General features: G+C 66.6%; 55 protein-coding genes and 4 tRNA genes (1 of these 59 only partly in view). 19 read left to right on the forward strand and 40 right to left on the reverse strand.

The genetic code is table 11. The features are described 5' to 3' along the window. Positions 1-82 precede the first annotated feature (82 nt). The 5 genes from IEV67_RS17580 to serS form a co-directional block, all read right to left on the reverse strand. A complete protein-coding gene (locus tag IEV67_RS17580; protein ID WP_188438029.1) occupies positions 83-1,087 on the reverse strand; it encodes a LacI family DNA-binding transcriptional regulator in 1,005 nt (334 codons plus the stop codon). Between the two features lie 76 nt (positions 1,088-1,163). Then, entirely contained in the window at positions 1,164-2,402 is a 1,239-nt protein-coding gene (locus tag IEV67_RS17585) for an LCP family protein (RefSeq protein ID WP_188438030.1), read from the reverse strand. 52 nt (positions 2,403-2,454) lie between these two features. Further along, positions 2,455-2,539 (reverse strand) — tRNA-Ser (locus tag IEV67_RS17590). Positions 2,540-2,583: 44 nt separating this feature from the next. After that, positions 2,584-3,414 (reverse strand): HAD family hydrolase, encoded by an 831-nt coding sequence (locus IEV67_RS17595; protein WP_188438031.1) that lies wholly within the window; start codon positions 3,412-3,414, stop codon positions 2,584-2,586. Further along, positions 3,411-4,745, reverse strand: a complete 1,335-nt coding sequence (gene serS, locus IEV67_RS17600; protein ID WP_188438032.1) for a serine--tRNA ligase — start codon at positions 4,743-4,745, stop codon at positions 3,411-3,413. The genes IEV67_RS17595 and serS overlap by 4 nt, the downstream gene beginning before the upstream one ends. A gap of 57 nt (positions 4,746-4,802) precedes the next feature. Here serS and IEV67_RS17605 point away from each other — a divergent pair, with 57 nt between their 5' ends. Next, a complete protein-coding gene (locus IEV67_RS17605) occupies positions 4,803-5,801 on the forward strand; it encodes a diacylglycerol/lipid kinase family protein (RefSeq protein WP_188438033.1) in 999 nt (332 codons plus the stop codon). A 16-nt stretch (positions 5,802-5,817) separates the two neighbouring features. Here the strand turns inward: IEV67_RS17605 and IEV67_RS17610 are convergent, their stop codons facing one another. From IEV67_RS17610 to IEV67_RS17620, 3 genes are all read right to left on the reverse strand, one after another. Further along, on the reverse strand, positions 5,818-6,579 hold the full coding sequence (locus IEV67_RS17610; protein ID WP_188438034.1) for a hypothetical protein: 762 nt from the start codon (positions 6,577-6,579) through the stop codon (positions 5,818-5,820). A gap of 63 nt (positions 6,580-6,642) precedes the next feature. Beyond that, positions 6,643-8,097 (reverse strand): cardiolipin synthase, encoded by a 1,455-nt coding sequence (gene cls, locus IEV67_RS17615; protein WP_188438035.1) that lies wholly within the window; start codon positions 8,095-8,097, stop codon positions 6,643-6,645. A gap of 101 nt (positions 8,098-8,198) precedes the next feature. Continuing rightward, positions 8,199-8,375: a hypothetical protein gene (locus tag IEV67_RS17620; protein ID WP_188438036.1), complete on the reverse strand. Its 177-nt coding sequence runs from the start codon at positions 8,373-8,375 to the stop codon at positions 8,199-8,201. A 114-nt stretch (positions 8,376-8,489) separates the two neighbouring features. On the opposite strand from IEV67_RS17620, the gene IEV67_RS17625 reads away from it, so the two are divergent. After that, entirely contained in the window at positions 8,490-9,617 is a 1,128-nt protein-coding gene (locus tag IEV67_RS17625; protein WP_188438037.1) for a DUF4192 family protein, read from the forward strand. A 3-nt stretch (positions 9,618-9,620) separates the two neighbouring features. On the opposite strand, the gene lysS is transcribed toward IEV67_RS17625, so the two are convergent. After that, entirely contained in the window at positions 9,621-11,153 is a 1,533-nt protein-coding gene (gene lysS, locus IEV67_RS17630; protein WP_188438038.1) for a lysine--tRNA ligase, read from the reverse strand. A gap of 106 nt (positions 11,154-11,259) precedes the next feature. On the opposite strand from lysS, the gene IEV67_RS17635 reads away from it, so the two are divergent. After that, a complete protein-coding gene (locus IEV67_RS17635) occupies positions 11,260-13,098 on the forward strand; it encodes a DUF2207 domain-containing protein (protein WP_188438039.1) in 1,839 nt (612 codons plus the stop codon). Between the two features lie 85 nt (positions 13,099-13,183). Here the strand turns inward: IEV67_RS17635 and IEV67_RS17640 are convergent, their stop codons facing one another. The 10 genes from IEV67_RS17640 to hpt form a co-directional block, all read right to left on the reverse strand. Further along, entirely contained in the window at positions 13,184-13,873 is a 690-nt protein-coding gene (locus tag IEV67_RS17640; protein ID WP_188438040.1) for a DUF2520 domain-containing protein, read from the reverse strand. Then, a complete protein-coding gene (locus IEV67_RS17645) occupies positions 13,870-15,579 on the reverse strand; it encodes a PH domain-containing protein (protein WP_229703312.1) in 1,710 nt (569 codons plus the stop codon). The genes IEV67_RS17640 and IEV67_RS17645 overlap by 4 nt, the downstream gene beginning before the upstream one ends. Then, on the reverse strand, positions 15,576-16,361 hold the full coding sequence (locus tag IEV67_RS17650; RefSeq protein WP_188438041.1) for a PH domain-containing protein: 786 nt from the start codon (positions 16,359-16,361) through the stop codon (positions 15,576-15,578). Before IEV67_RS17650 ends, IEV67_RS17645 begins: the two co-directional genes overlap by 4 nt. Further along, positions 16,312-16,800, reverse strand: coding sequence for a DUF3180 family protein (locus tag IEV67_RS17655; protein ID WP_188438042.1), 489 nt, complete (start codon positions 16,798-16,800; stop codon positions 16,312-16,314). The genes IEV67_RS17650 and IEV67_RS17655 overlap by 50 nt, the downstream gene beginning before the upstream one ends. Then, positions 16,797-17,384, reverse strand: coding sequence for a 2-amino-4-hydroxy-6-hydroxymethyldihydropteridine diphosphokinase (gene folK, locus IEV67_RS17660; RefSeq protein WP_229703314.1), 588 nt, complete (start codon positions 17,382-17,384; stop codon positions 16,797-16,799). The genes IEV67_RS17655 and folK overlap by 4 nt, the downstream gene beginning before the upstream one ends. Further along, positions 17,381-17,767, reverse strand: a complete 387-nt coding sequence (gene folB / locus IEV67_RS17665; RefSeq protein ID WP_188438043.1) for a dihydroneopterin aldolase — start codon at positions 17,765-17,767, stop codon at positions 17,381-17,383. Before folB ends, folK begins: the two co-directional genes overlap by 4 nt. Further along, on the reverse strand, positions 17,764-18,561 hold the full coding sequence (gene folP / locus IEV67_RS17670; RefSeq protein ID WP_188438044.1) for a dihydropteroate synthase: 798 nt from the start codon (positions 18,559-18,561) through the stop codon (positions 17,764-17,766). The genes folB and folP overlap by 4 nt, the downstream gene beginning before the upstream one ends. After that, on the reverse strand, positions 18,558-19,169 hold the full coding sequence (folE, locus tag IEV67_RS17675; RefSeq protein WP_188438045.1) for a GTP cyclohydrolase I: 612 nt from the start codon (positions 19,167-19,169) through the stop codon (positions 18,558-18,560). Before folE ends, folP begins: the two co-directional genes overlap by 4 nt. Positions 19,170-19,171: 2 nt before the next feature. Next, positions 19,172-21,187 carry an ATP-dependent zinc metalloprotease FtsH gene (gene ftsH, locus IEV67_RS17680; protein WP_188438046.1) on the reverse strand — a complete coding sequence of 672 codons (2,016 nt, stop codon included), beginning with the start codon at positions 21,185-21,187 and terminating at the stop codon, positions 19,172-19,174. Positions 21,188-21,260: 73 nt separating this feature from the next. Next, positions 21,261-21,812, reverse strand: coding sequence for a hypoxanthine phosphoribosyltransferase (gene hpt / locus IEV67_RS17685; RefSeq protein WP_188438047.1), 552 nt, complete (start codon positions 21,810-21,812; stop codon positions 21,261-21,263). Positions 21,813-21,897: 85 nt separating this feature from the next. Between hpt and IEV67_RS17690 the strand changes: the two genes are divergently transcribed. After that, complete coding sequence (locus tag IEV67_RS17690) at positions 21,898-22,482, forward strand: DUF937 domain-containing protein (RefSeq protein ID WP_188438048.1); 585 nt, start codon at positions 21,898-21,900, stop codon at positions 22,480-22,482. 2 nt (positions 22,483-22,484) lie between these two features. Here the strand turns inward: IEV67_RS17690 and tilS are convergent, their stop codons facing one another. Further along, positions 22,485-23,474 (reverse strand): tRNA lysidine(34) synthetase TilS, encoded by a 990-nt coding sequence (gene tilS, locus IEV67_RS17695; RefSeq protein WP_188438049.1) that lies wholly within the window; start codon positions 23,472-23,474, stop codon positions 22,485-22,487. Positions 23,475-23,539: 65 nt separating this feature from the next. Here tilS and IEV67_RS17700 point away from each other — a divergent pair, with 65 nt between their 5' ends. Together IEV67_RS17700 and IEV67_RS17705 are read left to right on the forward strand one after the other, a co-directional pair. Then, a complete protein-coding gene (locus tag IEV67_RS17700; protein WP_229703316.1) occupies positions 23,540-24,148 on the forward strand; it encodes a TMEM175 family protein in 609 nt (202 codons plus the stop codon). A gap of 44 nt (positions 24,149-24,192) precedes the next feature. Next, positions 24,193-24,684 carry an inorganic diphosphatase gene (locus IEV67_RS17705; RefSeq protein WP_188438050.1) on the forward strand — a complete coding sequence of 164 codons (492 nt, stop codon included), beginning with the start codon at positions 24,193-24,195 and terminating at the stop codon, positions 24,682-24,684. A 63-nt stretch (positions 24,685-24,747) separates the two neighbouring features. Here IEV67_RS17705 and IEV67_RS17710 read toward each other — a convergent pair whose 3' ends face one another. After that, positions 24,748-26,145, reverse strand: a complete 1,398-nt coding sequence (locus IEV67_RS17710; RefSeq protein WP_373284506.1) for a M23 family metallopeptidase — start codon at positions 26,143-26,145, stop codon at positions 24,748-24,750. Between the two features lie 209 nt (positions 26,146-26,354). Between IEV67_RS17710 and IEV67_RS17715 the strand changes: the two genes are divergently transcribed. The 3 genes from IEV67_RS17715 (at position 26,355) to IEV67_RS17725 (ending at position 26,672) form a co-directional block, all read left to right on the forward strand. Next, positions 26,355-26,427: transfer RNA gene (locus tag IEV67_RS17715), tRNA-Glu, on the forward strand. Positions 26,428-26,453: 26 nt separating this feature from the next. Further along, positions 26,454-26,527: transfer RNA gene (locus tag IEV67_RS17720), tRNA-Asp, on the forward strand. 72 nt (positions 26,528-26,599) lie between these two features. After that, positions 26,600-26,672, forward strand: a tRNA-Phe gene (locus IEV67_RS17725). 207 nt (positions 26,673-26,879) lie between these two features. Here IEV67_RS17725 and IEV67_RS17730 read toward each other — a convergent pair. The 4 genes from IEV67_RS17730 to IEV67_RS17745 form a co-directional block, all read right to left on the reverse strand. Beyond that, positions 26,880-28,160 (reverse strand): HipA domain-containing protein, encoded by a 1,281-nt coding sequence (locus IEV67_RS17730; protein WP_188438051.1) that lies wholly within the window; start codon positions 28,158-28,160, stop codon positions 26,880-26,882. Then, positions 28,153-28,374 (reverse strand): helix-turn-helix domain-containing protein, encoded by a 222-nt coding sequence (locus tag IEV67_RS17735; protein WP_188438052.1) that lies wholly within the window; start codon positions 28,372-28,374, stop codon positions 28,153-28,155. Before IEV67_RS17735 ends, IEV67_RS17730 begins: the two co-directional genes overlap by 8 nt. Before the next feature lie 225 nt (positions 28,375-28,599). Further along, positions 28,600-29,406: a hypothetical protein gene (locus tag IEV67_RS17740; RefSeq protein ID WP_188438053.1), complete on the reverse strand. Its 807-nt coding sequence runs from the start codon at positions 29,404-29,406 to the stop codon at positions 28,600-28,602. Further along, a complete protein-coding gene (locus tag IEV67_RS17745; RefSeq protein ID WP_188438054.1) occupies positions 29,403-31,130 on the reverse strand; it encodes a DUF3696 domain-containing protein in 1,728 nt (575 codons plus the stop codon). Before IEV67_RS17745 ends, IEV67_RS17740 begins: the two co-directional genes overlap by 4 nt. Before the next feature lie 426 nt (positions 31,131-31,556). Between IEV67_RS17745 and IEV67_RS17750 the strand changes: the two genes are divergently transcribed. Further along, a complete protein-coding gene (locus IEV67_RS17750; RefSeq protein WP_188438055.1) occupies positions 31,557-32,495 on the forward strand; it encodes a hypothetical protein in 939 nt (312 codons plus the stop codon). Positions 32,496-32,829: 334 nt separating this feature from the next. Here IEV67_RS17750 and IEV67_RS17755 read toward each other — a convergent pair whose 3' ends face one another. Next, positions 32,830-33,900: an AAA family ATPase gene (locus IEV67_RS17755; RefSeq protein WP_188438056.1), complete on the reverse strand. Its 1,071-nt coding sequence runs from the start codon at positions 33,898-33,900 to the stop codon at positions 32,830-32,832. 52 nt (positions 33,901-33,952) lie between these two features. After that, complete coding sequence (locus IEV67_RS17760; RefSeq protein WP_188438057.1) at positions 33,953-35,107, reverse strand: glutamate--cysteine ligase; 1,155 nt, start codon at positions 35,105-35,107, stop codon at positions 33,953-33,955. Positions 35,108-35,175: 68 nt separating this feature from the next. Here IEV67_RS17760 and IEV67_RS17765 point away from each other — a divergent pair, with 68 nt between their 5' ends. From IEV67_RS17765 to IEV67_RS17780, 4 genes are read left to right on the forward strand one after another with little or no spacing between them, the layout of a single operon-like run. After that, positions 35,176-35,982, forward strand: coding sequence for a class II glutamine amidotransferase (locus IEV67_RS17765; protein WP_188438058.1), 807 nt, complete (start codon positions 35,176-35,178; stop codon positions 35,980-35,982). 47 nt (positions 35,983-36,029) lie between these two features. Next, entirely contained in the window at positions 36,030-36,815 is a 786-nt protein-coding gene (locus tag IEV67_RS17770; RefSeq protein ID WP_188438059.1) for a DNA/RNA non-specific endonuclease, read from the forward strand. Continuing rightward, on the forward strand, positions 36,812-37,156 hold the full coding sequence (locus IEV67_RS17775; protein ID WP_229703318.1) for a hypothetical protein: 345 nt from the start codon (positions 36,812-36,814) through the stop codon (positions 37,154-37,156). Before IEV67_RS17770 ends, IEV67_RS17775 begins: the two co-directional genes overlap by 4 nt. Positions 37,157-37,187: 31 nt before the next feature. After that, entirely contained in the window at positions 37,188-38,588 is a 1,401-nt protein-coding gene (locus IEV67_RS17780; RefSeq protein ID WP_188438060.1) for a threonine/serine exporter family protein, read from the forward strand. Positions 38,589-38,609: 21 nt separating this feature from the next. On the opposite strand, the gene IEV67_RS17785 is transcribed toward IEV67_RS17780, so the two are convergent. From IEV67_RS17785 to IEV67_RS17805, 5 genes are all read right to left on the reverse strand, one after another. Next, the gene (locus IEV67_RS17785) at positions 38,610-39,317 is read right to left on the reverse strand and encodes a spermidine synthase family protein (RefSeq protein ID WP_188438061.1); all 708 of its coding nucleotides are present in this window, start codon (positions 39,315-39,317) and stop codon (positions 38,610-38,612) included. Between the two features lie 27 nt (positions 39,318-39,344). Further along, positions 39,345-40,034 carry a DUF2071 domain-containing protein gene (locus tag IEV67_RS17790; protein ID WP_188438062.1) on the reverse strand — a complete coding sequence of 230 codons (690 nt, stop codon included), beginning with the start codon at positions 40,032-40,034 and terminating at the stop codon, positions 39,345-39,347. Beyond that, positions 40,031-40,408: a metalloregulator ArsR/SmtB family transcription factor gene (locus tag IEV67_RS17795; RefSeq protein ID WP_188438063.1), complete on the reverse strand. Its 378-nt coding sequence runs from the start codon at positions 40,406-40,408 to the stop codon at positions 40,031-40,033. Before IEV67_RS17795 ends, IEV67_RS17790 begins: the two co-directional genes overlap by 4 nt. Before the next feature lie 82 nt (positions 40,409-40,490). Next, positions 40,491-41,897, reverse strand: coding sequence for an amidase (locus IEV67_RS17800; protein ID WP_188438064.1), 1,407 nt, complete (start codon positions 41,895-41,897; stop codon positions 40,491-40,493). A 9-nt stretch (positions 41,898-41,906) separates the two neighbouring features. Beyond that, positions 41,907-42,866: a helix-turn-helix transcriptional regulator gene (locus IEV67_RS17805; protein ID WP_188438065.1), complete on the reverse strand. Its 960-nt coding sequence runs from the start codon at positions 42,864-42,866 to the stop codon at positions 41,907-41,909. Positions 42,867-42,963: 97 nt separating this feature from the next. On the opposite strand from IEV67_RS17805, the gene IEV67_RS17810 reads away from it, so the two are divergent. Beyond that, positions 42,964-43,389, forward strand: coding sequence for a VOC family protein (locus tag IEV67_RS17810; protein WP_188438066.1), 426 nt, complete (start codon positions 42,964-42,966; stop codon positions 43,387-43,389). A gap of 45 nt (positions 43,390-43,434) precedes the next feature. On the opposite strand, the gene IEV67_RS17815 is transcribed toward IEV67_RS17810, so the two are convergent. Further along, positions 43,435-43,671 carry a hypothetical protein gene (locus IEV67_RS17815; protein ID WP_188438067.1) on the reverse strand — a complete coding sequence of 79 codons (237 nt, stop codon included), beginning with the start codon at positions 43,669-43,671 and terminating at the stop codon, positions 43,435-43,437. A gap of 58 nt (positions 43,672-43,729) precedes the next feature. After that, a complete protein-coding gene (locus tag IEV67_RS17820) occupies positions 43,730-44,278 on the reverse strand; it encodes a TetR/AcrR family transcriptional regulator (RefSeq protein ID WP_188438068.1) in 549 nt (182 codons plus the stop codon). Between the two features lie 91 nt (positions 44,279-44,369). Here IEV67_RS17820 and IEV67_RS17825 point away from each other — a divergent pair, with 91 nt between their 5' ends. Then, positions 44,370-45,317 carry a ketopantoate reductase family protein gene (locus tag IEV67_RS17825; protein WP_188438069.1) on the forward strand — a complete coding sequence of 316 codons (948 nt, stop codon included), beginning with the start codon at positions 44,370-44,372 and terminating at the stop codon, positions 45,315-45,317. 9 nt (positions 45,318-45,326) lie between these two features. Here the strand turns inward: IEV67_RS17825 and IEV67_RS17830 are convergent, their stop codons facing one another. From IEV67_RS17830 to IEV67_RS17850, 5 genes are all read right to left on the reverse strand, one after another. Then, positions 45,327-46,442, reverse strand: a complete 1,116-nt coding sequence (locus IEV67_RS17830) for a fatty acid desaturase family protein (protein ID WP_188438101.1) — start codon at positions 46,440-46,442, stop codon at positions 45,327-45,329. Between the two features lie 134 nt (positions 46,443-46,576). After that, entirely contained in the window at positions 46,577-46,843 is a 267-nt protein-coding gene (locus tag IEV67_RS17835) for a hypothetical protein (protein WP_188438070.1), read from the reverse strand. A 263-nt stretch (positions 46,844-47,106) separates the two neighbouring features. Continuing rightward, the gene (locus tag IEV67_RS17840) at positions 47,107-48,093 is read right to left on the reverse strand and encodes an intradiol ring-cleavage dioxygenase (protein WP_188438071.1); all 987 of its coding nucleotides are present in this window, start codon (positions 48,091-48,093) and stop codon (positions 47,107-47,109) included. 89 nt (positions 48,094-48,182) lie between these two features. After that, positions 48,183-49,313, reverse strand: a complete 1,131-nt coding sequence (locus IEV67_RS17845) for a low temperature requirement protein A (protein ID WP_188438102.1) — start codon at positions 49,311-49,313, stop codon at positions 48,183-48,185. Positions 49,314-49,377: 64 nt separating this feature from the next. Next, positions 49,378-50,565: a glycosyltransferase gene (locus tag IEV67_RS17850; RefSeq protein ID WP_229703322.1), complete on the reverse strand. Its 1,188-nt coding sequence runs from the start codon at positions 50,563-50,565 to the stop codon at positions 49,378-49,380. A 146-nt stretch (positions 50,566-50,711) separates the two neighbouring features. Between IEV67_RS17850 and IEV67_RS17855 the strand changes: the two genes are divergently transcribed. The 3 genes from IEV67_RS17855 (at position 50,712) to IEV67_RS17865 (ending at position 54,243) form a co-directional block, all read left to right on the forward strand. Beyond that, positions 50,712-50,975, forward strand: coding sequence for a glutaredoxin family protein (locus tag IEV67_RS17855; RefSeq protein WP_188438073.1), 264 nt, complete (start codon positions 50,712-50,714; stop codon positions 50,973-50,975). A gap of 28 nt (positions 50,976-51,003) precedes the next feature. Next, positions 51,004-52,395, forward strand: coding sequence for an MFS transporter (locus tag IEV67_RS17860; RefSeq protein ID WP_188438074.1), 1,392 nt, complete (start codon positions 51,004-51,006; stop codon positions 52,393-52,395). Between the two features lie 69 nt (positions 52,396-52,464). After that, on the forward strand, positions 52,465-54,243 hold the full coding sequence (locus tag IEV67_RS17865) for an aldehyde dehydrogenase family protein (RefSeq protein WP_188438075.1): 1,779 nt from the start codon (positions 52,465-52,467) through the stop codon (positions 54,241-54,243). A 24-nt stretch (positions 54,244-54,267) separates the two neighbouring features. On the opposite strand, the gene pip is transcribed toward IEV67_RS17865, so the two are convergent. Then, positions 54,268-55,160, reverse strand: the 3' portion of a protein-coding gene (gene pip, locus IEV67_RS17870; RefSeq protein WP_188438076.1) for a prolyl aminopeptidase. It continues 73 nt past the right edge of the window; 893 of the gene's 966 nt are visible here — the last part of the coding sequence; its start codon lies beyond the right edge, outside the window; it ends in the stop codon at positions 54,268-54,270.

Genomic DNA, 55,160 nt, shown 5'->3' on the forward strand with positions numbered 1-55,160 from the left:
CGGCACGAGGCGACACCTCACGGCTCAACAGCAGCGCGCAGCCGCGTCCGAGCGCGGGCGCGGGCAACCCGAAAGGCGCGGGTCAGGCAGCGGGTGCGGTGGACGAGCGCAGCACGAGCTCAGGCTCGAACAGCAGCTCGTCACCGGATTCTCTCGTGCCGGCGATCTGAGAGAGCAGCAGTTCGATGACCGTGCGGCCCATCGACTCGATGGGCTGCCGAACGGTCGTCAGCGGGGGTTCGGTACACGACATCAGCGCGGAGTCGTCGAAGCCGACCACGCTGATGTCCTGCGGCACGCGGAGCCCACCGCGGCGGGCAGCACGCACGGCTCCGAGGGCGATCGGATCGCTTGCGCAGACGATCGCGGTCGCACCGGCGGCGATCAGCCTGGTCGCCCCGGCCTGTCCAGACTCCAAGGAATACAGTCCGCGCACGATCATGTCATCACCGAGTGGAGCGCCGAGCTTCTCGAGCAGGAGGCGCCCGGCGGCGAGCTTGCGCTGCGAGGGGATGTGGTCGCTCGGGCCGAGCAGCATACCGATCTTCCGGTGCCCCAACTGGTGCACGTGCAGCAGCGCCTGCTCGGCCGCCGCGGCGTCATCGGTCGACACGGTCGGAAACGTCAGTCCGGGAATCCGTGCGTTGACGAGCACTGTCGGCAGGTTCACCTGGCGCAGTCGTTCGTAGTGCTCATGCGCAGCATCGGCCTGCGTGTAATTGCCGCCGAGGAAGATCACACCCGAGACCTGCTGAGACAGCAGCAGGTCGATGTAGTCGGACTCCGTGACGCCTCCGGCGTTCTGCGTGCACAGCAGCGGCGTGTAGCCGTTCTGGGTGAGGCCACCGCCGACGATCTCGGCAAGGGCTGGGAAGATCGGGTTCTGCAGTTCCGGCAGGACCAGGCCAACGAGCCGCGCCCGTTCCCCGCGCAGTTTCGTCGGTCGCTCATAGCCGAGCACATCAAGCGCGGTGAGCACGGCCTGTCGCGTGGCATCCGAGACGCCCGGCTTCTCGTTCAGCACACGACTCACGGTCGCCTCGCTCACGCCGACCTTGCGTGCCACCTCCGCCAGACGCTTCGACATGAGGTCAGTGTACGCAAGAACTTGCGTGATTGCGCAACGACTGAACAATCCGTCGGGGCGCCGACAATCGCCTAGCTCAGCGGACGTTGCCGTTCGAGCAGGTCTGCTGCGCGGCCGAGTTGCCCTTGATCGAGTCCGGCAGAGCGACGGCGGTATCCGTCGGCGCCGGAGTCTCCGTGGCGGTCTCACCCTCGGCCGGGGCGACGGGTTCCTGAACCACGACTCCGTCGTTCTCGGTGTTCTCGTGCGTGATCTGCAGCTGCTGGTTCGCATTGATCGCGTCCCACATCGCCTGCGCGGACTGCGTGTCGGCGACGACCTTGTTGGGGTCGTCCGGATCCTCGTAGGTCGGGTACTGCAGGAACACGATGTCCTCGAACGGCACATCCTTGACCGCGAGGGCGATCTGAACGATCGTCATCGGATTGGTCAGCGATGTGCTGGCCTCGACGTTGCTGAGCGCGGTGTTGGCGAGGCGGAGCATGACCGGCACGTTTCCGAGCACCTCGCCGCTGATGAGCTTGCGGGACAGGCTCGACATGTACTGCTGCTGGTTGCCGATGCGTCCGAGGTCGCTGCCGTCACCGACGCCGTGGCGGGTGCGCAGGAACTGCAGCGCCTCCAGCCCCATGATCGTGTGCGTTCCCGCCGCCATGTCAAGACCCGTGTAGCGGTCCTTGATGGGGGTCGCGAGGCAGACGTCGACGCCGCCGATGGAGTTGGTGATCTCGATCACACCGCCGAAGGTGACGGATGCCGCGAACTCGATATCCTGGCCGGTGATCTCAGTGATCGTCTTGGCGACGCAGTTCAGGCCGCCGTCCATGTACGCGCTGTTCAGCGGCTGCTTGCTCATCGCCGACGTCATGCTGCCGTCCTCGCGCGTGCACTCCGGGATCGGGAGCATCAGGTCGCGCGGGAAGCTCACCGCCGTGATGCGACGCGGCTCCTCCGAGACGTGCAGGAGGATGTTGACGTCGTTCAGGTTGCCCTCGGCGTCGTTGCCGGAGCACCGGTCGCCGAACAGCTGGGCGTATGCCTCTTCACAGGTGTCTGTTCCGACCAGCAGCAGGTCGAACCCGCCCTCGAACTCGCTGATGTCCGGCGGAATCGGCTTCTGCCCCTCCAGCTCCACGGCATCGGCGGTGGCGGTGCCGTACAGATCACTCACCACGAATGCGCTGACGCTCACCCCGCTGACCAGCACGACGGCGAGCGCGACACCGATGATCTTGAGGAGTTGGCTGATCGGGCCCGGGGACCGCAACTGACCGTGGCGGGCCACAGTCCTGCGGCGACGGATCTTCTCGCTCACTCAATCCCTTTCGAGTCTGTTGCAGTCGGGGTACCGCAGTCAGCTCGTGATGCGGAGGGTGTGGGATTCGAACCCACGAGACATCTCTGCCCACTGGTTTTCAAGACCAGCTCCATCGGCCACTCGGACAACCCTCCATCGACAGACGAATCCGCCGATCAGTGGTCGAGTCTAGCCGGTTTCATTGTCTCGTCCCCACCTGGGGGACCGCTGGATGATCCACCAGTGTGTCCAATGCGAGCGCGAGTCCACCGTCTTCGACGTCTGCGGTGACTTCACCCGCAGCATCCTTGACCTCGTCGACCGCCTGCCCCATGGCGACAGCACGGCCACCGACCCCGAGCGCCCAGCCGAACATGCCGAGGTCGTTGCGGCCGTCCCCGGCGACGAACACATTGGGGCCGTGCATGCCGAGTTCGGCATACACGCGTTCCAGTGCCGTGCCCTTGTCGACTCCCTGCGGGGCGATGTCGAGCCACGCCGTCCAGCCGATCGCATACGAGACCTCATTGAGTCCGGCATCCGCCACCAGACGGTGGAAGTCGTCCTCGCTGTGTCCCGGTGAGACCACGACGACGCGCGAAACCGGCTCAGCACCGAGCTCGTCGAGTTCGACCATGCGACCGCCGTTCAGCGTCCAGTCGTCGAGCTCACCCGTGAACAGGCGCTGGCCGGTCGCGAGTTCGACCATGTAATGCGCTTCGGGCAGTCGCTCGGTGAGCAGCGCGAGCACCGCAGTCGGGTCGAACGTCTCGACATGCCAGCGTTCCCACGAATCCCCGACACGACGCATCGTCACGGCGCCGTTCGAGCACACCACGAACTCCGGAGTGATCTCGAGCGCGTCGACCCAGCGCTCAGTACCCATCCAGCTACGCCCTGTCGCGATCGTCACGAAGTGTCCGGCGTCCCGCACGCGCGCGACGGCCTCCGGCACGCCGGGGCTCATCGTCTCGTCCTGCAGGATGATCGTTCCGTCGACGTCGAGGCCGACGAGCCAGGCAGCCGTCACTTCGTCGCCTGCCGAAGTGTTCCCTGAGCATCCCGAAGCGTCGGCTCCAGAACTTCCAACCCGCCGAGATACGGCCGCAGCGCTTCGGGCACGATCACCGAGCCGTCGGGCTGCTGATGCGTCTCGAGCAGCGCGACGATCCAGCGGGTCGTCGCGAGCGTCCCGTTCAGCGTCGCGACGTGCTGCGTCTTGGAAGTCGACCCGTCTTCGGCCTCAGGACGATGCCGAACGTCGAGTCGACGCGCTTGGAACGTCGTGCAGTTCGACGTCGAGGTGAGCTCGCGGAATGCATCCTGCGTCGGCACCCATGCCTCGATGTCGTACTTGCGCGCGGCGCTCGATCCGAGGTCGCCCGCGGCGACGTCGATCACGCGGTACGAAAGTCCGAGCGCGGTGAGCATCTCCTCCTGCAGGGCGACGAGGCGCAGGTGCTCCGCCTCGGCATCCTCCTGGGTCGTGTAGACGAACATCTCGAGCTTGTTGAACTGGTGCACGCGGATGATGCCGCGGGTGTCCTTGCCGTAGGAACCGGCCTCGCGGCGGTAGCAGGTCGACCATCCTGCGTAGCGCAGTGCGCCGCCGGAGAGGTCGACGATCTCGTCCTTGTGGTACCCGGCGAGCGCGACCTCGCTGGTGCCGACCAGGTACAGGTCGTCGTCCTTGTCGAGGTGGTAGACCTCGTCGGCGTGCTCGCCGAGGAACCCGGTGCCCTGCATGATCTCCGGACGCACCAGCGTCGGGGTGATCATCGGCACGAAGTCGTTCTGCAACGCCTTGTCGAGCGCCATGTTCATCAGCGCGATCTCGAGGCGCGCGCCGATCCCGCGCAGGAAGTAGAACCGCGAGCCCGACACCTTCACGCCGCGCTCCATGTCGATCGCGCCGAGCAGTTCGCCGATCTCGAGGTGGTCGCGCGGGCCGTTCGGGAAGACGGCCGGATCGAAGGTCGGCGCCTCGCCGACACGGCGCAGCTCGACGAAGTTCTCCTCGCCGCCGGCCGGCACGCCCTCGATCACGATGTTCTCGATGGGGGCGAGAGCGGATGCCGCGGCATCCGCCGCCTCGTTCGCCGTCTGCTGCGCCTGCTTCACGCGCTCGGCGAGTTCCTTCACCTGCGCGACGAGGGCGGCCTTCTCCTCCTTGGGGGCCTTCGCGACCTGCTTGCCGAAGGCGTTCTGCTCTGCACGCAGATCTTCGAATGCGCTCAGTGCTGCCCGACGCGATCGGTCCGCCTCGATCGCAGCGTCGACGGTGGCGGCGTCGTGGCCGCGCGCGATCTGCGAGCGGCGGACGAGGTCGGGCTGGTCGCGGAGAACGGCAAGGTCGATCATGACCCAAGTCTACCGGGGGTGCATCCTGACGCTGAGGCGGCACGTAGAGTGAACGGCATGCCGAAGAGCGCCTCTGGAGAGAGCCGGGCCGCCCTCGTCTACAACCCCATCAAGGTCGACGAGAAGCGCCTGCGCTCCGCTGTACGCGAGCTGTCGAAGGACGCGGGGTGGGCCACGCCTTCCTTCTACCAGACGACGATCGAGGATGCCGGGCAGGAGGCCGCCCGCTCCGCCATCACCGATGGCGCCGATGTGGTGCTCGTCGCCGGCGGCGACGGCACCGTGCGGGCGGTCGCCGAGGCGATGGCGAGCACAGGGATCCCGCTGGCGATCATCCCCAGCGGCACGGGGAACCTGCTCGCACGCAACCTCGGACTCCCCCTCGCCGTCCCCGAGGCGATGATCCGTGCGGCTCTCGGCGAGTACCGGTATCCGATCGACATCGGCTGGGCTGCTCTCACACGCGAGAGCGGTGAGACGACCGAGCACGCGTTCGTCGTGCTCGCCGGCATCGGGCTGGATGCCGACATGATCGCCAACACAAGACCCGATCTGAAGAAGTCGGTCGGCTGGGTGGCGTACGTCGACGGCGCCGCCCGATCGCTCCCGAATGCGAAGCCGTTCCGCATCGTCTATCAGATGGACGAGTCGCGGCTGCATTCGACCAAGGTGCACAGCGTGCTCTTCGCAAACTGCGGCACGCTGCCCGCCAGGATCGCCTTGATCCCGTCAGCGTCGATCGCCGACGGCGAGATGGATGTCGCGATCATCCAGCCGACCGGACCGTTCGGGTGGCTCGGAGTGTGGCGCAAGATCTGGTGGGACAACTCGGTGCTGCGCAGGTTCCGCGCCGGCCGTCTGGTGCTACAGCGCCGCGGCAGGGACGCATCGGTGCGCTACCTGCGCGGAAGAGTCGCCGAAGCCGCCGCGACGCAGCCCACGCCGATCGAACTCGACGGCGACGAATTCGGCGAGGCCGTGCGGATCCGCTGCCGCATCGCCCCTGGCGCCCTGCTGCTGGCGCTGCCCGCGGGGCACCCGGTCGATTCGCTCTGAGAACCGAGCGGGCCGCTCAGCCCCGCATCACGGAGACGGTGCCGTCGAGGTTGCCGCCGACGAGCGTCAGGACGAACTCGCCATCGTCTGCGGCGTCGTCATCGCTGTCATCGTTGCCGAACCCGAGCACGGTCGCGCGCGGCACCATGTCCATCGTGCACACCCCGTCTTCCGTCGCGAAGGTGACGGTCGCGCCGCCCGGCTGCTCTTCGACGCCCTCGACGATCGGGGGGCAGGTGGATGAACCCCAGGTGAGCAGCACCGCACCGTCGTCATCGAACCAGCCGGCGCTCGGTGCGTACTCGGTGGAACTGCCGGGGGTCCCGGTGAGCGCGGAGTTGCCGTCGAGGTCGACGTCGTCGGTGATGTCGCCGACCGTGACGACGAACTCGACGTCCTTGGTCGGATCGACGCCTTCGGGAATGCCTCCCACGCTCGCGCGCGCCGCGAGATCAGCCGTGCAGGCCTTCTCTTCACCGTCCGCGCTGGGCGGATCTACCAGCGAGACCGTGACCTTCTGCCCATCGGCGCTGACCTCGTCCACGATCGGAACGCACGTCGACGACCCCCACGTGACGATGGCGAACATCCGACCGTCGTCGAGCCACGCCGCCTCGACATCGTCTTCGGCCGGCGGCGCGGACGCACTGCCCGAGTCATCCGGGGTCGCGCTGCTGGTCGGCGGTGTCGCCCCCGGCGATCCTGCGCAGCCGACGACGAGCAGCGCCGCAGCGAACAGGGTCGATGCGGCAAGGACGACTCGCGATGGGGTGGTCATGCCATCAGAGTAGCCGTCGCCCGCCGCTGTGTCAGCGTCGAGACGTCGGGAACTGCGACGGCGTCACTGCAGCGCAGAGGTGAGCCGCGCGAGGTTGTCGAGCACGGTGGAGCGCAACGGCTGCTGCAGCCACTCCTCCAGGGTGAGTTCACGGCTCAGTGCGCGGTACTGGTCTTCGACTGCTCGCACCTCGGCGACGAACTCCTCACCGCGCACGAGCATCGAGATCTCGAGATTCAGGCCGAAGGAGCGCATGTCCATGTTGCTCGAGCCGATGACGGCCACTTCATCGTCGATCGTGAGGGTCTTGGTGTGCAGGATGTACGGCCTGCGGTACATCCAGATGCGCACGCCCGCGCGCAGCAGCGCCTCGTAATAGCTGCGCTGCGCGTGGTAGACCATCGCCTGGTCGCCCTCTTCCGACACGAACAGCTCGACTGCGACGCCGCGGTCGCATGCGGCGTTCACTGCGAGGAGCAGGGCTTCATCCGGAACGAAGTACGGGCTCACGATCATGATCTTCTGCCGCGCCGCGTAGAGCAGCGCGAGGAAGAGGCGCAGGTTGTTCTCGACCTCGTAACCGGGGCCGGAGGGAACGATCTGGCAGTCCAGATCCCCACTGCCGATCTCGGCGCGGGTGATGTCGATCTCGGCGAGCACCTCGTCGGTCTCGCTGTACCAGTCGCTGAGGAATATGGCGTTGATGCTGAGCACGATCGGTCCGTCGACACGCACCATCAGGTCGACCCAGTGCAGTCCGCGCTTGATGTTCTTCGGCAGGTTGTAGGTGGAGTCTGTGACGTTCTGCGATCCGACGAACGCGAGTGTCCCGTCGACGACGAGGAGCTTGCGGTGGTTGCGCAGGTCGGGGCGCTGCATCCGGCCCTTGAGCGGCTGCATCGGCAGCATCAACTGCCAGTCGGCGCCCATCGCGTCGAGACGCTTGATGGTGTCGCGGTAGCGGGGCTTCCAGCGGTTCGCCCAGTGGTCGAGCAGCACGCGCACGGTCACGCCGCGGACCGCGACCTCTTCGAGAGCACGGAAGAAGTTGTCGGTCGCGGCATCCGACTGCAGGATGTAGAACTCCACATGCACGTAGTCGTCAGCGGTGCGGATGGCCTCCGCCATCTCGTCCAGTGAACTCTGATAGTCGCTGATCAGGTGGGCACCGTTGTCGCCCGAGATCGGCAGGGCGCCGAGTTTCTGGTTCATGGCGACGATGGGAGGGAACCAGTCCGGAGCATTCGGGCGGAGCGTACCGAAATGCAGTTGGTGGCTGGTCTCATCGATGTAGGCGTTGATCTGATCCTGCTTGCGCCGTCGTGCGCGCGGAAGACGTGGATTGCCGATGATGAGGAAGAGGATCACGCCGATGTAAGGGATGAAGAACACGGCGAGCAGCCATGCCATCGCAGCGGTCGGACGACGGTTGCGCGGAATGATGATGATCGCCGTGACGCGGATGGCGATGTCGATCACGATGGCGACCGCGAACACCCACCAAGGCCACTGCTCCATGCGATTCACCCCCGACTTGCACCGCGTGCTTCGCCGAATGCGGCGTCAGGCTCAGCGTAGCCGGTACAGACGACAGCGCCCGGCAGGCGTGATGGCCGGGATCAGGAGGCGCGAGGCGGGAGGCCGCGCGCTGCGCGCTCCTGCGCTTCGATCTGCGCGTGCGCTTTGCGCTCGGTCCGGTCGGAGCGGATGATCCCGCGTATCACGATGAAGAAGACCACGCTGACTCCGAGCGTCGGCAGTAGCGACCACGCTGCGGCGACCCAGAAGTTGTCCATACGTCCATCGTACGCCGCCGTCACGCGCCCCCGACTCCTCCTGCACATCCGGGAACACTCGATCCACCCTGTGCACAGCCGTTCTCACGCCGCCTGATCGGCCACACTCACGGCATGAACACAGTCCTCCGTGCCACAGATTCCGCCGAGTTCCTCGGCCTCGTCCCGTCCCTCGCGGGGTTCACACCGCGGCAGAGCATCGTGCTGCTGCCTTTCCAGCACTCCCGCGCCCACGGCGCGATGCGCATCGACCTGCCGCATGACGACGTCGAGCTCGACGACTACGTCGACACGGCGATCGGTCTGCTTTCGCAGGTCAGCGGAACGGATGCCGTCGCCGTCGTGGTGTACACCGACGAGGCGCCACAGCACACCCCGGACGGGGTCGTACTGCCGTCGAGCGTCGTCGTCGACGAGCTGCTCGGCCTCAGCGAAGACCTCGGCATGCACATCGTCGATGCTCTCTGCGTCACACCCGAAGGGTGGGCGAGCTACCTGCATGATGAGCCGGTCCTGCATCCGATCGCCGAGATCCCGGCACCCGCGTCGATTCCGGGCCTGGCCGATGTAGCGGGCGACCAGGATTCAGGCACGGCGTTGCCGGCCGTCGATCTCGCAGAGAAGGAGCGGGTGGGCCGCGCGCTGCTCGAGATCTCCGATCTGCTCGCTCATGACCACGTGGATCTCCGCGACGCAGTGCGGTCGAACCCGCAGGCGATCGCCGCGGCGGTGGTGCTCGAGGATCTGCCGGTCTTCTTCGAAGACCTGCTCGACTCGCCGGAGAATCTGCCGCCGTTCGCCACGGCCGCACTGCTGTGGTGCTTCGACCGGCCGCGGCTTCGCGACGTGGCACTGCTGCAGTGGGCGACCGACCTGCCCACCGGCGAGCGCACGATGCTCGCGCAGCTCGCTTATGCCGAGCGTGGAACCGCGGTGCCGGACGAACTGGGCGAGATCTTCCTCGGGCGCGGTCCGCGCCCCGACGTCGACCGGCTCAGGGTCGCGTTGACGATCGCCCGAGGCGCCGCCGCCCGCGCGCCCCGTGCATCGCGGCCGGCGCCGCTCACGGCCGCAGCCTGGCTGTCGTGGGCGCTCGGCCGCTCGTCACACGCCGCTCACTACCTGCGGCTCGTGAGCGAGATCGATCCCGGCTACTCGCTCGCGTGCCTCATCGGCAGCATGATCAATGCGGCACTGCTGCCGCAGTGGTCCTTCCAGCGCGGCGAGGCGGTCGAGAAGTGAGTGCTACTTGACCAGCGGGAAGAGGATCGTCTCGCGGATGCCGAGGCCGGTGATCGCCATCAGTAGACGGTCGATGCCCATGCCCATGCCGCCCGACGGCGGCATGCCGTGCTCGAGCGCACGCAGGAACTCCTCATCGACGCGCATCGCCTCGACGTCGCCCGATGCCGCGAGCTTCGCCTGCTCGACGAAGCGCTCGCGCTGGATGACGGGATCCACGAGCTCGGAGTATCCGGTCGCCAACTCGAACCCGCGGATGTACAGGTCCCACTTCTCCACGACTCCCGCGATCGAGCGGTGCTCGCGCACCAGAGGTGACGTGTCGACGGGGAAGTCAATCACGAACGTCGGACGCACGAGGTCGCCCTTGACGAAGTGCTCCCACAGCTCCTCGATGAGTTTGCCGTGGATGGCATGCGACGGAACGTCAACGCCGTTCGCCTCGGCGAAGGCGATGAGGTCTTCGACCGCATCCTCGGGGGTGAAGGTGCGTCCTGCCGCCTCTGACAACGACTCGTACATCGAGATGCGATCCCACTCGCCGCCGAGGTCGTACTCGGTGCCATCGGCCCACGTGACGGTGGTCGAGCCCGAGACGGCGATCGCCGCCTGCTGGACGAGCTCCTGCGTGAGCTCGGCCATCTGGTTGTAGTCGCCGTACGCCTGGTAGGCCTCCAGCATCGCGAACTCGGGGCTGTGCGTGGAGTCCGCCCCCTCGTTGCGGAAGTTGCGGTTGATCTCGTAGACGCGTTCGATACCGCCGACCACGGCGCGCTTGAGGTACAGCTCCGGCGCGATGCGCAGGTACAGCTCGGTGTCGAAGGCGTTGGAGTGCGTGATGAACGGACGAGCGGATGCGCCGCCGTGCTGCACCTGCAGCATGGGGGTCTCCACCTCGAGGTAGTCGTGTGTGCCGAAGGTCGCACGCAGGCTCGCGTTGACAGCGGCGCGCGCTCGCACGGTGGTGCGTGCCTGCTCGCGCACGATGAGGTCGAGGTAGCGGCTGCGCACTCGCCCCTCCTCGCTGAGTTCGGAGTACGCGTTCGGCAGCGGGAGGATCGCCTTCGACGCGATCGCCCAGTCATCGGCCATGATCGACAGCTCGCCGCGGCGGCTGGAGATGACCTGTCCGTGCACGAAGACGTGGTCGCCCAGGTCGACGAACTCCTTCCACCGCGCCAGCGACTCCTCGCCCACCTCGGCGAGTGAGATCATCGCCTGGATGCGCGAGCCGTCTCCGGCCTGCAGCGTGGCGAAGCACAGCTTGCCGGTGTTGCGGCTGAACACCACGCGACCCGCGACGCCGACGACCACGCCGGTCTCCGCCCCCGCCTCGAGTTCGCCGTACTCGGCACGCAGCGCCGGGATCGTGTGGGTCACCGGAACCGCGACGGGGAACGCGCCGCCCGCGGCATCCGCTCGCTGCTCGATCAGACGCTCGCGCTTGGCGAGGCGCACGGCCTTCTGCTCGTGGACGTCCTCCTCACCTGAGGCGTCGTCGGAAGAGGTTGCAGGCGCGTCAGGCGCGGTGGTCATAAGAGCTCCTTGAAAGTCCCGCTCAGTTTACCGGTCGGCCCTGCGCGCCCCCGCCGCGTCCACGCACCCCGGAGAACTGCGCACCCAGCCTCGATACGCTCGAGGAATGATCCGGAGACCGCTCCCCCGATTCCTCGCCCGGTCGCTGGGCGCGACCGGCGCCGTGCTCCTGACCGCGACCACCTTGATGTTCACCGCGTCCACTGCCCCGGCATCCGCCGCCGAACCAGTGGCCGGTGTCGATGATTTCGACTTCTCCTCCTGGGACGCGGTCTACGAGGTCGGCATGGACGACGACGGGCGTGCGACCCTGCACGTGGTGGAGACCCGCGTCGCCGAGTTCCCCGATTCCGACCAGAACCGGGGCATCGTCGCGGGTTACCCCGACAGCTACGAGGGCGCCGGCATCGGCACCACGATCCTCTCCGTGCGCGACGAGAACGGCGACGACGTCCCATACGAGACCGAGAAGGACGACGGCTTGCTCTACGTCCTCACCGGCACCGACGACTACGTGCACGGCTCGACGACCTACGTCATCGAGTACGAGATGCGCGATGTGATCCTCGCCGCCGAGGGCACGAAGGTCGACGAGTTCTACTGGGACCTGCTGCCGCAGGACAGCACGCAGGGCATCGGCTCGTTCCATGCGCAGATCACCTTCGACGATCGACTCGCGACGCACCTGACGGGTGCGTCCTCCTGCTACCTCGGCTTCTACGGGTCAAGCGACACGTGCTCCCTGTTGCGCGAAGGCAGCACCTTCTCGGTGAGCGCCGACGATCTTGCCGCGCGGGAGGGCGTGACGATCGCGATCGCCCTCGAGCAGGGCACCGTGACCCAGCCGCCCGCGCGCCTTCCCAATGCCGCGACGGACGTCGCCCCGTACTGGATCGGTGGTGGCGCAGCGGCGCTCTCGGTCGGCGCCTGGTTGGCGATCGCGGCAACGAAGCGCCGGCGCCGTCGCGCCACCGGGATCATCGTGGCGCAGTACGACGTGCCGGACTCCATGCCGCCGCTGCTGGCGAGCACGATCATTCCCCGTGCGAAGAACGCGCTCGCGGCGCAGATCATCCATCTCGCCGTCCGCGGCCTGGTGCATCTGGAGGAGATGCCGGGCGGGAGCGAGAAGAAGAAGGGACGTCCGCGTCTGCGGCGATTGAAAGGACCGATCCCGGATCCGATCGACGAGCGGTCCCTCAACGCGCTTTTCGGTGGCAGGGGACCCGGACGTGTCCAGAGGCTGCCGGAGAACGACGAGAAGTTCGCGAACCGGATGCGTGGACTGCTGAACGGGGCGCCGCACGAGGCCGCCCAGCGCGGGCTGACGACCAAGGCGCGCAGCATCCCCGCCGCCGTCATCCAACTGATCGCCGTGGCTCTGCTCGCGGTCATGGCCGTCCTGCTCGCATGGGCAGTGTTCACCGGACGCGAATCCGTCGGCGCGCTGTTGTTCGCATTCCTCATCTGCGGCGTCTTCGTCGGCGCGTCGTGCTTCGCATCGCTCCGCAAGCACACCGTTCTCACGCCGGAGGGCGCGCTGCAGCTGGAGTATCTGAACGGGGTGCGCGAGTTCATCCGCGTCGCAGAGGCCGACCGGTTGCGCATGCTGCAGTCGTACACGGGCGCCGAGCGCCGCAGCGACGGGACCGTCGACGTGATCCATGTGTACGAGAAGCTGCTGCCCTACGCGATCCTGTTCGGTCAAGAACGCGAGTGGGGCGAAGTGCTCGAAGTCAATTACGCCGGCGAGCAGCGGTCCGCCGGATGGATCGATGGCTCGCCGACCGGCCTCGCCGCCCGGCTTGTCGTGTTCTCTGCGGTGACGCGCTCGTCGTCGACCTACTCCGCTCCGAGCTCGGGCAGCTCATCGAGCTTCGGCGGTTCATCGGGCGGCGGCTTCTCCGGCGGAGGCGGCGGAGGCGGCTTCTCCGGAGGTCGCTGATGCCGCGGGTCGTTGAGCGGAGGCGCGAAGCGCCGAAGACGAAACGCGTTGAGCGAGCGCAGCGAGTCGAAACGGTACCCGGCCGTCAGAGGATGGGCGGATCGGATGCTTCGCGCAGAGCGCGCTCGACGGTCGACTGCACGAGCGCCGAGAGATAACCGCCCGGGTTCTCCACTCCGATGCCGCGCAGCAGCGACGTCGACTGCCCGATGATCGCCCTGGAGAACTCGGATGCCGTCGCGATCGCCTCCGCGTAGGCCGCGCGGTCGTCTTCGCCGATGACGATCGGCTCGCAGCCGAGTTCGACCGCGAGCGCCTGTGCGATCGGCAGCACGGCCGCTGGTGCGGTGACCGCCGCGAAAGCCGCATGCAGTTGACGCAGATCTATCGATGTGCCCGTGAACGAGATCGCCGGATGCACGGCCAGCGGGATCGCGCCCGCGCGCTGCGCGGGCTCCAGCACGCCGATGCCGTGGGCGGGATCCGTGTGCAGCACGAGCTGCCCCGGCTGCCACGCGCCCAGCTCGGCCAGGCCGCTGACGAGCCCCGGCAGTTCGGCGTGCGGGACCGCCAGGATCACCAGCTCGCTGCGGCGGAGAACCTCGGCGGCATCGAGAACCGGCACGTCGGGCAGCACACCGGCGACGCGGTCGTCGTCGGAGCCGCTCGTGATGCCCGTGATCGCGTGCCCGGCTCCTGCGAGTGCAGCACCGATCACCGGTCCGACTCGTCCGGCGCCGATGATCCCGACGCCGAGTCGTCCGTCACGGTTCATGCAGACCGCTCGTGCGCGGCATCCTGAGCCCAGCGATGACTGTGATCCCGGCCCGCGGCCGCCGCTGCGCGCCGTGAGATGTCATCCACGGCCGCGGTCAGCGCCGTGCTCTCGATGCCGACGACATCGCCGAGCACGGGGCCCGTGACGCTGTGCACCTTGAGCGCCGCGACGCGCTGCGCCCGATCGATCGGCCCCTGCGCTGCTGAGACGCCCTGCATCCGGGCGAGCGGGAACACCGCGAGCTTGCGCCAGAAGTTGCCGCGCCGCATGATCACGCCGAAATCCGTGACCGCGAAGCCGTGGCGCTTCCACGAGAAGGGTCGGCGCCACCAGCCGCGCCGCTGCAGCACCTGATACGGGTCGCCCGCCTGCGGGCCGAAGATGCCCTGCTCCCAGATGAGAGGACGATCCGCCTCGGGCATGTCGGGAAGAACCAGCGCGAGCACGCGCTCGACGTCAGCGCGGGTGCCAACCGGCAGCACGATGTTGAACTGCTGCGCGGTGCTGGACTGTTGCTGGGATGCGCTCTTGCCGCTCATTCGATTGATCTTGATCGTCCACCAGCCGAACGGCCGCCACAGGATCGACTGCGTCACCTCGACGGCGAAGATGCGCCCCGGCGGGATCGTCTCCGTGACGGTGGTGAACAGGCCGAACGTGATGCGCACGCCGTCGGGCGTCGGCGCGATCGAATAGCGCAGCGACCGGGAGATCTGCGCCCAGACGATGGCGAAGGCCGCGATGACGAAGGGAACTCCCATGCCGAGCGTGATCCCGACGACGCCGATCCACGCATCCTCGTCGCCGTCCGAGAGGATCGCGGGGATGACGAAGGCGAGCGTCACGCCGAAGATGAGCATGAAGAATGCCAGCCACAGCACGCCGGCGAGCACCTGGGATCCGACGAGTCGTCCGGTCGGGATCTTGACCACGCTCTCGGGTGCGACATCGCCCAGGTCGACTCCGCCGATGAGGTCGTTCACTCCCCCGTTCATCGAGCCGATGAGCTGTGAGCGCATCGTCGTGGCACCGGCAGTGCCGGCGCTCTGCGGCGACCCGCCATGCTGTCTGGCCTCGCGTGCCGCGCGCGCACCGGATGCGAGGCGGAGGATGTCCGATCGCACCGTCTCGGCCTTGGTCGTCGAGAGGTACTCCAACGGCACGTTCGCGTCGGTGCCGGCGCCGACGACCTCCAGCTTGGCCATCCCGATCAGACGCGCGGGGAAGGGTCTCGTGAGGTTGACGCCCTGCACTCGGTCGAGCGGTGCCCGCCGTTGCGAGCGGAAGATGATGCCCTTTCGTACTTCGACGTGCTCGTCGGAGATGCGGAACTCCTGGAAGCGCCAGACGAGCCAGAACAGAGCGATCAGTACGATCAGCACACCAAGGACGACGAGGAGTACGACGAGGATGAGGTTGTTCTCGAACACCCAGTCCACCGGATCGCCACCGGAATAGTCACCGACATGCGCCTCTTCCGGCGCGAACAGTCCGATGGCCCAGAAGATGATCCGGTCGCGGAAGTTGTTCAGCATGAGTCCGGCGACGATGATCAACACGAGGCCGCCCTTGAAGAGCGGAGTCAGCGGATGCAGCCGGTGCCATTCGCCGTCGGCGAGCGACTCGCTGCCCGCGGGTGCGGGCGGCACCGGTGGCAGCGGCGTCTGCGCCGCGGAGGGATCCGGAGGCTGCGGCGTGCTCACAGGCCGGTCCGCCGGGTCTCGGCGACGTCGATGAGAGTGTCGCGAAGTGCTTCTGCGGCCGCCTGGGTGAGACCGGGGATCTGCACCCCCGTCGTCGCTGCGGCCGTGACCATCTTGAGCTGGGAGACGCCGAAGGCCCGGTCAAGCGGCCCGTGTGTGATGTCGACGAGCTGCATCCGTCCGTACGGCACGGCGATGATCCGCTGCCAGAGGATGCCCTTGCGGAACACGATGTCATCGGCGCGCAGCATGAAGCCGATCGCCCTGGCCTGACGCGGAAGGATCACCAGAGTGATGATCATCATCACACTGATGATCCCGGCCGGGATCCAGATCCAGGTCTGGTGCAGGACGAGGCCGAGGATCAGCGCTGCGACGATCACCAGCGCGAGAAGGATGCCGTTCTGCAGGAACTGCGACACGACGTAGCGCGGCGAGATCTGGTGCCATCTGCCGTCGAGATCGATGCGCCCTGCGCCCCGCGGTTCGCGGAGCTTCTCGTACGTGCCCTCGTCGAGGACCGGAGGCGTGGCGATGGGAGTGGCCGGTGCCACCGGGCTGGCCGGCGCCGCCGTCTGAGGTGCAGGAGGACTCACCTGCGGCGCGGCGGGCGCGGGGTTCTGCGGTGCCGACGTCGGCACGGGAGGCGCTGGCGGCGCGGGTGGCGCGGGCGGGATGTTCGGCTGCGGCGACGGGTGCACCGGTGGCTGCGTCGAGGATGGTTGCGTCGGCTCAGCGCCCGGCGTCGGCTCCGGTGGAGGGGTCGTCTGGCTGTCGGTCATCAGGATCCTTCGGCAGTGTGCAGAACTGTTCGGCCACGAGCGCGGCCACCACGAGAACGAGCGAACTCGCTATGAGGGCGGCCATCGCCACAATCGACCCTACCTGGGGATCAACGGGCCGCGACAGCAGGAAGATCAGCAGTCCGGCGCCGAAGCCCGACATGATCGCGCCGAGCAGGCTGGAGGCCCGCGCGAGGGTCGCGGCGCGCAATGCCCGGAACGGGTCGATGCGCCCCTGGGACGTACCGCGCACACTGCGGCGAACAGGCCAGGCGATGGCGAGAACCGCAGCGGCGAGCAGCAGCAGGAGCACGGGCAGGAATCCCGACGGAGCGAATGTCGCCCTCCCCGACACTGTCAGCAGATGATCGATGAGGTAGCCCACGCCACCGCCGACCACGGCCAGGAGGATGAGGATCGGAACCGAGGTGCGCTTCATCCGCGCCCCGAATCGTCGGCTGTGTCGTCGGCTGTGCCGTCGTCGGTGCCGCCGCCCGCGGCATCCGCTCGCAGGCCCGCCGCGAGGTCGGCGATCCGGCCTCGCCCGGGGATCTCGCCCTCCGGATCGACGCTGAGCCACGGGTCGAGCACGAAAAGCCGCTCTGCGGCGCGCGGATGCGGCAGCAGCAGGTGGGGATCGTCGGAGACGATGTCGCCATAGGTGATCAGATCGAGATCGAGCGTTCGATCGCCCCAGCGTTCGCGGCGCTCGCGGCCGTGCTCCTCTTCGATCGCGTGCAGCATGCCCAGCAGCACTTCTGGAGCGAGGCGGGTGGAGACGATCGCGACGGCGTTGACGTAGCCGGGCGCGTCCGGATCAGGGCCGTCCACCCGCACCGCGACGGTCTCGTAGAGCTCGGACAACCGCACGTCATCCACGAGCGGGAGCCTCGAGATGCGCTCCACCGCACGACGGATGGTCTCGCGACGGTCGCCGAGGTTGGCGCCGAGCGCGACCACAGCGGTCGCGGCATCACGCCCGGGACGCGGGTCGGGACGGACGGGAGGCGGCTTGCGGATCACTGCGGCATTCCCTGGCGCGAACGGCTGATCGTGACAGACACGTCGGAGAACGTCAGCGCGATGGGCGCGTGCGGCTTGTGCACGGTGACGTCGACCTGCTGCACCTTCGGGTCTGCGAGTACGACATCGGCGATGCGCTGCGCGAGAGTCTCGATGAGGTTGACCGGCTCACCGGCCACCACCGCCGCGACGTGCTCTGCCAGCTCGCCGTAGTGGACCGTGTCGACCACGTCGTCGGATGCTGCGGCATCCGCCAACTCGAGATGCAGGCGCAGATCGATCACGAACTCCTGACCGTTCTCACGCTCGTGCGCGAAGACACCGTGTCGCCCGAAGACGGTGAGCCCGGTGAGCTGGATTTCGTCGAGGTTCGGCACGCTCATCCCTCCCAGGCGTGTGCGACAGCAAGCGCATCGCGGGTCGTGGCGACATCGTGCACGCGCACCGCCCACACGCCGTGACGCACGGCAAGCGCGCTGGTCACGGCAGTCGCGAGGTCTCTCCGCGACTCATCGACTTCGCCGGCTCCATCGAGTGTCTCGACCAGGAATCGCTTTCGCGACGTGCCGATCAGCACACGATGCCCGAGAGCGGTGATGTCGTCGAGGCCGCGCAGCACTTCCCAGTTCTGCACACCGGCCTTGGCGAAGCCGATGCCGGGGTCGACGATCAGACGCGCCGGGGCGATGCCTGCCGCCGCTGCGTCACCGACACGCTCGCGCAGTTCGCCTGCCACCTCACGAGATGCTCGGTGATACTCGGCTTTCGCATACATGTCATCGGACGGACCCCGCCAGTGGCCGATCGCGAAATCCGCACTGGACTCGGCGACGGCGCTGAACATCTCGGGGTCGGCGAGTCCGCCTGACACGTCGTTCACGATGCGCGCGCCTGCGCGCACGGCAGCGGCTGCTGTCGACGCGTTGAGCGTGTCGATGCTCACCGGGATGCCGTGAGCGACGAACTCCTGGATCACCGGGAGCACCCGCTGCTGTTCCACTGCCGCGTCGACGCGCTCGGCCCCGGGCCGGGTGGACTCGCCGCCGACGTCGAGCACGCTCGCACCGGCATCGCGCAGCGCGAGCCCGTGGGCGATCGCACGTTCGGGATCGATATAGCGGCCGCCGTCGCTGAACGAATCGGGTGTCACATTGACGATGCCCCAGATGCCGGTCATCGTCCGTCCTCGGACCTTGTTGTCGAGGTGCCACCGATCAGCGCGATGATCTCCTGTCGTGCGACGGGCTCGCTGTATTCTCCGCGCGCGGCGATCGTCAGCGTGGATGCTTCGCTCTGACGGCCGCCGCGCATCGTGACGCAGCCGTGCGACGCGTCGAGCACGACGAGCACGCCACGCGTGTCGAGGTGCTCCGCGATGGTGTCGGCGATCTGCTCGCCCAGACGCTCCTGCACCTGCGGCCGAGCAGCGAGGATCTCGACGACTCGCACCAGTGCGCCCAGCCCGACGACCTGCTCGCCCGGCAGGTAAGCGATGTGCGCGTGCCCGGCGAACGGCAGCAGGTGATGCTCGCAGACCGAGCGGAAGCGGATGTCGCGCAGCAGTACCGCACCGGACGGCAGAGTCTCGGGCGCAGGGCCCCTGGCGACGCTGATCGTGCGGGCGAGGGGCGCCGCAGGATCCTCTCCGACGCCGGCGAAGAACTCGGCGTACAGCTCGGCCATGCGCGCCGGTGTCTGCCTGAGCCCTGGGCGCTCCGGGTCCTCGCCGATCGCCTCGAGGAGCTCTCGGGTCAGCCGTTCGACACGCGCCGGGTCGACGGCCACGATCAGGCCGTCGCCGGCCGGGCCTGCCCGGATGCGGGTGCGTTGCCGACCTGGCCGCGGGATGCCGTGGCATCCGCCGACCCGTCCACCGACGCTGCGGCATCCACGGGGATCACACGCGTTGGCACATCGATCGGCGGACGATCCGACACCGGGCGCTCGCGGCTGGAGAGCCACAGGGGCCGCTCTGGGAGCTTGCGGATCTCGGTGAAGATCTCCGCGATCTGGTTGTGATCGAGGGTCTCCTCCTCGAGAAGCGCGAGGGCGAGACGGTCGAGGATGTCACGGTTGTCGCTGATCACCTGGTAGGCCTCATCGTGCGCCTGCTCGATGAGCGCGCGCACCTGGCCGTCGACGCGCTCGGCGATCGTCTCGGAGTACTCGCGGCCGCGGCCCATGTCACGACCCGCGAACGGCTCGCCGCCCTCGGAGCCGAGCTTGACCGGTCCGAGATCGGTGGTCATGCCGTACTCGATGACCATCTTGCGGGCGATGCTCGTCGCCTTCTCGATGTCGTTCGAGGCGCCGGTGGTCGGATCATGGAAGACAAGCTCCTCGGCGACGCGGCCACCCATGGCGTACGTGAGCTGATCCTGCAGCTCGTTGCGCGTGACCGAGTACTTGTCGTCGAGCGGCATCACCATCGTGTAGCCCAGAGCCTTGCCGCGGGGCAGGATCGTGATCTTGGTCACCGGATCGGTGTAGTTCATCGCCGCCGCGGCGAGCGCGTGTCCGCCCTCGTGGTACGCGGTGATGAGCTTCTCGCGGTCCTTCATGACGCGCGTGCGGCGCTGCGGGCCGGCGATGACACGGTCGATGGCCTCGTCGAGGGCACGGTTGTCGACCAGTTGCGCGTTCGAGCGTGCGGTGAGCAGTGCTGCCTCGTTGAGGACGTTCGCCAGGTCGGCGCCGGTGAAGCCGGGAGTCTTGCGGGCGACGACCTCGAGGTCGACGCTCTTCGCGAGCGGCTTGCCCTTGGCGTGCACCTGCAGGATGTGCAGGCGGCCCTTGAGGTCGGGGGCGTCGATGCCGATCTGCCGATCGAACCGGCCCGGTCGCAGCAGCGCGGGGTCGAGGATGTCAGCGCGGTTCGTCGCCGCGATGACGATGACGTTCGCGTTCGGGTCGAAACCGTCCATCTCGACGAGCATCTGGTTCAGCGTCTGCTCGCGCTCGTCGTTTCCGCCACCCATGCCGGCGCCGCGGTGACGTCCGACGGCGTCGATCTCATCGATGAAGATGATGGCGGGGGCGTTCTCCTTGGCCTGGTTGAACAGGTCGCGCACGCGGGAGGCACCGACGCCGACGAACATCTCGACGAAGTCCGAGCCGGAGATCGAGTAGAACGGAGCGCCGGCCTCGCCTGCGACAGCGCGGGCGAGGAGGGTCTTACCTGTTCCTGGAGGGCCGTACAGCAGCACGCCCTTCGGGATGCGGGCACCGATCGCCTGGAACTTCGCAGGGTTCTGAAGGAAGTCCTTGATCTCCTCGAGTTCCTCGATGGCTTCATCCGCACCGGCGACGTCGGCGAACGTGACCGTCGGGGTCTCCTTGTTGGCGAGCTTGGCCTTCGACTTCCCGAACTGCATGACCTTGCCGCCGCCACCCTGCATCGACGAGAGCAGCCACCAGAACAGCAGGCCGAGCAGCACGAGGGGAAGCAGAAGGGAGAGGAAGCCGTCGAACCACGTCGCGCGAGGGACGACATCGTTGAACCCGTCCTTCGGGTCGGCCGTGGTGATGGCCTCGACGACCTCGTCTGCGCGTGCGTCCACGTAGTAGAACTGCACGGTCTTGGAGTCTTCGAACGCCTTCGACAGGGTCATGTCGACACGCTGATCACCGTCGGTGTTGGTCACCTCCGTGACCGTCTCACCGGCCAGCAGGTCGAGGCCCTGCTGGGTGGTGATCGTCTTGGGGGCGCCGAGGTTCGAGATCAGCAGGAACCCGCCGAACAGCAAAACACCGATCAGCGCCACATACACCAATGGATTCCGGGTGATCTTCTTCACGTCCATGATCCGTTCAGCGTATCGCGCCGTACTTTACGGTCCGCTGGGATTCGCCCACGGCGTACGCCGCGACTCGGAATCAGCTGTACACGTGGGGTGCGAGCACCGCGACATCGCGCAGGTTGCGGTAGCGCTCGTCGAAGTCGAGGCCGTACCCGACGACGAACTCGGTCGGGATGTCGAAGCCGACGTACTTGCAGTCGATCTCGACCTTCGCGGCGTCCGGCTTGCGCAGGAGCGCCAGCACCTCGATCGACTCTGGACCGCGGGACTCGAAGTTCTCCAGCAGCCAGCTCAGCGTCAGGCCGGAGTCGATGATGTCCTCGACGATCAGCACGTGCTTGCCGTGCAGGTCGGTGTCGAGGTCCTTGCGGATCTGCACGACACCGCTGGACTTGGTGCTGGAGCCGTAGCTGGAGACCGCCATCCAGTCCATCGGCGCGTGGAACGGCAGCTCGCGGGCGAAGTCGGCCATCACCATGATGGCGCCCTTCAACACTCCGACGAGCAGGAGATCCTTGCCTTCGTAGTCCTTCGCGACCTGGGTGGCGAGTTCAGCGAGCTTCGCTTTGATCTCCTCCTCGGTGACGAGGATGTCGGAAAGGTCGTCCTGGATCTCCGCGGCGCGCATGCATCGATTTTAGTGACACGATCCTGTGCGTGCGCACTACTGTGAGCGGTGAGGCGCGCGGACGCCCGCCGAAGGAAGGAATCTCATGGCTCTTGACGACATCCTCAAGCAGGTGCCGATCGATGACATCGCGGCGAAGCTCAACGTCTCGCCCGACGTCGCGAAGGCCGCGGTCGAGCAGGGCGGCGCCGTGCTGCTCGGTGGGCTGGCGAAGAATGCCGCCAGCGAGAAAGGCTCCGCGGCGATCCAGAATGCTCTGCGCAAGCATGAGGGCAAGGCCGGCGTCTCCAAGGTGGATGAGGTCGATCAGGCCGACGGCGACAAGATCGTCACGCACGTGCTCGGCGACGAGAAGCAGCAGGTCACGTCGAAGCTGAACTCGTCAGAGAAGACGGCGGGCATCGACTTCGGCAAGCTCCTCCCGATCCTCGCGCCGATCATCATGGGTCTGATCGCGAACAAGAACAAGGAGAAGTCGACGACCGCGGACGGCGCGGAATCCGGAGGCGGCATCGGCGACCTCATCGGAGGCCTGATCGGCGGCGGCGACAAGGACGGCTCCGGCGGCGGGATCGGCGATCTGCTCGGCGGGATCCTCGGTGGCGGTTCGTCCTCCGGCGGTGGTGGGATCGGAGATCTGCTGGGCGGGCTGTTCGGCGGGAAGAAGTAGCCCTAGCGGGCAGTGAAGACGATCCGGCCTCCGACTCGGGCTGCCGAGCAGCCCGGAAGGTCGATCGGCCCCTGCCCCGACCAGTCCGTGACGAGGCGCGAGACCTCGACCGTCTGCGTGCGGGTGAGGCTCGCGCCGAATTCGCTGTGTGCGACGAGGCGGATGATGCGATTGCGCAGTGCCGCGGGGTTGGCGGCGAGCGCGGAGGCGCTGACCGAGATGCCTGCCTCTGCGTGCTCGACGATGTCTTCGATGGTCTCTCGGATCATCTCGTCGAACGCCTCGGCATCCTCGCGGAGCTGCTCAGCAGTGCGCGCGAGCGCCTTGGCGATGCCGGGGCCGAGTTCGCTCTCGAGCACAGGCAGTACACGTTCGCGCACGCGGACCCGCGCGAACCGATCGTCGAGATTGTGCGGATCGTCCCACGGCACGAGATCGGATGCTGCGCAGAACGCGCGCGTCGTCTCACGCCGCACGCCGAGCATCGGGCGAACCCACATCAACCCGTCGTCGTCGGCCCGGTTCGGTGACATCCCCTGCAGGCTCGCCGCGCCGGCGCCGCGCGCCAGCCCCAGCAGCACGGTCTCCGCCTGGTCATCGAGCGTATGGCCCAGAAGCACCGCGGCAGCACGTTCTTCCTCCGCGATCCGGCGCAGCGCCGCGTAGCGCGCATCGCGCGCCGCGGACTCGGGGCCGTCCGCATCGCGGCGCACTTCGACGCGCTTGATCGCAGAGCGGATGCCGAGGGTCTCGGCCTTCGCTGCGGCCGCAGTCGCAGCATCCGCTGACCCTTCCTGCAGCCCGTGATCGATCGTCGCGCTGACCACCTGCATCCCGCGTGCGCGCGCTTCGAACGCCGTCGCGGCGACGAGTGCCAGGGAGTCCGCACCGCCGGAGAGCGCGACCACGATGGACGACCGCTCCGGCAACGGGGCCAGGGCAGTGCGCACGGCGAGGCGGATTTCGGCGATGGCGGGCGACAATGAAGGCACACGCCAACGGTACGGCACCGCGAAACTCCTATCCGCGGCATCCTGCACGGCTCTAGTCTGAGCCTGTGACTGCCCAGACCTTCGCTCCCGAGCGGCTGAAGGCTTTCGTCGATGCCGTCGTGGCGATCGCGATGACGCTGCTGATCCTGCCGCTGCTGGAATCGGTGTCCGAAGCGGCGAACGACGGCACCAGCACCGGGGCGTTCCTCGCCGAGCACCGCGGACAGATCGTCAGCTTCCTCCTCAGCTTCGTGCTGATCGCGCTGTTCTGGATGGAGCATCATCGGCAGTACGAACGCGTTCTTCGTGTCACCTCACCGCTGCTGTTCATCAATGCCGCGTGGATGCTGACGATCGTGTGGCTGCCGGTGCCGACGGCGATGCTCGGCCAGATGGACACCGACCCGCTGCAGGCGCTGCTGTACATCGGCACACTGACCATGACGCAGGCGGCAACGCTCGCGGGCAAGCTGTATCTGATGCGGCATCCGACGCTCTCCGATTTCACCGCCGAGAAACTCCGGCGCGGAGCGATCGGCGACATCGCCGCGATCATCTTGTTCTGCGTGGCATTGCCCATCGCGGCATGGGTGCATCCGATCGGCTACTTCGCTCTTCTGCTGCTCGTCTTCTCAACCCCGGTTGAGAAACTGCTCGAGCGACTGCGCAGGTAGGCTGGTTCCCGGCATCCACCCGTCTTTTCCTGAGGAGCACACGCATGGGCGCACACGACGCCGTCATCGAGATCCCGCGCGGCAGCCGCGTGAAGTACGAGGTCGACCACGAGACCGGGCGAGTGCACCTCGACCGCGTGCTCTACACGACCTTCGGCTACCCGGCCGACTACGGCTATTTCGACAACACCCTCGGCGAGGACGGCGACCCGCTGGACGTGCTCGTGCTGCTCGACCAGGCACTGTTCCCCGGTGTCGTCGTCGAGGTCCGTCCCGTCGCCGTGCTGAAGATGAGCGATGAGGCCGGTGGAGACGACAAGCTCGTCGCCGTGCTGTCGAAGGACCCGCGCTGGGCGCACATCCAGGACATCGGCGACCTCGCCGAGTACACGAAGAAGGAGATCGAGCACTTCTTCGAGCACTACAAGGACCTCGAGCCCAACAAGTGGGTCAAGGTCGACGCGTGGGGTGACGCCGCCGAGGCGCAACGCATCCTCGATGAGGCGATCGTTCGCGCCGGCGAAACCGGCCACTGACCCTGCAGATGTGAAGAAGCCCCGGTCTGCCTTTCGGCGGCCGGGGCTTCTTCGTGCTCGATCTCAGACGGAGACGCCGCGTGCGCCCATGAAGTCGATGGGGTTCGTGTACGCGCCCCAGATGTACACCTCGAAGTGCAGGTGGCAGCCGAATGATCCGCCCGTGTTGCCCTCGTAGGCGATGACCTGACCGGATTCGACCCACTGACCGCTGCGCACGACGATGCCGCCGTTGACGATGTGGCCGTAACCAGTGCCGACGCCGCCGCCGTGCTGGATCCGGACGTAGTTCCCGTACCCGCCATTCCATCCGGCGTAGTCGACGGTGCCGGCATTCGCGGCGAAGATCGGGGTTCCGCAGCCGTTCGCGAGGTCGACGCCGTAGTGCCAGCTGGAAGAACAGCCCTGCGATCCGCATTGCGATGAGCGTGGCCCGTAGCCGGAGCTGCGCCATCCGCCGTGCGGGCGAACCCAGCCGCCGGTTCCGCCTCCGCCACCGCCGCCTCCTCCGCCGCCGCCTCCGCCACCGTTGTTGGCAGCGGCAGCTGCGGCCGCAGCGGCAGCCTCTTCAGCGGCTTTCTTCTCGCGGGCCTTGCGCGCTTCCTCGGCGACGCGGACGCCCTCCTGGTAGTCGGCGACGGTCTTCGCCGTCGTGTCCTTGAGGGCTGCGAGCTGCGCCTCGAGCGTTGTGAGGTACGTGGTCTGCTCGTCGAGTGCGGCCTGAGCTGCCTCGGCTGCCGCCTGGGCGGCGATCATCTTCTCCTCGGCGACCTTCTGCAGCCGGTCGCGCTCGGTGCGCGCGACCTGGGCCTGGTCGCTGATCGACTGCGCGGAGTTGCGGGCCGCGACGGCATCGTCGTAGACCGACTGGTTGTACTCGAGGAGCTTGTCCATCGTGCCGAGCCGCGAGAGCAGCTGGTCGGCGTTGGCCGCTGATCCGGCGAAGAAGAGTTCGAGGGCGGTGTCGTCGCCGCCGTTGCGGTAAAGCTGCGCGGCGACCTGTCCTGCCTTAGTGGCGGACTCGTCTGCGATCTTCGCCTGCGCGTCGGCCTGCGCCTGGAGCTCATTGGCCTTCGTGATCGCGTCGAAGAACGCCTGCTGCGCGGCGTAGTACTCGTCGCCGGCCACCTTTGCCGCTGCCTGGGTCTCGGCGACCTTCTGGGTCAGCGCATTGATGAGGTTCTGGATGCGCGTGACCTCTGCGGCCTTCGCTGCCTCGTTGTTCTTCGCCTTCTGGACATCGTCCCAGCTGGGGTAAGAAGCGGCGTACGCGGCGTTGACGCCGGAGCCGATGCCGAAGGCGCTGAGCGCGGCGACGCTGAGGGCGCCGATGCCGAGAGCGTTGCGTCGGGTGAGAGTGTTCTTCTGCCAGAAGGTACGCCGCTCGGTGACGCTCGGTGCGCATCCGCACGAGTCTCCCGCTTCGAGCGCAGCATCCATCGCGGACTGCTCGTCGTTCACACGGCCCCTTTCACAGGTTTCACTCATGCCACAGTAACAACATCTTTAACATCCGCAACAGCGAGTTTCGGATGTCATCACACGGCAGTTACCATCCATCGTCCTCCCGAAACGCCCGGGCGGAAGGACGGCGCGCCCTCGATTAGCGTTTTGGTCAAATCATCCTTTATGCTTGAGCGTCGGCAAGGAAGTCCCCCGGGACGCCCTTCGGCCCCATCGTTTAGCGGCCTAGGACGCCGCCCTTTCACGGCGGTAGCACGGGTTCGAATCCCGTTGGGGTCACTCCGTCCGATACAATTTAAAAGCATGGCCCTGTAGCGCAGTTGGTTAGCGTGCCGCCCTGTCACGGCGGAGGTCGCGGGTTCAAGTCCCGTCAGGGTCGCTCTAAGCGACGGGCCCTTTTTTCGAAGAGGGCCTTTCGTCTAGGTTGCGGCAGTTCTACGATGTGCCGCATGGCTCTGTAGCTCAGTTGGTAGAGCGCACGACTGAAAATCGTGAGGTCACGGGATCGACGCCCGTCGGAGCCACAGGGGTGATCATTACAGTCATCCTAGAAACCCTCGCCTAGCTTCTACATGGCGGGGGTTTTGCTTTGCCCTGGAACACCGGGATCGCGGGGCAGTACGGGATACGATCGAGGCATCACGCCGGCAAGGGTTGAGCGTCATGCTCCCCCGTCTCCGCATCACGCATACACCGGACGGCAAGGCCTTGTGCCGGTTTTGTGCCGGTAACTACTGCGTCCATCCGCGCCCATGCGCGTAGTCGCGGATGCTGTCCACCATCGCCGCGATGAAGGGATCCGCCCCGAGCTGCGCGCGAGCCACCTCACCGGCTGCGGAATAGGCGTCCATGATCCCATTCGTAATTTCGCGAGCGCGCTCCTCGGCGTGCTCGCGGGCGATCCCGAGTCGCACGCCAACGAGAACCACGTCCGCAATTCGAATCCGGCCCGCGCTGTACTCCCCCGCGATCGACATCGCGAGCGTGGGATTTACCCCGCCGCCCTTCACGTATGGCGCGTAGCTTCCCAGGTCATAGAGCGGCGCAAGGGTGGCGCGGTCGCGACGAAGGAGGAGGGAGTAGTTCTTCGCATGGGCATCCGTACCGAGAGATGCCACCGAGAAAACCAAAGCGTCGAAGAAGCGCGACGCATTGATTCGGCGATCTTCCGCCTCCGGTAGTGAGGCCAGGAGCCGCGTGATTTCAGCGACGCCTGGGCCCCCTTCGATCTGATATTTGTTCTCGGGCGGCACACTCAGCGCCTGGCACAGGTCTTCTTGATGCAGGCGATGCCAGCGCGCACCTTTTAGCTCGCGGTCGTAGCGTTCCGCCACGAAGATGGCATCACCATGCTCGGTGACTTCAAGGAAGTCGCCAGCTACGTGCATGCCGAGCTCTCGTGCGGCACCCATGGTCATGAACTCGTTGATGTGGTGATCCGAATACGGCGGGATAGCTGGTTTCAGAATGTGGGTTGTCGGAGTGGAATCCTGGGGCACCGCCCAGCGCCCGCCAGCGGTTCGGAACAGCGCGACCTTTGGCTGAGCGCCGGGGAGGCTCCAGCGCGCGTCGTCGGTGCGTTTACCCCAAGTGTCTCGGTTGCGTACGAGGTCCGTGATCATCTCCGCGAATTCGCTGTCCGGGAGTTCACGGACGTCGCCCTGGCGTTGCGCAGCGTCATCGCTCGATTCCCCGGGCGCAAGTAGTTGCACTGCGCCTGCGGCATCGCGCCCGATGTGACTGAGGAGCGCGAAGGGGTTATTTGCGTTGGTTCGATACTCGCGAGCGATTTCTGCGAGGCGGCCAGGACTATCGGGCAGGAGGCCTTGAAGGAATGCCCGGACCGGCTTGTTCTTATGAACAGATCGCACCAGGGGCAGCGAAAGCGAGAGCGGTGTGGACTCTCTGTTGAGCCGATAGCTTTCGTCATAGGTGAACGTCAGCGAACCACCTGCGGATTGCCCAATGACACCGATGGGCGTGCCGTCGAGATAGGCAATGAGTTCACCCATGCGTGCCCGCCTCGCTGACATCGACCGTAAGTCCGAGTTCGCGCAGAACGCGCATCAGGCGGAACAGGGTGACGGTGGTTGACCCGTTCTCCAACCTCACGACCCACTCACGGGTGACCCCAGCCCGGTTCGCAAGCTCGGCTTGCGAGAGCGAGAGGGCGTCACGCCGCTCGGCGACGAGCGCCCCGAAATCAGACGCAGCGCGTACTTCCATATAGCCCCCTTGTGACTTATAACGCACAAGACTACATGCGACTTATAACGCACACAAGGGGATGTGACTTTTAGCGCACACCTGCCGGTCGGGCGATGGGGATCTGTGAGAACTCTCTTTACTCATTCAAGGCCGGCCTGCAGCCGGCTTCGCGGGCAGGAGTACCGAGCTGCGGTGCGTCCGGTCCTCGCTCCGCTGCGGTCCGGGCGCTCCTCGACACCACTCCTACCCGCGAGCCAGGTCTACAAGCGCCGTAAGGTCGTCGACAATCTGAGTAGCGAATCTGGACTCACACAGGTGCAGCGATTGCCCGCGCGTATAGTCCTTCACTTCGCCGCTCACATCGTGCCCCACTTTACCGACGACACAGACAACAACCGCGTTGGAAGGCAGCCCCTGGATCACGCTCTTCAGATTGCGAGCGCGCTTATTCTTCTCGCTTGGAATCCAACGCACATCTCCAGGCGGGACATCGAAACTCGCTCCGATGGCGTTCGTAATTCCCTCATCAACCTGGCCACCCACTATTAGCAAACGGCGCCCCGAGAACCAGGCAGCGCGACGGTCGCGAAGCTCGTGCGGTGTCGGAAGGTTAGGTCCAAAATGCACTGCGAGATCAGTGGGAGGGGGAGGGACGCAGCCGATGGCTGTGAACGACTCTCCCCAGAAGGCATCCACGGTCCCCAGGACGCTCCCGGGCGTGGATAGGCCCACTCCAACGAGATCATCGATAAGAAGCTCTCGATGAGCTGATTCGCCCTGATAGGAGGAAGAAAGCTCGACATTGACGTGTAGCTCTGAATGCTCGAGGGGCTGCCGAGTGAGCAGGTCGCCGAACGTGCGATGAGCGATCCTCCTCAGTGATTGTGGAGTGCCCAGTACGCCAGTTGCATAAGCCTCTGCCAGACGATCCCAGGTTCGTGCGCCAAGTCTGACTCGACGGTCCTTGGTCCATTCCTGAAGTCGGCTCAATCCAATTTCGTCGACGGCGCCAAATACGATGCCAGGATCAAGCACAACTACGGTGGTCACTCGCGTCCCTTAGCGAGCCGAGCAGCAACCGCCTTCACGATATGCCGAGTATCCTCCTCTTGCGCATCGAAGAAGCCGTCCGGCCATTCGTTGAAGTCACCCCCGTCATCGAGTTCCAGAGAGCGCACCACCGTAGCTCCTGAACTCCTTTCGGCGAACAGAACTTGAGTATGCTTCGGCGTCACGCGTCCTTCCGCGATTCGACGTCTCAGCCGGGTAATCAGGTATTCGCTATGAGTCTCAACGACGAACTGTACGTCTGGCCTGGCAAAGATGAAGAAGTCAGCGAGGCGCGACTGAACGCTTGGATGCAAATGAAGCTCCGGCTGCTCAATGAGTACGAGTGAGTTTCGTTCAACTGCAAGGCAAGCAACCAAGATCGGCAGCAATTGACTCGCCCCAACTCCAATCATTGTCAGGTCTCTGTTAGCACCATTGACTCGAAGGTTGACGCCTCGCCCGAGTTTGCCCAAGTCGAGAACTTTGATCTTGTCGCCCATGCCGAAGTAATCGCACCATAGCGCAACGGCGTCCGGGAGCGTCGCCTGTACCGGCTGATCGTTCCAATCACGAAAAGCGATCTGTCGATCCTTCTCACGAGTTAGTATCTCCGCCGTCAGCTCTCCCCGTATGCCCACAGGAAGCGCCTGCACTCTCTCATCCCACGCACCCTGAACGACTCGTGGTTCTTCACGCAGTGGGCCTAGATAGCGGACACTGCTCCCGAACTCTTCTAACGCTGTCGCAAATGCGCTTAAGTGCTGGAGGCTAAGTATGTACTCCTCAGCGAGCTGACTTTCAATAACCCCACCTTCGAAGTAGAACCTCCGACCGAATCTGTTCGACAACCCCATGTACCCGAAACCCGGACCAATAATTGCCCACTCGTCGAGGGCGCGCTTGGCGGCCACCCGGGCGATGAGGTCAGCCAGCTGCGCGCTACTAAGCGCAGAAAAGTCTCGTCTCGTCCACAGCGCGGCGACCGCGGATCGAGGGTCCGTCCCATCTGCCTTCGGGATCGTGATCCCCAGCTCACGAAGAAACCTATTCTTCGGAACAAGTTGTGAAATCTCTTGCACGAGCTCATACGTCAGCCGCTCTTGAGCTAGTCCTTCGCTCACCATCGCCTGCGCCTGATGCTCAACCACGCGAGGATCAACGTGACGAGCCAGGATGACAGGCGTTACGCCGAGGAACCCCACGTACATGCGATTCGGGGCACGGCGCGATTCCAGCACCTTGACTCTAAGGAATGACATATCAAAGCCAGGTTGGCGCTGCTCGAGAGCATCAATATCCGCGCCCTTCATCCGCTCCGATGTTGCCGAGAAAACGAGAACTCCACCACCATCGACGACCTCGAACGACGACGGGACCAATGTCGTCCCATCCCGAGAAGGGATCAGCGACACGACAACTTCCACGTGAGGAGACCTCGGGGGCTCCGCCGCAACCGAAGGACCGACCTGGACTTCAAATCGCAACTCAACTGCCGACTGCCCCTCACGAACCACATCGCCTGGCTCACCCAAGCGCACAAGAGGACCGTTCATGATGAGCGGTCCTCCTCGACTCACCGATTGAGCAAGGAGCAGGACCGATTGCAACACTGATGATTTGCCTGAGCTGTTCGCCCCGGCGAGAACAGTCAGATGGGGCAGACGCATCTGCGCGCCCCCCAAAGACTTAAAGTCCGCGACACTCCATGTCAAGATCCCCGCCATGGTCACTCCAGTCAGCTCAGTGGAGGACCGCTAATATGGCCTCGAGGTTCACCCTATAGACAGCGGAGAGATGATCCCAACGGAAACAACGTCGCCTCTCGCAACTGTGAACCGCCTCAGGTTAAACCGTCCCAGATCTCTGCCCCTTCCATACGGGAAGGATTCTCAGGTGAGTGCCCCGTAGTAGGTCGTCTCGCACTCATTGGGCCGGCCATGCCGAGGCTACCGCGGCCGTGCCGGATCGCGACAAGATGGCGCTCTACTCCCCTAGCGCAATGTTCGCAGACCACGTCGACCGATTCGGCCAAGAATCTCATCGCAACGCATTAAGCGCGAACTTGAGCCACCTCCGGAGTCGTTGAAGGGTGCGATAAGGTCTGTCCGACCCCGGCGTTCCGGTCCATCCGCTCGAAGGCTGTCAGACTCATGCCCGTTCACCCACTCCAGTCGGCCCTTGACCGGGCGACTGCTGCCACCTACACGGTCGTCGACCTGATTGACATCGCCAGGAGCCGCAAGCCCTCTGCGAGCGGGCGCGAAGGACGCACTGACGCCCGTCAAGCGTCTCTCTACAGAGCCGTGATCGCCTCGACTGTCGCCGCAGTTGAGGAGACTTTTGAGGCTCTCACAATTGCCGCTCTGGCGAGTCTCGGCACGCCACCAGCGGCACTCAATCGACTTGCGACAGCAATCGGAAAAACAATGCAGTCACCTGGTCCTCAGAACTTGGACAACTTGCTGAACGACTACCTCGACTTCACCCCGAGCGACCATTGGTGCGCACACCTTGCGTTCTCATCGCCCGCGTATCGACGGTCAGATCTCGCAGACAAGAGCTTGGACTACCGGTTGATTTACACGGCGTACGCCGGATTCCGAGAGTTCGCGGGCAATGAAGCTTCAGACATCTTGAGTCGATTCGTCAAGATCCGTAACTCGTTCGCCCACCAAGACGTCTCGACGCTGATATTCCTCAAGCCACAACAGGCCATGCTTCGGAACCTTCGAGGTCGCAAGGCAGCCTCGTCCGACGAGCAGCGACTCGTAGAGGCAATCTCCGCGACCTGTGCGGTCACTCTTGACGCTAACTCAACTGGCATGGCCGATCCGGTCGCTAGATGGACTATTCATGAGACTCACGCGGTGAACGCGCTTCTGATGTACATCGGACTTGTAATTTCGACCACCGATGCGCTCGCACTCCACCTGGATTCAACCGCCGGAGTTACGGTCTCAAAGTACGACAAGTTGGTACTCCGTGTTCAGGAGGGTCGTTGGTGGGATTGGAGCCATGACCACACATTTGCCTCACCCAACGTCGACTTTGTGTTGACGCCCTATCGACCTGGAAGTCGGTCTGCCTAGTCATTCTGTGCCGGCAGTGTGCCGGTAACCCCGCTGAAACCGCCCTCAACCAGTCGCGATCAACCATGACAACTTCCGTGGAATCACGCGGCAAACGGGCACTACTGAGCACCCGCTGCCCCGCCGCATCCTACTGAAAATCGTCGGCGCGCGGACGGGCCTGACCCGCTGTGAGGTCACGGGATCGACGCCCGTCGGAGCCACTGTCCCTCACGAGGCTTCTACTCGTGGGGGACTTTTTGTTTTCCCCCTGGTCACAGGGCGCTTCCCTCTCTCTCCGGTCGTTGAGCGAGCGAAGCGAGACGAAACGCGCTGAGCAAGCGTCAGCGGGAGACTACCAACCCGCTTCCCCGCGAACCGCGTCCACCGCATCCACAAGCGAGAGTCCTCGCGTGTCGACCCGCTGCTCGTGATCTCGTAGAGGCAGCGATGACTGCGCGAGACTCGTCCGTACGACATCACCGATGGCGGCATCCGACGAACCTAGGACATCATCGCCGGCGAGCGCGGGGCCCGCACCTCGCTGGCGAAGACGGGCGTGCGCATGAATGTCAGCCGTCGACGCGATGAGTCGTACGAACGTCACCTGCGAGTTCGGGAGCGCCGCGCGCGCGGCGGATGGGCTGATCTCGAGCGGCGCGACCACGACGAAATGACCGGCACCCACGTCACCGAATGCGCCGTGCACGCGTGCTAGATTCGCGAGTCCTACCGGCCGGTCGTTGTTCCACGCGAACGACAATTGCGCAAGATCCAGGAAACCGGTGCGACGCCCTGCCGTCCATTCGCCGCTCGCTATCTCCCAGCCGATGCGTGAAGCGCCTGCCAGGCGCGGACCGGTCACCCACAGCACAGGGCCCGCGGCGGCTGTCGCCGACACGAGTGGACGAGCGGATCTGCTCGACGTCGCGGCGGCTGGAGCCCATCTCGGGAGCACCTCGTCGACGGTCTCGTCGAGCGACCGATCGTCGGTGCTGAGCCGCTCCCAGGATGACTCCACTAGTGCCGCGTCCGCCGTCCCGGCTGTGAGGTACTGCTCGAGCTGACCCTCGCTGGCCCCGCGCTGCCCGAGCCGATCGCGGCGAGTCATCTCAGAGGCGTCCAGCCATATCGACTGCACGGAGATCCCATCGATTCCATCCGGAGGATCGCCGGGCAGCGCAACACCCGAGACGACCAGTCGGTCGACGCCGGCGCGCTGGAACTCTGCAACCACCGCGGCGAGTGCACGCTCCTTGAGCGCCCATCGATCCGGGTCATCATCCGGCGGCGGATAGCACATGCCCAACTGGTCGATGTCGACGTATCCGCACCGAACGCCCTCGCGCGCCAACTGCTGCGAGATCGCCCACGCAGTCGAGGATTTACCGACGCCGGGTGCGCCCGCGAGTCGCAGCAGGTCCATCCGTGGAATCCTAGCTCGCGGCAGACTCAGGGCAGCTGGTGCGATCGAGTGCTCATCCGTCGAGCCCGGCCGTCGCCGTGGCGAGGTCGGCGACGACATCGCTCAGCTGGCCGGTCTTCTCGAGCACGGCACGCTGGCACATCGCCCCGTTGCCGCGCGCGAAGATCCGATCGACCTGCTCGTCGACGAGCGCCTCGTCGCCGTTGTCTCGCAGCGCCGCACGAACGTGGTCGATGAGATCGGCGACGACCTCGCGTGCGGCCCGGGGCTTGAGTGTTCGCGGATCGATCAGGTCACCCTCGATGCCGAACCTCCCGGCCTGCCAGCTCATGAGCCGAAGCATCGATACCGAGATCGGAAGCGGCTCGTCGCCCGCACGCCAGGCCGCGGCGGCCGTGTCGACGAGGCCACGGCACAGCGCGGCGATCAGCACGGTGTCCGCAGCATCCGGGCACACATCTGCGACTCGGATCTCAACCGTCGGGTAGTGGTGCGACAGCCTCGCGTCGAAGTAGACCATGCCCTCATCGAGAATTGCTCCGGATGCGATCATCGACGCGACGAGCCGGTGATAAGCCTCGGCGCCACCGAACGCCTCGGTCGGGCCGGCGGTGGGCCAGCGGACCATGGCCTGCGAGCGGAAGCTCGCGTACTTCGTGTCCTCGCCCTGCCAGAACGGCGAGTTCGCACTCAGCGCGAGCAGCACTGACAGCCAGCCACGGATGCGATCGAGCACCCCGACGCCCTCTTCGTCCGACTCGACGGACACGTGCACATGGCACGCTCCCGTGAGCTGCTCTGTCGTCGTCAGGCCGAAGTGCTCGACCATCTGCAGGTATCGAGGCTTGCCGACGATCGCGGCGCCGACCGGCAGCGGCGACGTCCCTGAGGCGATCACCCGAGCGCCCGCGCGACGTGCGGCGGTGATCGCATGCGCGCGCCACGCTCGCACCCCGTCGCCGAGCGCGCCCATGTCGGTGTGCGGAATCGTATCCGTCTCGATCTGCTGCTGCTGGAGTTCATGTTCGAGCGAACCGCCCGGGGCCTCGTCGGCAGCCGCCGTCTGCGCAGCCGCGCCGCCGTTGGAAGGCTCGGCGGGTTTCACAACCTCGTCCGCATACCGCAGGGTGCGCGCGGCAACCGATCGCGGTCGCCCGCTCTCGGCATCCACGAGCAGCAGTTCCTCTTCAACACCGACGGTACGCATGCGCCCAGTTTGCCTGCACGGCGCGAAGAGAGAAAGCTCGGGGGTGAGAACGAGAGGAGAATCGCACCGTGTGCAGATTGCTCGGCTACGTCACCACACGTCCGACTTCGGTCGTCGACGTTCTCGGCCGCGACGACTTCGACACCTTCACCGCCCTCACCGAGGTGCACAGCGATGGCTGGGGCATGGCATGGCACCGCTCGCTCGATGCGCCGACAGAAGCGGTCACCTCGGCGCAGAACGCCTCGGTCGATCCCCAGTACCGGGCGCTCGCAGAACAGGCACTCGGATGCTGCGGCCTCGTGCACCTGCGGTGGGCGACGGGCGGTCTACCGGTGTCACCCGCGAACACCCATCCGTTCACGGATGCCGGATACGCGTTCGCCCACAACGGCCACATCGCGCCGATCGCGCACCTCGAAGAACAGCTCAGCACGGCGTCTCGAGCGAAGCTCATGGGCGACACCGACAGTGAGCGCTACTTCCGTCTCCTCATGCAGTGCATCGATGAGGCTTCGGGTGACGAGGCACGGGGCGTCACCCGCGCCCTCGAGATCCTCGTGCGCGAGTTCCCGAACTCGAGTCTCAACGCGCTCCTCCTCACGCCGACCAAGCTCTTCGCGATCCACATCAACAGCCGCGTCGATTCGCCTGTCGAGTCCCTCCGTGAGCTCTTCGAGTCCGATGAGGCGATGCCGGCGAGCCACGCGACCGAGTACTACGCGATGGACTATCGCATCACCGACGACGCCGTCCATGTCATCTCCAGCGGCCTGGACGCTGAGGGATGGACGCGCATCCCCGAGGACACCGCTGTAATGATCGACCTCGCCACGCGCGAGGTGACGCGGCTGCATCCGGTACCGCTCGCATGACGCGGTGCGGGTACACACCGCACCGCCGCATCGGGCACGATGGACACATGACTGACGGGTACGACGCCGGGTTCCTGGCCACGCCACTTCCGATGCCGCGGCCCGCACTCGCCGTCCGGGAACTCACCTACCCGCGCTTCTCCGTGCTGCTCGAGCCGCAGCGTCGTCTCGCCGCAGCTACCGGCGTCAACATCGACGGCGCACGCCTCGTCGATGTGCCGCGCACCGGTGACTGGCGCCTCGATCCCAGACTCCCCTCAGAAGAGCAGACCGGCCCGGACGTGTATGTGCGCAACGACCTGGATCGCGGCCACCTCGTGCGCCGCCGCGACCCAGGGTGGGGCGCGCCCGCCGAGGCGCGAGACGCCACGGAGGCGACGTTCTTCTACCCGAACGCCGCGCCCCAGGCGGCCTGCTTCAACCAGTCCAAAGAACTCTGGCTCGGCCTCGAGGACCACGTCCTCGAGTATGCCGAGACCACCGACCAGCGCATGTCCGTCTTCACCGCACCGGTGCTCGCCGACGACGATCCGCCGTATCGCGGCATCCGAATCCCCCTCCGCTTCTGGAAGGTCGCCGCATGGCAGGGCCAGACCGGGCTCGCGGCGACCGGATTCATCCTCGACCAGTCCGACCTCGTCGACACCTCCGAAGGGCTTCTCGCCACACCACCGCTGGGGGCGTTCCGCACCTTTCAGGTGCCGATCGCAGACATCGCCGACATGAGCGGCGTCGACTTCGGTGCCTTGCCAGAAGCCGACGTGCTGACAGCGCAGACCGTGCGCCCGGAAGGCTGGCGCACATTGGTCACCGCAGAAGACGTGATCCTGTGAGCGCGAACCCGCCCGTGCCCACCGGCGCAACCCGGCGCATCGAACTGACAATGCACAAGCCGTGGTTCGCCCTCTACGCCGGCGTCAGGCCGACGCTCGTCATCGCAGGACGCGGTCAGCCGACGCAGTGGGGCCTCGGCACCTGGCAGGTTCCATCCGATGAGACCGTGACGCTGGGCGTCTTCCTCTTCAACAGGCTCTGGCGCTTCGGCGAGGCCGAGATCGTCCTTCAGCCCGACCATGAAGCAGCGCTCGAGTACCGCGCACCCACATTGCCTTTCATTCGCGGCCGCTTCCGTCTTCGTACACGCTCCGGCGCGCCGCAGAGCCCGCAGGGGTGACGCCCAGGCACCTCCTCGACACAATGGAGGTATGTCCCCCGAACGCCAGTGGAGGTTGTTGACTTCCGTCCGTCGCGCCATCCGCACCGATCCCTCGAAGGTCGCGCTCACCGAGATGCACGCCGTGGTGGGCGAGACGGTCGTCGTCAAGATCCTCGACCTCGCATTGCGGATCGGGGAATCGATGTTCGCCGTGGGGGCCTCGGCGCACGACGTCACCTTCGCCATCACCCGCGTCGCCCGCGTGTACGGCCTGACCGGGGTCCACGTGGAAGTCACCTTCAGCGCGATCAGCGTGTCGTACCACCGGGGCGAGGAGGACTGGCCGACCACCCTGATGCGCGTGGTGCGCGCGGCCTCGCCCGATCACGCGAAGCTGCAGCGACTGCAGGCGCTGGTCGTCGACATCACCGAGGGCTTGGACCTGGATGCCGCGCGGATGGCATTCCGGATCATCCGGCGCACGCCGTTCCTGTACCGCCCCCTCGTCGTGATCATCGCGCGTGCGTTGCTCACTGTCGGCGTCGCCATCCTGCTCGCCGCATCGCCGATCATCATCCTGCTGACCTTCATCGCCGCCCTGAGCGCGGCGTTCACCCAGGCCGGGCTCGCGCGCCTGCAGGTTCCGTCCTTCTTCAGCCAGATCGCCGGCGCGTTCGTCATCACCGTCATCGCGACGGCGACCTCGGCCCTCGGCGCCGCCGGGATCGCTCCGTTCGATCACGTGCAACCGTCGATCATCGTCGCCTCTGGCATCGTGCTGATGCTCTCCGGGCTCACCGTCGTCGGTGCGGCTCAGGATGCCATCGACGGATTCGCACTCACCGCCGGCGGCCGCATCCTCGATCTCACGATGCAGACCGTCGGAGTCGTCCTCGGCATCCTCATCGGCCTCGAACTCGCGCGGCTGGTGGGCTTCAGCATGGCGCTGCCGGACGACATCCTGCCGTTCGGCTCACTCGCCCATCAGATCGCAGGCTCCGTGATCATCGCCGTCGCCGTCGCGCTGTTCAACGGCGCGGGGATGCGGATCATCCTCGTCAGCGCAGGGCTGAGCGTGATCGCGATCGTCGGTTACAACCTCGCGGTCCTCCTCGACATCCACGAGGCCGCCGCGAGCGGCGTCGGCGCGCTCATGGCGAGCTTCATCGGCATCCTGATCGCCCGGAACTTCCACGTCCCGTCCGTCGCCGTCACGACGGCGGCGATCGTCCCGCTCGTTCCCGGTTCGGCGGTCTTCCGCGGATTGCTCGGGATGGTGGATTCGAACGGCACTGCCGAGGGGATGCTGGTGAGCATCAGTCCGCTCGTGCTCGCAGGCTCGATCGGCATCGGGCTGGCAGCGGGCGCATCGCTGGGGCTCTACCTCGGCACCCCGTTGCGCGAGACGCTCGCCAGCGTCGCGAAGTCGCGCGCCCGCGTTCGGCGCTGACGCAGGGTCGCGCGACGCCGTTCAGCCGCGGCTGCGCCCGACGTAGACCGTGTTCGATGACATCCCGCCTGTGACCGGATTGTCGAAGTCGACGACGTGCGCCGCGGTGGCGTCGAACACGGCGTTCATCTCGACCATGAAGTCGTCATCGGGCGGATCATCCGACCAAAGGGCGAAGACGCCACGCGGCGCGAGATGGCGGTCGAGTGCCCGCAATCCAGCGGCGTTGTAGAGGTCTGCGTGCGTCGGATCGAGCTGGTGGCGTGGGGAGTGGTCCACGTCGAGCAGGATGGCGGAGTATCCGCCGCGGCCTTCGGCGGGCTCCGACCGCATCACGGCGAAGAAATCGTCCTCCACGAGGGTCGTTCGCGCATCGCTCACGAGCTCGGTCGACGCAGGCAGCAGCATCCGCTCGTGCCAGCCGATCACCGCACCGAGTCGGTCGATCACCGTGAGCTCGCGCACGCGTTCGTCCCGCAGCGCGGCGACGGCGGTGTATCCGAGGCCGAGTCCTCCGACGAGAACCGAGAGCTCGTCGCCCTCGACAGCGGCGAGCCCCAGGTTGGCCAGCTCTTCCTCTGCCACCGTGAACAGGCTCGACATGAGGTACTCGTCGCCGAGTTTCACCTCGTAGATCTCCCGGCCCACCGCCGGCTCGGTGCGGCGGCGCAGCATGAGGTCGCCGATCGGTGTGGGCTGCCAGTCAAGTTCTTCGAACCGAGTGATCACTGCGGCGTCCCTCCGTCGCTCTTCACCCTACGCCGTCATGACAATCGGCAGATCACGCATCACGACCACGCTGTCGAACACGGCGGCGCCTTCCGGCAGCGCGTCGAAGAAGGATGATCGCAGGCTCCGCAGGTGTGCTCCTTCCACCGTCCACGCTGTCGAGGTGAGCGTCACGGGCTCCAGGCTCACGCCGTCGTGCCGCCGCGACCATCCCACCAGGCCCGAACGGTAGAACTCCGATGCATCCTCGACAGTCGGGAACAACTCGCTCTTCCACTCGCCGCCGACTTCGACATCCGCCGCGAGGCTCTCGCCATCCGCATCCATCGTCACCGCGTAGCGGTCTTTCGACTCGTCGACCCTGAATCGTGCCTTGCGGTGCACGCCGGGGAAGGCGCGTCCGCCGAACAGCACCGGGAACCACGCCGAGCTGTGCCGTTCGAAGATGTACACGCCGCGCCGGCGCTCACCTTCGTCGTCCCACTCGACGGCGATGCGGTGCGCGGCGTTCTCGGAGCGGAGTCCCCAGCGCCCGTGCACCCATCGCGGCCGGATGCTCTCGAGGCCGAGCACGCAGACGCCGGCGACAGCATGACCGTCGACGAGCAATGGACGGAGGCCGTCGGGGAGCAGGCCCCGGGCGACATCCGCATCGAGGCGGTAGCTGAGGAGCAGACGCCGGCGCAGCCGCGCCTGCACCCCGCGGACGATCGTCATGCGCGCGCCGGTTCGTCGGCTGTGTCGGACAGGGATGCCGGCGCCGTCTCTGCGTCGGGCACGGATGCCGGGCGCCGCTTGCGCACCTCGCGCAGCACGATCTGCTCCGGGCAGACCGTGGAGAGGAAGTCCCCGACGGAGAGTGCGAGACGTCCGGACACGAGGGAGTAGAGGATCCGGTTCCCGTCTCGCCGCTCGCTCACGAGTCCCGCGCCTCGCAGCACGCGCAGATGTCGCGAGATGGTCGGTCCAGTCGCCGCGAACCGTGCGGCGATCTCCCCCGCCGCGAGCTCGCCGTCCTTCAGATCCTGGAGGATCTGCCGCCGCGTCGGATGCGCCAGTGCCTCGAACACGCTCGTGTCATCATCTTGCATGTCTGCAATATAGCACTGGTGCTAATTAGCGCACCAGCTTATTTTCCTGCCGGCGCCCAACCCGCCTACGCGACGAGGGTGCTCACGCACGCCAGACATCCGGCTTCGGCAACAGGCCGACGCGACGCTCCAACTCAGCGGCGAGCGCGATGATCCGCCCTTCCCCACCCGGCCTGCCGATCAACTGCACGCTCACGGGATGACCCGATGCGCTCAGCGTCACCGGTACCACGATCGCGGGCAGGCCTGCGACGTTGACGAAGCTTGAGTACGGCGCGTACCGCACCTGCTGGGAGAAGTTCTCGGGGGCGTCGGTCGGATGGAACCAGCCGATGGGCTGCGGCGGCAGTGCAAGCGCCGGTGTGAGCACGGCGTCGAACGGAGCGAACGCGGTGATGGTCTCGCGCTCGAAGACGGTCGCCGCGGCGAGCACATCGAGCACCTGAGCGCCCGTCAACGCCCGACCTTCGCGCACCAGCCATGCGGTGATCGGCTCCACGAGCTCGAGCTGGGCATCGGTGAGCTGCATCCGTGCGGCGCTCGTGCGCCAGATGGTCGTGAACATCTCCGCATAGCCGCGCGGACGCCACTCGAACCGGTCGACGCCGTGCCCGGCATCCGCCAGCAGTGCCGTCGCGACGTCGACTGCACGCGACGCCTCGGGATCGAGCCGGATGTCTTCGGCGTCATCCCACGGAGAGACGGTCGTGACGCCGATGCGAGCGGATGCCGGAACCGCTGTCGCCGCATCCGTGAAGGCACCGGAGCCGGCGGCGGTCGTCGCATACGAATATGCGCGCCCGTTCACCTGCACGTCGAGCAGCAGCGCCGCATCCGACACGGTGCGGGCGATCGGGCCCGCCACCGGCAGCCCGCCAGGGCTGTCGAGACCGGAGGCGAACGGCACCCTCCCCCGTGACGGCTTGATTCCCACCACGCCCACCGTCGCGGCGGGGATGCGGATCGAGCCGCCGCCGTCCGATGCCGGGGCGAGCGGAAGCAGTCCCGCGGCCACCGCGGCCGCGGCGCCGCCGCTCGATCCTCCTGCACCGTTCACGGGGTTCCACGGGTCGCGTGCCGGCGGAGCGATCTGCGTCTCGGTGTAGCCGGTGAGACCGAACTCCGGAGTGTTCGTCTTGCCGAGGCTGATGCCGCCGGCCTCGTCGAGCACCGCGGCCTGATCCGCCGTGGCCTCCGGCACGAAGTCCTGATGCAGGCGGGATCCGAATCGCGTCGGCACTCCGGCGCGCGGTACGAGGTCCTTGTCGGCGAACGGCAGGCCCCACAGCGCCCCGGCCGGTGCCGCGTCGTCGAGTGCCGCTGCGCGCGCGAGCGCAGCATCCGCTGTCACCTCGACGAATGCTCCGATCCCGTCGTCCAAGCGGGAGATGCGATCGAGATAGTGACGGGTGAGCTCGACCGGGCTGATCTCACGGGCACGGAGCGCCGCCAGCTGTTCGATCGCCGTCAGGTCGTGGAGCTCAGCCATACCTCGAGCCTACGGGCGCGTGCGGTTACGAGCTCCCGATCCATACCTGTCTGCCAGCGTTGCGAACGCCGCCACCAGCTCGGGCGGCTCGATCGGTTCGATCGCGGCGTCGAAACGGCCGAACGATGCGGCGAGCGCGACCCACGACCACGACCCGGCGTCGATCATCGTCCTGCCGTCGCCCGAGGCTTCAGCGACCGCGTCGCCCAGGAACGGGCTCACTGCTCGGAGCGGAAGATCGACGATGACCCGCCCGCGGCATGGCCAGACATCGTGCGCCTTCGAACCTTTGAACCGTGCAGACACGAAGGCCCGCACATCGCCGCCCGGCACCTCCCGCCGAACGAAGCGCGGGCCGTTCGGGATGCGCGGCGCGATGCGGTCGGCGCGGAAGATGCGCCAGTCGTCCTTGTCGAGATCCCACGCGATCAGGTACCAGCGCGCGTCCGAGGTCACCAGGTGGTGCGGCTCGACGCGGCGTCGGTCCTCAGACACGCCGTAGTCGAATCGCAGTGTCTCGCCTGCGTGGATCGCCGCGGCGAGCGCGACCAGTACGTCCGGCGAAGCCGCGTCCGCATCCGCCTGCCGCAACGGCGTGACCTTCAGCGCGTCGAGCCGGTGCCGCAAACGCGAGGGCATCACCTGCCGCACGGTCGTCAGAGCGCGCACAGCCGCCTCTTCGATGCCCGCTCCCATCGCTGTCGCCGACTGCAGAGCGAACCCGATCGCGATGGCCTGGTCGTCATCGAAGAGAAGCGGCGGCAGTTCGGAGCCCGCGTCGAGCCGGTATCCGCCCTCCGGTCCTTTCGTCGCCTGGACCCGGTAGCCCATCTCACGTAGCCGATCCACATCTCGGCGCACCGTGCGCGGACTGATCTCGAGGCGCTCGGCCAGCGTCTTGCCCGGCCAGTCGCGACGGGTCTGCAGCAGCGACAGCAGCACGAGCAGTCGAGAGGTGGTCGAGGGCATGTGTTCAGATTAGATCGAGTAGAGGCCAGAAACTGACCTGTTCCCCTGGGAGCGTGGTCTTCACCCGGAACCACCGGCCAGATACAGAGGAGCGACCATGTCGATCACCACCACGACCCATCTCAACTTCCGCGGCGAAGCCCGAGCGGCGCTGGAGTTCTACCAGTCCGTGTTCGGCGGCGATCTCGCCGCGATCACCTACGCCGACGCTCACGCCGTCACGGCCGCCGACGAGGCTCAGCAGATCATGTGGGGACAGGTCGCCTCGGCCGACGGTTTCCGCGTCATGGCCTACGACGTTCCGGCGCACACCCCGTACGACCCGGGCACGATCCCGGTGTTCATCTCGGTGCGCGGCGCCGACGCCGCGCAGATCACCCGTTATTGGGAGAAGCTCGCCGACGATTCAGCGATCATCGTTCCCCTCGGGCAGGCCGCATGGGCGCCGCTGTACGGCATGCTCAAGGACCGCTTCGGCGTCACCTGGGTGCTTGATGTCGAGGCCACCTGGCCTGCGAGCTGACGCGACCGGATGCGGGGGCCGTCCGTAAGGCCCCCGCATCCCTCCTCACTGCCTGGGCGGGATGCCGTGCTGCTGCGTGTTCGGCGGCCCCGCGTACGGGCCGCCGGGTCGCTGACCGGCACGCTCCGCATCTGCGCGCAGGATGCCGTTCTTCACGGCGGTGCGCATGAGTAGGTACCCGATCCACAGCATCAGTGCGATGGTGCCGAGATAGATCACCAGGCCGAAGATGATGACGCCGATACCGAGGCCTGCGGCCATTCCTGAATAGTCGTTGTCCATGCCCACAAGCTAGCGAACGGGTTGCGCCGCCGAAAGAGCTTGCAAGAACGGCTGTTCGTCAGCGCGACGTGATCCCGTTGATCAGCAGTTCGATTGCAGCTCTCGACTCCGACGCCCAGAGCGGACGATCGACCGTGGACCCGATGCCGTGCAGCACCACCATCACGGCCCCCGATGAGACACCTTCACGGATGGCGCCGTCGGCGGCTGCGCGGTCCATCAGCTCGGCGACGGTGCGCTCCAGTTCACTTCCCCCCTCGGCTTGGACGCGAGATCCCACCAGAGCGCCGAGTGTGCGTGCCAGTGCCTCGTGCGCGACGACGTACTCCACGAAGCCTCGCAGGAACGCCTCGAGGCTCTTTCCGGCGGGTTCCGTCGAATCGCGGGCGCGCTCGCACAGCGCGGTCACCTCATCCTGATACACCGCTGCTGCCAGTGCTTCCCGAGTGGGGAAGTGCCGATAGAGAGTCCCTACGCCGACGCCCGCACGGCTCGCGAAGTCATCGAATCGCAGCTGATCGCCACGGTCGAACGCCGTCCTCGCGGCCGCCACGATCGCGTCCCGATTGCGGCGGGCGTCAGCCCGCATCGCCCGCTCTTCGGCCATCCGCCCTCCCTTTGACATCCGGAGATGGTTTCCATATCGTAGCATCCGGAGATCATCTCCATTTATGGGACGACATGGAGAGAGACTGAAGATGCGAGTTCTGATGTTCGGCCGCGGCGTGATCTCGACGATCTACGGTCATGCGTTGCAGGCAGCCGGACACGACGTCGAGTTCTACGTCCGCGAGGGCCGCGCGCAGCAGTACGTCGACGAGGTCGTGTTGGATCTCATCGACGCGCGCCGCACGCCGCTGGGCAGGCACGCCCGTCACGTCGTCCCGACCCGATTGCGGGAGTCCTTCGGACCTGGCGACGGGTTCGACCTGGTCGTGCTCAGCGTCGGCCACCATCACCTCGAAGCCGCGTCCGCATTTCTCGCTCCCCGGTTGGGCGACGCGACGGTGCTCGTGTTGGGCAACGTGTGGGAGGAGCCCCTCTCCGCGGTCGCGCCCATCCCGGCGTCCCAGGTCGTGTTCGGGTTCCCGCAGGCCGGCGGTGGCTTCGCAGAAGATGGCATCCTGCACGGCGCGATGATGCGCACCGTGATCCTGGGTGCGGCCGGTGCGGCGCCCAGTTCAAGGGAACTCGCTGTGCAGGATGCGTTCCGACGGGCGGGCTTCACCATCAGTGAGGAGAAGGACATGCGCGGGTGGCTGTGGTTGCACTTCGCCGCCGATGCCGGCATGCATGCGCAGGGCCTTCGGCACGGCGGGCTGGCGAGCATGATCGGCGACCGTCGGGCATTCCGGGACGCATTCCTGACCGGTCGAGAGCTGCTGCCGGTGCTCGAAGCCCGAGGTGTCGACCTCCGTCGACACCGACGCGCCATGCTCCCTCATCGGCTGCCGGCGCAGACCGGTGCCGTCATGGCGTGGGCGAGCGCCCGGTTCCGAATCGCTCAGGTCAGCCTGGCAGCGCACACCGATCCGCGCGCCGGCGAGCCCATTGCCGTCCTCCGCGACGCGCTGCTCGAGGCTCGTCGGCTGGGCATCCCGACCCCGCGCCTCGAAGCGACCCTTCAGGACGAAGGCGTGCGTTGAACTCTGTGTCTACGCCCGACCGAACTGCGCCACGGCGGGGCAGTCGAACGGGTCGGCACCCGCAGAGAGTCCTACTCGGTTCAGGTACTGGATGACGATCGCGTACGACTTGAGAAGGCTGGTCTCGGTGTACGGCACGTCGTTGGAGAGGCAGTAGTCGCGCACGATCTCCCTGGCCTTCGCCAGGTGCGGGCGGGGCATGTTCGGGAACAGGTGATGCTCTACCTGGTAGTTGAGACCGCCCATGAAGATGGTCACCCACCAGCCGCCGGAGATGTTGCGGGAGGTACGGACCTGCTTCGTGAAGAAGTCGAGGCGCGCGCCAGGTTCGATGATCGGCATGCCCTTGTGGTTCGGAGCGAACGCCGCACCCATGTAGACGCCGAAGACGGCGAGCTGCACGCCCATGAAGGCGAATGCCATTCCGAGCGGGAGGAGCAGGAAGACCGGCACCAGCACGGCAGCCAGGCGGGCGGTGATGAGGCCCAGTTCGATCCAGCGGCCCTTGACGCCCTTCTTCGTGAGCAGGTACTTGAGGCCGAGGTAGTGCAGGTTCAGGCCCTCGAGCGTCAGCAGCGGGAAGAACAGCCACCCCTGCTTGCGGGTGATCAGGCGGATCAGGCCCCGTGACTTGGCGGCGTCCTCTTCGAGGAACGAGACCGTATCGACTTCGATGTCGGGGTCCTTGCCGACCTGATTGGGGTTGCCGTGGTGCTTGGTGTGCTTGTTGTCCCACCACGAGTAGCTCATGCCGACGAGCCCTACGAGCACGCGCGCAAGCCGGAAGTTCGCCGGCCCGGACGTGAGCACCTGCCGGTGCGCAGCCTCGTGGGCGACGAAGGCGATCTGCGTGAAGATGATGCCGAGCGCGCCGGCGATGAGCAGCTGGAACCAGCTGTCGCCGAGCAGAATGAATCCGGTGACCGCTCCGCCGAGCGCGAGCGCGATGCCCAGCGCGTTGACGAGATAGAACCATTTGGTGCGCTGCAGCAGGCCCATCTCACGGACGACCTGCGAGACGTTCTTGAATGCGCGCGCCATGGGTGGGAAGTCAGCATCGCCTGCGTACGTCTGACGTACCGGTCCGAGTGTGCTGGTCGTTTCGACGACCGTTGATGTGGAGATGTTGCTCTCCTGTCGATCGGAGCCCTTGAGCTATGAAAGCCAAGGGCAGTTGCCGATCGCTTACCTCAGGCTAACGCGACCCGCATACGCGGGTGGGCATACGTTTCTCAGCTTTCGGGGGTGCGAATCGACGATCACGAACGCGCACGGCTGAGGTGGCGGCGCAGGGTCTGCGTGATCGAGCGGGTCTTCCGACGACCTGAGCCGTCGAGGGCGCGCCGCGCGTCGGCGAGCGTGGCGAATGCGCCGAGTTCGGTGCCGTGGCTGTCACGGGTGACGTGACGTGCACCGTCGAGCTCGACGAAACCGGCGAATTCGCCGTCTCGGGTCGCGACGTGCACATCGTCATCTGCCTGTTTCCAGGTCAGTGGTGCGGATGGATGAGTGGAGGTACTGCTCATTGTGATGCTCATTGCTTGGTGTGGGCGCGCGCGTGCGCGCCTCATGTACTCGAGATCGAGAGCGGATGCCGCGCGCGTCGGTGCTACGCGGTCCTTTACGGCCCTGATCAGTGGCGACGTGATGCGCCGAAATCACGGCGAATCCTTCACGTTGCAGGATCAGTCTAGCAGGTGCAGACGGAAGGCGTGCTTTCAGCTCGCTGCGGCAATGACGTCCGTCTCGTTCACCGACTCCGGCGCCCGGATCCGATGCCCTCGTGAGGTCAGTTGGCCGGCGGTGCGCCGCCGCCGCCGGGGCCCCCGCCGTCTCCACCAGGGGCGGCGCCGGCAGTCGGCGTCGTGGTGGTGTCGACACGCACCTGCAGAGTCGCGTTGTACCCGCTCGTCGCATCGCCCGTGACGGTGGCCAGTTGCAGGGCCCCGCCGTCATCTCCGAACACGTTGTCGCTGTCGAGCGTGACGTTCGCCAGGTTCTGAGCCGATCCGGTGTAGCGAGAATCCGCGTACACGGTGTCGCAGGCGCCTTGCGCAAGCGCGATCTGCGACGTCGCGATGGCGCTCGTCGAATCCGTGATGGCGTCGGCATCTGGATACACCTCGAAGTGGATGTGCGGCCAGCGACCGGAATAGCAGCCGGGGAAGATCGAGGTGAACGACACCTTGCCGTCGGCATCCGCCACCTGCACGCCCCGCAGATAGGTGACATCCTCCAGCCCGCTGGAATACATCGAATACTCGCCCCCGGCCGTGCAGTGCCACGCGTACACGGCGACCGCCGCGAACGGGATGTCGCCGTTGGCCATGTCGAGAACTTCCAACTCGAAGGTGAGCGGCACGCCGTCGGCTGTCACCGACCCGTCGATCGAGGATCGGATGTCCTGACGGACGATGCCGGAGTCCTCCAACACATCCGGTCCGTTCGATCCGTCTCCGGGATAGGGTCCGGCGGTCTCGTCCGGGATCTCGGCGGCGGCCGCCGGGGTGGTGGAGGTGGTCGAGTCCGTCGAGGATTCGCCGGTGGTGGCGGACGCTGAGGCCCCACTGGAACTCGACGTCGCAGGAGCGCACGCCGCCAGCACGACGGCGCCGACCCCGAGACCTGCAAGACCGAGGACTCCTCGGCGACTCAACAGAGTGCGAATGTCGAACGGCGCCCCTTGGTCGACGACCTCCTCGTCCGGATGATCGAGCAGACGCCCCTCGTAGGTGGGGCCCTGCGGCGTCTGGATCGGGTCGGGAATGCGGCTCATGCTGTGCTCCTCACGTCGTGAACCGGATGTGGATGGTTCAAGAGTCACGGAGCAACTGATCCCGACGCTCTGCGGGGCCTATGCCCCAACTATGAAGGGTGCTTTTCGGCCGGCGGGTGGATCACCAGCACCGCAACGATGACGATCAGGATGCCGGCGGTCAGCGTGATCGGGATGGGGATGAGCGGGTCCAACAGCACCACGAGCGCACCGACCGGCACCACGGTGTTCACGACGCGATCGGCGTTGTCGTGGATCGCGATCCACCAGATACCGATGAGGAACACGGCGATCGGCACGGTGACGGTGAATGAGGCAGCGATAGAGCTCAGTTCGCTGTGTCCGGTGAGCACGTCGATCTCGACCTCGATGCCGGCCGAGAACGCGGCCGCGGCGGCGAACACGAAGAAGTGCGTGTACCCGTACCGCAGCGAGTTCGCAAATGATGTGATCGCGCGGTGGTGCGGAGGCCAGAAGTAGATCCACCACAGCGACGCCGTCACCACGAGCGTCAGCACGGCGATCGCGATGAGCGGGCCGAGCGATTCGGCCTCGTGCAGGGCTTCGATGATGGCGTTGGCGGACGCGAGCAGGCTCTCGCCGAGCACGATCAGAGTGAACAGGCCGTAGCGCTCGGTGATGTGGTGCGGATGCCACGGCGTCTGCTGCCTGTGCTCCGCGAACACCGGGATCATGATCTCCAGGAGTGCGAACAGCACGAAGGCGGGGATTCGCACCTCCGCCGGGATGAAGAGGAAGCCGATCCAGAGGATCTGGACGAGCCCGATGCCCAGCGCGTAGCGGCGCGTCGTCTTTCGCAGCACACCTGAGTGCCTGGACGCGCGCAGCCACTGGGCGATCATCGCGACGCGCATGATGATGTAGCCGATCACCGCGATCGTGAAGTCGCCCTGTGTGAACGCGTTCGGCACACCGGCGGCCAGCACCAGCACACCGCCCATCTGCACGATGGTCAGCACACGGTAGAGCCAGTCATCCGTGTCGTAGGAGGTGGCGAACCAGGTGAAGTTCATCCACGCCCACCAGATGGCGAAGAACACCATCGCATAGCTCGTGATGCCGTGCACGAGGTCGCCCTCGGCGAGCGCATGGTGCAGTTCGGCCGACGCGATGCTGACAGCGACCACGAACACGAGATCGAAGAAGAGTTCCAGCATGCTCGCCGCGCGGTGCGGCTGGTTCGGGTCGCGCGGCTGCATCCGCATCAGTCGATACCGGGAGGATGCCGCGTGTCCGCTCACCGGGACATCGTAGCCCGACGGCTCAGAGCTCGCCCGGCCGCATCGCCTCGGCATCGATCGCACGGATGATGCGCTGCGCGGCGGTGTCCGGTTTCGGCTCGTGAGCAGCCGACGCGGCATCCGCTCGCGAACGTCCGCGACGGGGCGCGTAGACGAACAGCGAGTGGAAGAGGAACCGTGCGAAGAACGCGACGATCAGTGAGAGACCGGTCGCCAGCACGCTGGAGATGTGCCAGGTCTCGACCATCAGCGCCATGATCGGGATGCGCAGAGCAGCCTCGACGTTGTTGAACGTGAAGGATGCCGCGAAGCGGGCACCGACCGTGCGGGCCTCCGGGCGCATGTCACCGAAGACGAAGCGCTCCTGCAGGAAGAAGTTGCCGACGATGGTGACCTCGGCGCCGATGATCGCGGCCCAGATGTAGGGCATCCCCATCGTGGTGAGAACCCACATGATGGCGAGATTCGCGACGGCACCGATACCGCCGATCAGGGCGAAGAGCGACATCTTGCCGAAGCGCAGGCGCGTGAGGTGCGCGATGAACGTCGCTCCCTGACGCAGCGACGCCTTCGATGTGCCGTTGCGGCGCTCGGAGAACTCCATCGGCACTTCCGCGATGCGCACATCCGATCGGGCGAGGATCTCGAGCAGGATCTTGAAGCCCTGCGGGCGGAGCCCAGGCAGGTCGAGGCGGCGCCGGTCGACGAGGAAGAAACCGGTCATGGGGTCGGTGCTGGCGGCCAGCCGGCGGGGGAACATCGCCTTGGTGAGCCAGGTCGCCGCCCGCGAGACGCCGAAGCGCATCGCCGTGCCGAGTCCACGGGAGTCGCCGCCGCCCACGTAACGCGATGCCGCGACGATGTCGACATCGCCCTGCTCGAATCGGGACAGCAGCTGGGGGATCAACTCAGGGGGATGCTGGAGGTCACCGTCCATGACGACGCAGACGTCGCCCGCCGCCTCCGACAGGCCCAGCGCGACCGCGCCGCCGAGGCCCCCGGTGTTCTCCGGTCGGCGGATCACGCGCACCGGCAGCCCCGCGCCGACCGAGACGCGTTCGACCTCGCCCGCGGTGTCATCCGTGCTGTCGTCGACCACGAGGATCTCCGCGTCGCGGCCTGTCAGGGCCGCTGCCGCGCGGGCGATGAGCTCGGCGATGTTCTCGCGTTCGTTGAACGTAGGGACGATGATCGTGACAGCAGTGCGCATGATTCGTCCCCTCTGATCGCGCTGGTCAGCCGGAACCATCGTTTCATGTTCCGCTATGAACTTTCGCTCTCCTGACGAAGCTGTGCGCTGCGTCTCGCTCGAGTCGTTTCAGCGCCCACTCATCCGCACGCCCATATCCTGGATTCATGACTTCTCCCGCTTCTGACTCCATCACCCTGTTCGGTGCCGATTGGTGCCGCGACTGCATCCGCACGAAGAAGCAGCTCGATGAGCTCGGCGTCGAGTACACCTACGTCGACCTCGTGGCAGAGCCCGCCGCAGCCGACGTCGCCAAAGAGATCTCCGGCCGCACGAACATCCCCGTCGTCGTCTACCCTGACGCGTCGCACCACGTCGAGCCTCGCAACGAGGACGTCGAGTCGAAGCTCCGCGAGCTCTCGCTGATCTGACGCCCACCGGCGCCGCTACACTGGCGCCATGAGCACAGACGCTCGACCCGAAAGAGCAGCCGTCCGCCTCTCCGCACGCACGGTCGTGAACTATGCGATCGGCTCCCTCGGCACCGGCGGCTACTCCACCCTGCCAGGGCTCGTACTCACCTACTTCCTCACCGACAACCTCGGCGTCGCAGCCCTCGCCGCCGGCATCATCGTCACGACGGCGAAGGTGTGGGATGTGGTGATCGACCCGTTGATCGGCGCAGCATCCGATCGTCAGCTCGCCCGCACCGGCTCCCGACGCGGGTTCATGGTCATCGGCGCTGTGACCCTGCCGGTCTTCTTCGCGCTCACGTTCGCCGTGCCGCCGTCGTGGGGGCCTGTGGCGAGCGCGATCTGCGTGCTGTTGGCTTTTCTCGGCACCGCGACCGCGTTCAGCCTGTTCCAGGTTCCGTATGTCGCGCTGCCCGCCGAGCTCACCCGCAGCTACGACGAACGCACCCGCCTGCTCGGCTGGCGCGTGGTCGTGCTGACCGCCGCGATCCTGCTGTTCGGTGCCGGCGGTCCGATGCTCCGCCGCGCGACCGGCGATCCGGTCACCGGATACCTTCTGATGGGGATCGTCGCCGGCGTCGCCATCGGCGTCGGCATGCTGATCGCGAGTCGCACAGCGGATGCCGCGGCGCAGGCCATCACGACGGAGATCGAGCCGGCGCCCGGTCTGCGAACGCAGTACCTCTCCGGCTTCCGAGCACTGCGGCGCAGCCTGCCGTTCCGGGCGCTGCTGGGCACCTTCCTGCTGCAGGCACTCGCGACCGGCACGATGCTGGCCGGTGCGCAGTACGTCGCGACCTGGGTACTGCACGACGAGGCTGCGGTCGAAGTGCTGTTCGTCGCCCTGGTCGGCCCCGCCCTCATCGCGACGCCGGCCTGGACCGTGATCGCGAACCGCATCGGCAAGGAGCGGTCCTTCCTCGCCGCCAGCATCCTGTTCCTCATCGCGTCCGCGACGATCACTTTCGCGGTGTGGGCGCCAGGAGCGTGGATCTACGCATCCGTCGCCGTCGCGGGCATCGCGTATGCCGGGCTGCAGTCGCTGCCCATGGCGATGCTCCCCGACGTGATCTCGCACGATGAGCGCACGACCGGCCCAGGGCAGGCCGGAACGTTCACCGGCATCTGGACCGCCGGCGAGACGATCGGCTTCGCACTCGGCGCGACAGCCGTCGCGCTCATGCTCGCCGCGACCGGGTACGTCTCCAGCGTTGCCGGTGCGAGCACTGTCCAGCCGGATGCCGCGGTTGCCGGCATCGTGCTCAGCTTCAGCATCCTCCCCGCCGTTCTGATGGCGCTCAGCCTGATCCCGCTCGCCCGGTACAGCCTGCGCCGGCACGACATCGATGAGCTCGCGTCGCGCTCGTTTGAGGAATAGCACAACAGCTTCACTGCGGTCCGCTGATCGATCATAGGCTGAGCGCGTACCCGCGCGAAGGAGATGCCGATGACGTCAGCGACCACCGTGACCCCTGCCCCAGGACTCGACGAGGCCGACCGCGAACGCCTCGACACCGCGATCGAAGAACTCGACGCAGGTGCACGCACCTGGTCGGCGCTCACCGTCGGCCAGCGGGCGACGCTGCTGCGTGCCGTCCGCTCCGCCGTCGCAGCCTCGGCCGAGGAATGGGCGCTCACGGCCGCGATGTCCAAGGGTCTGAACGGCGGTCATCCGCTGCGCGGTGAGGAGTGGCTCTCCGGCCCGTACAGCGCTCTCGACGCCATCGACGCCTACATCGAGACGCTGTCGAGGCTGGCCGAAGGTCGCAATCCGCTTGAGGGCATCCGCATCGATCGGGCGCCCGGCGGACGGACCCGCGTGCATGCGTTCCCCCTGACCGGCATCGACAAGGTGCTGATGTCCGGCTTCACTGGCGAGGTATGGCTCGAGCCGGGCGTGACCCCGCGTGCTGCGCGTGCGGGCGCCGGTCTTGCTCAGCGCACCCCGGAGGAATCCGGCGGCGTCGGGCTCGTGCTCGGTGCGGGCAATGTCACGTCGATCCCTGTGCTCGACGTGCTCTACGAGCTGCTCGCCCACAATCGCACGGCGCTGCTGAAGGTGAATCCCACGCAGGACGCACTCGTGTCGGTGTTCGAGCACGCGTTCGCGCCACTGATCGAGCCGGGGTTCCTGCGCATCGTCCGCGGTGGCGGCGACGTCGGTGCATATCTCACCGCGCACCCGAAGCTCGCGCACGTGCACATCACCGGATCGGCGGCGACGTTCGATGCGATCACGTGGGGCACGGGAGCCGCAGCAAAGCGGCGACGCCGCGAGAACCGTCCGCAGCTGTTGAAGCCGATCACCGCAGAGCTCGGTGGCGTCTCGCCGATCATCGTGGTGCCCGGCGAATGGAGCGATGCGGACCTCACCTTCCAGGCTGAGCACATCGCGACCATGCGGCTGCAGAACTGCGGCCACAACTGCATCGCCGGCCAGGTCGTGATCATGTCGTCCGATTGGGAGCAGGCAGGCGCGTTCCGAGCCGCGCTGCGCCGCGCCTACGCCAAGGCGCCTGAACGTTCGATCTGGTATCCGGGATCGGATGATCGGATGCAGCGCGCCGGCGACGACTACCCGGATGCCCTCGTGCTCGGTGACCGGCTCCTCGTCGAGATCGGCGAGGGAGAGGATGCCACAGCGCTGCAGAACACCGAGTACTTCGCCCCGGTGCTGGGCGTGGTCGAGGTCGGCGGCACAGGACAGGAGTTCCTTGACGCCGCCGTGGCGCACGCGAACCACGACCTGCAGGGCACGCTCGGCGCGAACCTGCTGATCGATCCGGCCACGCAGAAGGCGCTGGGCACCGGGTTCGAACGTGCGATCACCGAGTTGCGCTACGGCTCGATCGCGATCAACGCCTGGACAGCGGTCGGCTTCATCACGCCGACGCTGACCTGGGGTGCGTTCCCCGGGAACACCCTCGCGGATGTCGGCAGCGGAATCGGCGTGGTGCACAACGCGCTGCTGCTCGACCGCGTCGAGCGCTCCATCATGCGCGGCCCGTTCCGGCCGTTCCCGCGGTCGCTGCCCCTCGCGAACGGCGGAGGGCGTTTCGCGATCCTCCCGAAGCCGCCGTGGTTCGTCACTGCCCGCACCGGTGCGGTCGTGAGCGAGGGGCTCACACGCTTCCGCGCGGACGGAAGCGAGGGGCTCACACGCTTCCGCGCGGACGGAGGAGTGTTCGGGCTGATGAAGACGCTGCTACGGGCGCTTCGCGCCTGAGGGCCCCGGGCGGCCGACGTGCGGTCAGTCGTCGGCGAAGAGGTCGGCCGCGTCGCGCAGCGCCTGCTGGATGCCGGGTTCGGATGCCGCGTGCCCGGCGTCGTCGATGACCACGAATTCCGCCTCGGGCCATGCCCGGTGCAGGTCCCACGCCGTCATCATCGGCGTGCCGGCGTCGTAGCGGCCCTGCACGATGACGGCGGGAATGTGCCGGATACGGTCGACCCCGGCGATCAACTGTCCTTCGCTGAGCCAGCCCCGGTGCAGGAAGAAGTGGTTCTCGATCCGTGCGAGCGCGACCGCCGCTGATGGCTCGGTCATCGCGGCGACCACGTCGGCGTCGGGGCGAAGCGTGACGATCGACGCCTCCCACTTCGCCCAGGCGACTCCCGCCGGCACGTGCACCGCCGGGTCGGGGTCGCTCAGCCGACGGTGGTACGCCTCTGTCATCCGGCTTCTCTCGAGCACAGGGATGGGGGCGATGAACTCCTCCCACAGCTCGGGGAAGAGCACGGCGGCCCCACCGTCGCAGAACCATTCCAGCTCGACGCGTCGGAGTGTGAAGATGCCGCGCAGGATCAGTTCGCTCACGGCATCCGGATGCGCCTGCGCGTACGCGAGCGCCAGCGCGCTCCCCCACGAACCGCCGAAGACCAGCCATTTCGCGATGCCGAGATTCCTGCGCAGCAGTTCGATGTCTGCGATCAGGTGCGCCGTGGTGTTGAAGCGCAGATCGGCCGCCGGGTCGCTGGCGTGCGGGGTGCTCTTGCCGCAGCCGCGCTGGTCGAACAGCACGATGCGGTACTTCTCCGGGTCGAAGAACTGCCGCTGCCATGGCGAGACGCCACTGCCCGGTCCGCCGTGCAGGAAGACGACGGGCTTGCCCTCGGGGTTGCCGCTCACCTCCCACGCGATGC

The sequence above is a fragment of the Microbacterium murale genome (assembly GCF_014635185.1).
GTDB lineage: Bacteria > Actinomycetota > Actinomycetes > Actinomycetales > Microbacteriaceae > Microbacterium > Microbacterium murale.

Bases quoted from the DNA above. Each gene is read 5' to 3' on its own strand.
- IEV67_RS17580 (WP_188438029.1), bottom strand. From the start codon at position 1,087: ATGTCGAAGCGTCTGGCGGAGGTGGCACGCAAGGTCGGCGTGAGCGAG.
- serS (WP_188438032.1), bottom strand. From the start codon at position 4,745: ATGATCGACCTTGCCGTTCTCCGCGACCAGCCCGACCTCGTCCGCCGC.
- IEV67_RS17605 (WP_188438033.1), top strand. From the start codon at position 4,803: ATGCCGAAGAGCGCCTCTGGAGAGAGCCGGGCCGCCCTCGTCTACAAC.
- IEV67_RS17610 (WP_188438034.1), bottom strand. From the start codon at position 6,579: ATGACCACCCCATCGCGAGTCGTCCTTGCCGCATCGACCCTGTTCGCT.
- cls (WP_188438035.1), bottom strand. From the start codon at position 8,097: ATGGAGCAGTGGCCTTGGTGGGTGTTCGCGGTCGCCATCGTGATCGAC.
- IEV67_RS17620 (WP_188438036.1), bottom strand. From the start codon at position 8,375: ATGGACAACTTCTGGGTCGCCGCAGCGTGGTCGCTACTGCCGACGCTC.
- IEV67_RS17625 (WP_188438037.1), top strand. From the start codon at position 8,490: ATGAACACAGTCCTCCGTGCCACAGATTCCGCCGAGTTCCTCGGCCTC.
- lysS (WP_188438038.1), bottom strand. From the start codon at position 11,153: ATGACCACCGCGCCTGACGCGCCTGCAACCTCTTCCGACGACGCCTCA.
- IEV67_RS17635 (WP_188438039.1), top strand. From the start codon at position 11,260: ATGATCCGGAGACCGCTCCCCCGATTCCTCGCCCGGTCGCTGGGCGCG.
- IEV67_RS17640 (WP_188438040.1), bottom strand. From the start codon at position 13,873: ATGAACCGTGACGGACGACTCGGCGTCGGGATCATCGGCGCCGGACGA.
- IEV67_RS17650 (WP_188438041.1), bottom strand. From the start codon at position 16,361: ATGACCGACAGCCAGACGACCCCTCCACCGGAGCCGACGCCGGGCGCT.
- IEV67_RS17655 (WP_188438042.1), bottom strand. From the start codon at position 16,800: ATGAAGCGCACCTCGGTTCCGATCCTCATCCTCCTGGCCGTGGTCGGC.
- folB (WP_188438043.1), bottom strand. From the start codon at position 17,767: ATGAGCGTGCCGAACCTCGACGAAATCCAGCTCACCGGGCTCACCGTC.
- folP (WP_188438044.1), bottom strand. From the start codon at position 18,561: ATGACCGGCATCTGGGGCATCGTCAATGTGACACCCGATTCGTTCAGC.
- ftsH (WP_188438046.1), bottom strand. From the start codon at position 21,187: ATGGACGTGAAGAAGATCACCCGGAATCCATTGGTGTATGTGGCGCTG.
- hpt (WP_188438047.1), bottom strand. From the start codon at position 21,812: ATGCGCGCCGCGGAGATCCAGGACGACCTTTCCGACATCCTCGTCACC.
- IEV67_RS17690 (WP_188438048.1), top strand. From the start codon at position 21,898: ATGGCTCTTGACGACATCCTCAAGCAGGTGCCGATCGATGACATCGCG.
- IEV67_RS17705 (WP_188438050.1), top strand. From the start codon at position 24,193: ATGGGCGCACACGACGCCGTCATCGAGATCCCGCGCGGCAGCCGCGTG.
- IEV67_RS17730 (WP_188438051.1), bottom strand. From the start codon at position 28,160: ATGGGTGAACTCATTGCCTATCTCGACGGCACGCCCATCGGTGTCATT.
- IEV67_RS17735 (WP_188438052.1), bottom strand. From the start codon at position 28,374: ATGGAAGTACGCGCTGCGTCTGATTTCGGGGCGCTCGTCGCCGAGCGG.
- IEV67_RS17745 (WP_188438054.1), bottom strand. From the start codon at position 31,130: ATGGCGGGGATCTTGACATGGAGTGTCGCGGACTTTAAGTCTTTGGGG.
- IEV67_RS17750 (WP_188438055.1), top strand. From the start codon at position 31,557: ATGCCCGTTCACCCACTCCAGTCGGCCCTTGACCGGGCGACTGCTGCC.
- IEV67_RS17755 (WP_188438056.1), bottom strand. From the start codon at position 33,900: ATGGACCTGCTGCGACTCGCGGGCGCACCCGGCGTCGGTAAATCCTCG.
- IEV67_RS17760 (WP_188438057.1), bottom strand. From the start codon at position 35,107: ATGCGTACCGTCGGTGTTGAAGAGGAACTGCTGCTCGTGGATGCCGAG.
- IEV67_RS17770 (WP_188438059.1), top strand. From the start codon at position 36,030: ATGACTGACGGGTACGACGCCGGGTTCCTGGCCACGCCACTTCCGATG.
- IEV67_RS17780 (WP_188438060.1), top strand. From the start codon at position 37,188: ATGTCCCCCGAACGCCAGTGGAGGTTGTTGACTTCCGTCCGTCGCGCC.
- IEV67_RS17790 (WP_188438062.1), bottom strand. From the start codon at position 40,034: ATGACGATCGTCCGCGGGGTGCAGGCGCGGCTGCGCCGGCGTCTGCTC.
- IEV67_RS17795 (WP_188438063.1), bottom strand. From the start codon at position 40,408: ATGCAAGATGATGACACGAGCGTGTTCGAGGCACTGGCGCATCCGACG.
- IEV67_RS17800 (WP_188438064.1), bottom strand. From the start codon at position 41,897: ATGGCTGAGCTCCACGACCTGACGGCGATCGAACAGCTGGCGGCGCTC.
- IEV67_RS17805 (WP_188438065.1), bottom strand. From the start codon at position 42,866: ATGCCCTCGACCACCTCTCGACTGCTCGTGCTGCTGTCGCTGCTGCAG.
- IEV67_RS17810 (WP_188438066.1), top strand. From the start codon at position 42,964: ATGTCGATCACCACCACGACCCATCTCAACTTCCGCGGCGAAGCCCGA.
- IEV67_RS17815 (WP_188438067.1), bottom strand. From the start codon at position 43,671: ATGGACAACGACTATTCAGGAATGGCCGCAGGCCTCGGTATCGGCGTC.
- IEV67_RS17820 (WP_188438068.1), bottom strand. From the start codon at position 44,278: ATGGCCGAAGAGCGGGCGATGCGGGCTGACGCCCGCCGCAATCGGGAC.
- IEV67_RS17825 (WP_188438069.1), top strand. From the start codon at position 44,370: ATGCGAGTTCTGATGTTCGGCCGCGGCGTGATCTCGACGATCTACGGT.
- IEV67_RS17835 (WP_188438070.1), bottom strand. From the start codon at position 46,843: ATGAGCAGTACCTCCACTCATCCATCCGCACCACTGACCTGGAAACAG.
- IEV67_RS17840 (WP_188438071.1), bottom strand. From the start codon at position 48,093: ATGAGCCGCATTCCCGACCCGATCCAGACGCCGCAGGGCCCCACCTAC.
- IEV67_RS17845 (WP_188438102.1), bottom strand. From the start codon at position 49,313: ATGCAGCCGCGCGACCCGAACCAGCCGCACCGCGCGGCGAGCATGCTG.
- IEV67_RS17850 (WP_229703322.1), bottom strand. From the start codon at position 50,565: ATGCGCACTGCTGTCACGATCATCGTCCCTACGTTCAACGAACGCGAG.
- IEV67_RS17855 (WP_188438073.1), top strand. From the start codon at position 50,712: ATGACTTCTCCCGCTTCTGACTCCATCACCCTGTTCGGTGCCGATTGG.
- IEV67_RS17860 (WP_188438074.1), top strand. From the start codon at position 51,004: ATGAGCACAGACGCTCGACCCGAAAGAGCAGCCGTCCGCCTCTCCGCA.
- IEV67_RS17865 (WP_188438075.1), top strand. From the start codon at position 52,465: ATGACGTCAGCGACCACCGTGACCCCTGCCCCAGGACTCGACGAGGCC.